Source organism: Flavobacterium amylolyticum (assembly GCF_048284335.1).
GTDB lineage: Bacteria > Bacteroidota > Bacteroidia > Flavobacteriales > Flavobacteriaceae > Flavobacterium.
In genome coordinates this window covers 692,056-749,726 of the sequence record NZ_JBLVPG010000002.1, presented here as the reverse complement: position 1 = coordinate 749,726, position 57,671 = coordinate 692,056, and the positions used below count along the sequence as shown (strand labels likewise).

The 57,671-nt window shown below is 32.4% G+C and carries 45 protein-coding genes, 2 tRNA genes and 1 pseudogene (1 of these 48 running past the window's edge); 24 read left to right on the top strand and 24 right to left on the bottom strand.

Annotation, left to right across the window (positions count from 1 at the left end; translation table 11 throughout):
- The first annotated feature begins 531 nt into the window (after window positions 1-531).
- Window positions 532-1,086: a fasciclin domain-containing protein gene (locus ACNQF9_RS09400; RefSeq protein ID WP_417959722.1), complete on the top strand. Its 555-nt coding sequence runs from the start codon at window positions 532-534 to the stop codon at window positions 1,084-1,086.
- 96 nt (window positions 1,087-1,182) lie between these two features.
- Here ACNQF9_RS09400 and ACNQF9_RS09395 read toward each other — a convergent pair whose 3' ends face one another.
- Entirely contained in the window at window positions 1,183-1,356 is a 174-nt protein-coding gene (locus ACNQF9_RS09395; protein ID WP_417990118.1) for a hypothetical protein, read from the bottom strand.
- Window positions 1,357-1,842: 486 nt separating this feature from the next.
- On the opposite strand from ACNQF9_RS09395, the gene pyrR reads away from it, so the two are divergent.
- The 7 genes from pyrR (at window position 1,843) to ACNQF9_RS09360 (ending at window position 6,239) form a co-directional block, all read left to right on the top strand.
- The gene (pyrR, locus tag ACNQF9_RS09390) at window positions 1,843-2,382 is read left to right on the top strand and encodes a bifunctional pyr operon transcriptional regulator/uracil phosphoribosyltransferase PyrR (protein WP_417990117.1); all 540 of its coding nucleotides are present in this window, start codon (window positions 1,843-1,845) and stop codon (window positions 2,380-2,382) included.
- A gap of 46 nt (window positions 2,383-2,428) precedes the next feature.
- The gene (locus tag ACNQF9_RS09385; RefSeq protein WP_417990116.1) at window positions 2,429-3,355 is read left to right on the top strand and encodes an aspartate carbamoyltransferase catalytic subunit; all 927 of its coding nucleotides are present in this window, start codon (window positions 2,429-2,431) and stop codon (window positions 3,353-3,355) included.
- Between the two features lie 73 nt (window positions 3,356-3,428).
- Window positions 3,429-3,761 carry a ribonuclease Z gene (locus tag ACNQF9_RS09380; protein WP_417959725.1) on the top strand — a complete coding sequence of 111 codons (333 nt, stop codon included), beginning with the start codon at window positions 3,429-3,431 and terminating at the stop codon, window positions 3,759-3,761.
- Window positions 3,762-3,847: 86 nt separating this feature from the next.
- Entirely contained in the window at window positions 3,848-4,753 is a 906-nt protein-coding gene (locus tag ACNQF9_RS09375) for a ribonuclease Z (protein WP_417959726.1), read from the top strand.
- A gap of 124 nt (window positions 4,754-4,877) precedes the next feature.
- Entirely contained in the window at window positions 4,878-5,438 is a 561-nt protein-coding gene (locus tag ACNQF9_RS09370) for a 1-acyl-sn-glycerol-3-phosphate acyltransferase (RefSeq protein ID WP_417990115.1), read from the top strand.
- A gap of 274 nt (window positions 5,439-5,712) precedes the next feature.
- Window positions 5,713-5,985, top strand: coding sequence for a hypothetical protein (locus ACNQF9_RS09365; protein WP_417990114.1), 273 nt, complete (start codon window positions 5,713-5,715; stop codon window positions 5,983-5,985).
- Window positions 5,979-6,239, top strand: coding sequence for a hypothetical protein (locus ACNQF9_RS09360; RefSeq protein WP_417990113.1), 261 nt, complete (start codon window positions 5,979-5,981; stop codon window positions 6,237-6,239). Before ACNQF9_RS09365 ends, ACNQF9_RS09360 begins: the two co-directional genes overlap by 7 nt.
- Before the next feature lie 341 nt (window positions 6,240-6,580).
- Here ACNQF9_RS09360 and ACNQF9_RS09355 read toward each other — a convergent pair whose 3' ends face one another.
- Entirely contained in the window at window positions 6,581-7,057 is a 477-nt protein-coding gene (locus tag ACNQF9_RS09355; RefSeq protein WP_417990112.1) for a helix-turn-helix domain-containing protein, read from the bottom strand.
- A 311-nt stretch (window positions 7,058-7,368) separates the two neighbouring features.
- Here ACNQF9_RS09355 and ACNQF9_RS09350 point away from each other — a divergent pair, with 311 nt between their 5' ends.
- From ACNQF9_RS09350 to ACNQF9_RS09335, 4 genes are all read left to right on the top strand, one after another.
- Window positions 7,369-8,523, top strand: coding sequence for a M14 family metallopeptidase (locus ACNQF9_RS09350; protein ID WP_417990111.1), 1,155 nt, complete (start codon window positions 7,369-7,371; stop codon window positions 8,521-8,523).
- Between the two features lie 76 nt (window positions 8,524-8,599).
- Window positions 8,600-9,079 carry an Lrp/AsnC family transcriptional regulator gene (locus ACNQF9_RS09345; RefSeq protein ID WP_072943262.1) on the top strand — a complete coding sequence of 160 codons (480 nt, stop codon included), beginning with the start codon at window positions 8,600-8,602 and terminating at the stop codon, window positions 9,077-9,079.
- Between the two features lie 96 nt (window positions 9,080-9,175).
- A complete protein-coding gene (locus tag ACNQF9_RS09340) occupies window positions 9,176-11,761 on the top strand; it encodes a phosphoenolpyruvate carboxylase (protein ID WP_417990110.1) in 2,586 nt (861 codons plus the stop codon).
- Window positions 11,762-11,771: 10 nt separating this feature from the next.
- A complete protein-coding gene (locus ACNQF9_RS09335) occupies window positions 11,772-12,287 on the top strand; it encodes a DinB family protein (protein ID WP_417990109.1) in 516 nt (171 codons plus the stop codon).
- A 1-nt stretch (window position 12,288) separates the two neighbouring features.
- Here ACNQF9_RS09335 and ACNQF9_RS09330 read toward each other — a convergent pair whose 3' ends face one another.
- The 6 genes from ACNQF9_RS09330 to aroB all read right to left on the bottom strand — a co-directional run bounded on the left by ACNQF9_RS09330 (window position 12,289) and on the right by aroB (window position 19,210).
- Entirely contained in the window at window positions 12,289-12,765 is a 477-nt protein-coding gene (locus tag ACNQF9_RS09330; protein ID WP_417990108.1) for a DNA-deoxyinosine glycosylase, read from the bottom strand.
- A 9-nt stretch (window positions 12,766-12,774) separates the two neighbouring features.
- Window positions 12,775-14,886, bottom strand: a complete 2,112-nt coding sequence (gene recQ / locus ACNQF9_RS09325) for a DNA helicase RecQ (RefSeq protein ID WP_417990107.1) — start codon at window positions 14,884-14,886, stop codon at window positions 12,775-12,777.
- A gap of 87 nt (window positions 14,887-14,973) precedes the next feature.
- On the bottom strand, window positions 14,974-15,378 hold the full coding sequence (locus ACNQF9_RS09320) for a DNA primase (RefSeq protein WP_417959740.1): 405 nt from the start codon (window positions 15,376-15,378) through the stop codon (window positions 14,974-14,976).
- A gap of 7 nt (window positions 15,379-15,385) precedes the next feature.
- Window positions 15,386-16,357, bottom strand: coding sequence for a deoxyhypusine synthase family protein (locus ACNQF9_RS09315; protein ID WP_416850921.1), 972 nt, complete (start codon window positions 16,355-16,357; stop codon window positions 15,386-15,388).
- Window positions 16,358-16,452: 95 nt separating this feature from the next.
- A complete protein-coding gene (locus tag ACNQF9_RS09310; protein WP_417959742.1) occupies window positions 16,453-17,856 on the bottom strand; it encodes a type III PLP-dependent enzyme domain-containing protein in 1,404 nt (467 codons plus the stop codon).
- A gap of 286 nt (window positions 17,857-18,142) precedes the next feature.
- Window positions 18,143-19,210 carry a 3-dehydroquinate synthase gene (gene aroB / locus ACNQF9_RS09305; protein WP_417990106.1) on the bottom strand — a complete coding sequence of 356 codons (1,068 nt, stop codon included), beginning with the start codon at window positions 19,208-19,210 and terminating at the stop codon, window positions 18,143-18,145.
- 92 nt (window positions 19,211-19,302) lie between these two features.
- Between aroB and ACNQF9_RS09300 the strand changes: the two genes are divergently transcribed.
- The gene (locus ACNQF9_RS09300; RefSeq protein ID WP_417959745.1) at window positions 19,303-20,472 is read left to right on the top strand and encodes a proline dehydrogenase family protein; all 1,170 of its coding nucleotides are present in this window, start codon (window positions 19,303-19,305) and stop codon (window positions 20,470-20,472) included.
- Between the two features lie 104 nt (window positions 20,473-20,576).
- Here ACNQF9_RS09300 and ACNQF9_RS09295 read toward each other — a convergent pair whose 3' ends face one another.
- Window positions 20,577-22,364, bottom strand: a complete 1,788-nt coding sequence (locus ACNQF9_RS09295; protein ID WP_417959746.1) for an ABC transporter ATP-binding protein — start codon at window positions 22,362-22,364, stop codon at window positions 20,577-20,579.
- Between the two features lie 212 nt (window positions 22,365-22,576).
- Between ACNQF9_RS09295 and ACNQF9_RS09290 the strand changes: the two genes are divergently transcribed.
- A tRNA-Val gene (locus tag ACNQF9_RS09290) sits at window positions 22,577-22,654 on the top strand.
- Window positions 22,655-22,862: 208 nt separating this feature from the next.
- Here ACNQF9_RS09290 and ACNQF9_RS09285 read toward each other — a convergent pair.
- Together ACNQF9_RS09285 and ACNQF9_RS09280 are read right to left on the bottom strand one after the other, a co-directional pair.
- Window positions 22,863-24,020, bottom strand: a complete 1,158-nt coding sequence (locus ACNQF9_RS09285; RefSeq protein WP_417959796.1) for a sensor histidine kinase — start codon at window positions 24,018-24,020, stop codon at window positions 22,863-22,865.
- Between the two features lie 178 nt (window positions 24,021-24,198).
- Window positions 24,199-25,542 (bottom strand): sigma-54-dependent transcriptional regulator, encoded by a 1,344-nt coding sequence (locus tag ACNQF9_RS09280; protein WP_417990105.1) that lies wholly within the window; start codon window positions 25,540-25,542, stop codon window positions 24,199-24,201.
- 181 nt (window positions 25,543-25,723) lie between these two features.
- Between ACNQF9_RS09280 and ACNQF9_RS09275 the strand changes: the two genes are divergently transcribed.
- From ACNQF9_RS09275 to ACNQF9_RS09235, 9 genes and pseudogenes are all read left to right on the top strand, one after another.
- Window positions 25,724-26,962, top strand: coding sequence for an efflux RND transporter periplasmic adaptor subunit (locus ACNQF9_RS09275; RefSeq protein ID WP_417959798.1), 1,239 nt, complete (start codon window positions 25,724-25,726; stop codon window positions 26,960-26,962).
- 57 nt (window positions 26,963-27,019) lie between these two features.
- Window positions 27,020-27,721 carry an ABC transporter ATP-binding protein gene (locus ACNQF9_RS09270; RefSeq protein WP_417959799.1) on the top strand — a complete coding sequence of 234 codons (702 nt, stop codon included), beginning with the start codon at window positions 27,020-27,022 and terminating at the stop codon, window positions 27,719-27,721.
- Window positions 27,722-27,832: 111 nt separating this feature from the next.
- Window positions 27,833-30,256 carry an ABC transporter permease gene (locus ACNQF9_RS09265; protein ID WP_417990104.1) on the top strand — a complete coding sequence of 808 codons (2,424 nt, stop codon included), beginning with the start codon at window positions 27,833-27,835 and terminating at the stop codon, window positions 30,254-30,256.
- Window positions 30,257-30,258: 2 nt separating this feature from the next.
- Window positions 30,259-32,700 carry an ABC transporter permease gene (locus ACNQF9_RS09260; protein ID WP_417959801.1) on the top strand — a complete coding sequence of 814 codons (2,442 nt, stop codon included), beginning with the start codon at window positions 30,259-30,261 and terminating at the stop codon, window positions 32,698-32,700.
- A gap of 45 nt (window positions 32,701-32,745) precedes the next feature.
- Window positions 32,746-35,163 (top strand): ABC transporter permease, encoded by a 2,418-nt coding sequence (locus tag ACNQF9_RS09255; protein ID WP_417990103.1) that lies wholly within the window; start codon window positions 32,746-32,748, stop codon window positions 35,161-35,163.
- On the top strand, window positions 35,156-36,457 hold the full coding sequence (locus tag ACNQF9_RS09250; protein ID WP_417990102.1) for a TolC family protein: 1,302 nt from the start codon (window positions 35,156-35,158) through the stop codon (window positions 36,455-36,457). Before ACNQF9_RS09255 ends, ACNQF9_RS09250 begins: the two co-directional genes overlap by 8 nt.
- A gap of 971 nt (window positions 36,458-37,428) precedes the next feature.
- Window positions 37,429-38,193: a DUF4369 domain-containing protein gene (locus ACNQF9_RS09245; protein ID WP_417959804.1), complete on the top strand. Its 765-nt coding sequence runs from the start codon at window positions 37,429-37,431 to the stop codon at window positions 38,191-38,193.
- Window positions 38,194-38,211: 18 nt separating this feature from the next.
- Window positions 38,212-38,598 (top strand): annotated as a pseudogene (locus ACNQF9_RS09240) (TlpA family protein disulfide reductase); the annotation flags it as partial.
- Window positions 38,599-38,772: 174 nt separating this feature from the next.
- Window positions 38,773-38,853, top strand: a tRNA-Tyr gene (locus tag ACNQF9_RS09235).
- Window positions 38,854-40,580: 1,727 nt separating this feature from the next.
- Here ACNQF9_RS09235 and pgl read toward each other — a convergent pair.
- The 6 genes from pgl to ACNQF9_RS09205 all read right to left on the bottom strand — a co-directional run bounded on the left by pgl (window position 40,581) and on the right by ACNQF9_RS09205 (window position 46,738).
- On the bottom strand, window positions 40,581-41,297 hold the full coding sequence (pgl, locus tag ACNQF9_RS09230) for a 6-phosphogluconolactonase (protein ID WP_417959805.1): 717 nt from the start codon (window positions 41,295-41,297) through the stop codon (window positions 40,581-40,583).
- On the bottom strand, window positions 41,281-42,825 hold the full coding sequence (zwf, locus tag ACNQF9_RS09225; RefSeq protein ID WP_417959806.1) for a glucose-6-phosphate dehydrogenase: 1,545 nt from the start codon (window positions 42,823-42,825) through the stop codon (window positions 41,281-41,283). The genes pgl and zwf overlap by 17 nt, the downstream gene beginning before the upstream one ends.
- 17 nt (window positions 42,826-42,842) lie before the next feature.
- Window positions 42,843-44,249, bottom strand: coding sequence for an NADP-dependent phosphogluconate dehydrogenase (gene gndA, locus ACNQF9_RS09220; RefSeq protein ID WP_417959807.1), 1,407 nt, complete (start codon window positions 44,247-44,249; stop codon window positions 42,843-42,845).
- Window positions 44,250-44,322: 73 nt separating this feature from the next.
- The gene (gene hxlA / locus ACNQF9_RS09215; protein ID WP_132002728.1) at window positions 44,323-44,964 is read right to left on the bottom strand and encodes a 3-hexulose-6-phosphate synthase; all 642 of its coding nucleotides are present in this window, start codon (window positions 44,962-44,964) and stop codon (window positions 44,323-44,325) included.
- Window positions 44,965-45,010: 46 nt separating this feature from the next.
- The gene (hxlB, locus tag ACNQF9_RS09210) at window positions 45,011-45,577 is read right to left on the bottom strand and encodes a 6-phospho-3-hexuloisomerase (RefSeq protein ID WP_417959808.1); all 567 of its coding nucleotides are present in this window, start codon (window positions 45,575-45,577) and stop codon (window positions 45,011-45,013) included.
- A gap of 273 nt (window positions 45,578-45,850) precedes the next feature.
- The gene (locus ACNQF9_RS09205; protein ID WP_417959809.1) at window positions 45,851-46,738 is read right to left on the bottom strand and encodes an AraC family transcriptional regulator; all 888 of its coding nucleotides are present in this window, start codon (window positions 46,736-46,738) and stop codon (window positions 45,851-45,853) included.
- A 1,010-nt stretch (window positions 46,739-47,748) separates the two neighbouring features.
- On the opposite strand from ACNQF9_RS09205, the gene ACNQF9_RS09200 reads away from it, so the two are divergent.
- Window positions 47,749-47,934 carry a hypothetical protein gene (locus ACNQF9_RS09200; protein WP_417959810.1) on the top strand — a complete coding sequence of 62 codons (186 nt, stop codon included), beginning with the start codon at window positions 47,749-47,751 and terminating at the stop codon, window positions 47,932-47,934.
- 250 nt (window positions 47,935-48,184) lie between these two features.
- Here ACNQF9_RS09200 and ACNQF9_RS09195 read toward each other — a convergent pair whose 3' ends face one another.
- The 7 genes from ACNQF9_RS09195 to ACNQF9_RS09165 form a co-directional block, all read right to left on the bottom strand.
- Complete coding sequence (locus tag ACNQF9_RS09195; RefSeq protein WP_417959811.1) at window positions 48,185-49,354, bottom strand: efflux RND transporter periplasmic adaptor subunit; 1,170 nt, start codon at window positions 49,352-49,354, stop codon at window positions 48,185-48,187.
- A gap of 64 nt (window positions 49,355-49,418) precedes the next feature.
- Window positions 49,419-51,263 carry a heavy metal translocating P-type ATPase gene (locus ACNQF9_RS09190; protein ID WP_417959812.1) on the bottom strand — a complete coding sequence of 615 codons (1,845 nt, stop codon included), beginning with the start codon at window positions 51,261-51,263 and terminating at the stop codon, window positions 49,419-49,421.
- 102 nt (window positions 51,264-51,365) lie between these two features.
- The gene (locus tag ACNQF9_RS09185) at window positions 51,366-55,706 is read right to left on the bottom strand and encodes a CusA/CzcA family heavy metal efflux RND transporter (protein ID WP_417959813.1); all 4,341 of its coding nucleotides are present in this window, start codon (window positions 55,704-55,706) and stop codon (window positions 51,366-51,368) included.
- A 29-nt stretch (window positions 55,707-55,735) separates the two neighbouring features.
- Window positions 55,736-56,359, bottom strand: a complete 624-nt coding sequence (locus ACNQF9_RS09180) for a hypothetical protein (RefSeq protein WP_417990101.1) — start codon at window positions 56,357-56,359, stop codon at window positions 55,736-55,738.
- A gap of 10 nt (window positions 56,360-56,369) precedes the next feature.
- Window positions 56,370-57,053, bottom strand: a complete 684-nt coding sequence (locus tag ACNQF9_RS09175) for a HupE/UreJ family protein (RefSeq protein ID WP_417959816.1) — start codon at window positions 57,051-57,053, stop codon at window positions 56,370-56,372.
- A gap of 71 nt (window positions 57,054-57,124) precedes the next feature.
- Entirely contained in the window at window positions 57,125-57,340 is a 216-nt protein-coding gene (locus tag ACNQF9_RS09170; RefSeq protein ID WP_417959817.1) for a hypothetical protein, read from the bottom strand.
- A gap of 38 nt (window positions 57,341-57,378) precedes the next feature.
- On the bottom strand, window positions 57,379-57,671 hold the 3' portion of the coding sequence (locus ACNQF9_RS09165) for a hypothetical protein (RefSeq protein WP_417959818.1). The gene runs 136 nt beyond the window's last position; 293 of the gene's 429 nt are visible here — the last part of the coding sequence; the start codon falls outside the window, past its right edge; its stop codon occupies window positions 57,379-57,381.

Here is a 57,671-nt window from a genome sequence, read left to right as displayed (position 1 = left end):
GTAAAGCGATCAACTAAAATAGCCTTGTACGTTAATCTACTTTTGTTATACAAAGCGCTAGTATATTTGTGTTTCGTATTAGAAGTGTAAATACTTTATTAATTTTTAAATCAAGTATGGTTATTAACTATTTTAATATTAAATTTATTTAATAGCTTTCACTTTAAATTCTGAAAACTAAAAGGGTAATGATCATCAAAATTCTTAATCTGGTTATGATTTTCTTTTAAGCTATAATCTATGGGTATTCCTATAGGAAAGTTGAACATATAATTTCAATATTTTATCTTCAATTTTGTATCAAATAAGATTTTTTATTTCAAAAGAAACTTTTACTATAAGCAATCTTATTATTCGTAATATAAAAGAATACAAGCTTCAATAAAGTCTAATTAGAAATTTTAAAACTTATCATTAAAAAAATAGAATATAGGATTTAAAAATAAATTAATTGCAAATTATTCCGTTTTTTTAAAACCAAAAGGAGTCTTAGTGCGTAAATGCTTTAATATAACTTAAAAAATAAATTTTATGAAAACTAGAAAATTATTATCAATTGCATTATTTACAGTAGTTTTAGGAGCAACCTCATTCGCTCAAAAAAGTGTTATGGTAGGTGGAGCAGCAATGTATCCCTCTAAAAACATTATTGAAAATGCGGTAAACTCTAAAGATCATACTACATTAGTCGCCGCAGTTAAAGCAGCCGAGTTAGTAGAGACATTACAAAGTAAAGGACCATTCACAGTTTTTGCTCCAACAAATGCTGCATTTGATAAATTACCAAAAGGTACAGTTGAAACATTATTGAAACCTGAAAATATTAAAATGTTGCAAACAATACTAACATACCATGTTGTTGCAGGAAAAATGAATGCTTCAGATATTGCAAAAGCTATTAAAATGGGAAAAGGAAAAGCGACTTTAAAGACAGTTAGTGGTGGAACTTTAACGGCTTGGATGAAAGGTAAAGATTTGTATATTACTGATGAGAACATGAACAAAGCTAAAGTAACAATTGCCGATGTAAACCAATCAAATGGTGTAATTCACGTAATTGATGCAGTTGTTTTACCAAAAAAATAATTTTTGATTAGAGGGTTGCTATTTTGTTAATCGAAAAAGCCTCGCATTTTGCGAGGCTTTTTTGTGTTTCAAACGAAAATTTTAAAATTCTTTTGTTTATTTTCTTCCAAAAATCTTGCTGATAATAAAAACGATTACGGCAATAACTGCTACAACTATAAATATACCAACACCTACGCCGGCTTTAAATATTCCTTCTATTAGGGAACAACTTGAAAATGATATTAATACTATAAGAAGCATCAATAAACGGGTTATTTTTTTTTGCATAATTATTAAATTTAGGTTAGAATGTAAAATTAATATTTTAAGTAAGTTATTTGTTACACAATTATTTGATTTTATTATGAAATTTAGACCTTAAAAATTATGAATTTTTTTTTAAATGCAATAATTAAAAATAAAAGTAATACAAAAAAAATAGATTTTTTAATTTACTTGTTTTTATTTAATTCAAAATTTTGAATATGATTGCCGTACTTTTAATTTGAAAAAAAAACTATTAAAATAGCTTAAGGCTTTTTTAGAAAGTCGGAGCACTTTTTGGTTATTGATGGGATTTACACTGTAACTATGCAATCTTGATTCTGTAAATAGTGGCTTAAAGAACCATAAGCAACTGCCTTTAAAATAAATTTGCGTAAACTGACGGTCATTTCATTGAGTAAATACTAAATGGTGCTATTTTGTCATGTTATAATTATAAAATCATAAATTGGAATTTGTATATTTGCCAAACCAAACCACATAATTACTATGAGTCAAAAAGTATTACTTACTGCAAAAGAAGTTACTATCATATTACATCGTTTGGCCTGTCAATTAATCGAAAAACACTTAAATTTTTCAGATACAATATTAGTTGGAATTCAACCCAGAGGTGTATTTTTGGCGGAACGCTTGAAACAAATTTTAGAAAAAGAATACCGAACTCCTGAAATCCAATTAGGGTATCTTGATATCACCTTTTTTAGAGATGATTTTCGAAGAACCGATAAACCATTGGAGGCAAATAAAACCAAAATTAATTTTATTGTTGAAAATAAAAAAGTAATTTTCATTGATGATGTTTTGTTCACGGGACGCAGCATTCGATCCGCTTTGACTGCAATTCAATCATTCGGCAGACCTTCTGAGATCGAACTTTTGGTTTTAATAGACAGACGTTTCAGTCGTAATTTACCAATTCAACCAGATTATAGAGGAAGACAAGTAGATGCAATAAACAATGAGAAAGTGAAAGTGAGCTGGAAAGAAAATGATGGCGAAGATGGCGTGTATTTAATTACAAGTTAGATTGAATTAAAAAGCCAACTATTAAAAATTATAATCGTAAATAAAAATGAAAGAATTAAGCGTAAATCATTTATTGGGGATAAAATACATTAATGCGAATGATATTGACCTGATTTTTGAAACTGCCGATCATTTTAAAGAAGTCATCAATCGACCAATTAAGAAAGTACCTTCGTTACGAGATATTACCATTGCTAATATTTTTTTTGAAAATAGTACTCGAACTAAACTTTCTTTTGAATTAGCCCAAAAACGGTTATCAGCTGATGTAATAAGCTTTTCTGCGGCACAATCTTCTGTCAAAAAAGGAGAAACATTAATCGATACTGTAAATAATATTCTTTCGATGAAAGTGGATATGGTAGTTATGCGGCATGCAAATCCCGGAGCTGCCTATTTTTTATCCAAAAACGTAAAAGCTAGTATTGTAAACGCAGGCGATGGTGCACATGAGCATCCAACACAAGCCTTATTAGACAGTTATTCCATTCGGGAAAAGCTAGGTGAAGTGAGGGGTAAGAAAGTAGTTATAGTAGGTGATGTTTTGCATTCTAGAGTAGCTTTATCTAATATTTATGCTTTACAAATGCAAGGTGCCGAAGTTAAAGTTTGCGGACCTAAAACACTTATCCCAAGGTACATAGAATCACTTGGTGTTACTGTAGAACCTGATTTAAGAAAAGCACTCGAATGGTGTGATGTTGCAAACATGTTGCGGGTACAAAATGAGAGAATGGATGTTAATTATTTCCCGTCTACAAGAGAGTATGCACAACAATATGGAGTGGATAAGACCCTTTTGGACTCTCTTAATAAAGAAATTATAATCATGCATCCCGGACCAATTAATCGTGGCGTTGAGATTACTAGTGAAGTAGCTGATTCACACCAATCGGTAATTTTAAATCAAGTAGAAAATGGTGTAGCAATTAGAATGGCAGTAATTTATCTTTTAGCATCAAAAATTCAATAAATTAATATAAAACTTTGTAAATTAGCTATTTATAAAATAATCTGTCGCAGTGCAGATTTTGAAATCTAATCCAATGAAAGTAGATCAAAAAGGACACACGATAACTATAAGGGATACACAGGGTGATTTTACTTCTTTTTTAATGAAGGTTACCCATCAATATAAAACATTTGAAAAGCATAATATTATGATAGATCTTTTGTTGCATAAAGACTTATCGGCAAATGATATTAAGCTATTTATGCCTTTATCTAAACAGCATAAAAAATCTAAAAAGTCATTTGTTATTATTACTTCAGATTTTGATTATAACGCCGTTCCGTCTAAATTAACAGTTGTTCCTTCTTTATTAGAAGCGCGTGATATTATTGAAATGGAAGAGATTGAAAGAGATTTAGGTTTTTAAATTGCTGTAAACCCTTCAATTAATTCATCTAATTAATTACCCAATAACCGATCAAGCGGTGAAATAAATAATCGAATATTTAAAAATTGAAACTAACAATCCTTGGTTGCTATGCCGCAACCCCCCGAACTTTTACTAACCCTACTTCCCAGGTTTTAGAAATAAAAAATAGACTTTTTCTGATTGATTGTGGAGAAGGAACTCAAGTGCAATTGCGGAAGAATAAAATTAGATTCTCTAAAATAAATCATATTTTTATTTCTCATTTGCATGGTGATCACTTTTTTGGATTAGTAGGACTGGTTTCTACATTTACTTTATTAAATAGAACTACTGATTTGCATATTTATGGACCAAAGGGAATCAAAGAAATCATTAAGCTTCAATTGCGATTGTCTAATTCCTGGACGAATTACGGTTTGTTTTTCCATGAATTAGAATCTCTAGAAAGCGAAATTATTTTTGAAGATGAAAAAGTTTTAGTAAAAACGATTCCATTAAAACATCGTGTCTACACCAATGGTTTTTTATTTCAAGAAAAAATTGGCGATCGAAAACTTAATTTAGATGCAGTTCAAAACTATGAAATCGATACCTGTTACTATCAAAAAATAAAAAATGGAAAAGACATCACGCTAGAAGATGGAAGAATTATTCAAAATGCGGCCCTAACATTTGATCCTATCCCAGCCAAAAATTATGCTTTTTGTTCTGATACTGTTTTCAATGAAGCCATGCTAAAACATATAGAGGATATAGATGTTTTGTATCATGAATCTACTTTTCTACAATCTGAGGAGAATCTCGCAAAAAAAACATTACACTCTACAGCTAAAGATGCGGCAACGATTGCTTTAAAAGCGAATGTAAAGCAATTAATTCTAGGACATTATTCCACTCGATATGAGAGTATCGAATTGTTTAAGGAAGAAGCCGAAACTATTTTTCCACAGGTTCTTTTAGCTGATGATGGAAAAAGTTTTGAGTTTTAAACAAAGAAGCTAACTTTCAGCGTGTAAAATTTAAAATTAGATCTTATAATTATTTAAAATCCAATATTAATTTTAAATTTTCTGCTGTTGTCTAGTTATCTATTGTGTGATAAATAATAAATTAATGAAGAAACAATTTTACAAATGGATATTTTTCAAGCTCATGGGTTGGAAAATAGTTGGCTCTATTGATGAAGGCATCAAAAAATGTGTGATGATGGTAATGCCTCACAGTAGTGCACATGATTTTTATTTGGGAATTTTTACCCGTGGAATAACAGGATTAGAAATGAATTGGGTTGGGAAAAAAGAATTGTTTCGTTTTCCATTTGGATTTTATTTTAAATATATGGGTGGAGAACCATTGGATCGATCTGGGGGCTTGAATAAGGTAGAATCTATTGCAGCTATTTTTCAAAGAAAAGAAATTTTTCGCTTGGCTGTTGCTCCTGAAGGAACTCGTAAAAAAGTAAAAGAACTTAAAACGGGATTTTATTATATTGCCTTGAAAGCAAATGTGCCTATAGTTCCCGTAGCTTTTGATTTTGGTAAAAAGGAAGTTAATCTAGGATGCCCGGTACATCCCTCAGGAAACTTAGAAATGGATTTAATAGTTTTAAAAAAGCATTTTAAAACAGTTATTGGAAAAATCCCTGAAAACGGATACTCATTTAAAAAAGTCTAAAAGGAGTAAAAAAATAAAACTAGAAGCATTCTTTTTTCGTGAATATAATTAAATCTCTAAAGCGTATATTATAAAGAATTTATTTATTTTCTCTGCTTTTTTGATGCTCTTTTTTACTTCCTGCGATAATAATGATCCTGATAGCTCTACTTCAGAAGATTCTTTAGTAACATCAAGCAACACATCAGGAAAAATAACGTATTTAATTTATTAGCTACTACACCAATGGTTAAATCGTTTACACTAGGATCACTAGATGCTGAGGGAATTTCATATGATAGTCAGACAAGATGCTGTTACTACAGCTTCAAGAACGAACAATCGACTAGAAACGTATACTGGCTTAAAAACAGTACTTAATGCTGGTACCGATAATTTGATGTTATCATTAAGTAGTCTAACGGGAGAATTCACAAATGCACGTGAAACTGCTTTATCAGGCAATATAGTAGTAGTAATAGTAGTAGCCCAAGATCAATTAGCTTCTAATGGATTAATGAATAACCTTTTTGTTTACCAAAAAGTACTACAGGATTTTCAATGCTAAAAACATTCACAACCGATTTTAAACTTTGGGGCATTCACATGGATGGGAGTGATTTGTATGCTGTAGCTGATATTATTCAATTTAAGAACTTTATTTCTAATATATCAGGTTCTATTTCACCAACTAAACGCATAACTGTTGCAGGTTTGACTCGTAAACATGAAATTACATATTCAAATTCAGACGATATTATGATTTTAACAGATGTTGCAAGCGCAACTTCAGCAACCGATGGAGAGTTAGTAATTATATAGAATTTCGCTAGCGTTTTTGCTTCAACTCCAGCAACTGGAACAATTGGATTAACTAATCAAATTAGAGTTTACTGATCAAATTAGAGTTTACTGATCAAATTCACTTTTGGGGAATCCAGTAGATGTTGCTTATGATAGTGTTACAAAATATATTTACGTAGCGGAAAGGCTTAATGCTGGTGACCAAGTATTGACGTATAGCTATTAAATGGCATCGGGCGATTTTGCACCGCTAAATATTAGAGCTGAAGCAGGTGTGACTTCAGTTTTTATTCTTAGAAAATAAAAATAGACCATACCTATAAAAATTCTTAATTTGAAAATCTGAATTGGGGGTATTTTTATTCTGGAATGTAACTTTTAAAAGTCCCATCTTTATAAAAGATCACAATTTTGTCAATTGCTTTAAAAGTAGATTCTTTTATTATATTTTGGCTTTCAATCTTTTTATTTTCAAAAGAGGGAATTTTAATGCTATTTTCTATTTTTGAGAATAAATTTTGAGAAACATTTTCAGTATTTAATGAATCAGGAATATTTCCTATTGTAGATTCCTCAATTTTTTTTTCTTTTATATCAAACTCTTCCTGATTTTTTGGAAAGGTCCCTTTTCCATTTAAAATCCAATACAAATCTACATCAGGAAAAACATCTAAAATTTTAAGAATGAAATCCAGACTGGGCTTATTTCTTCCAGAGAGGAGGTGAGACAAACTTGAACGTTGTACACCTATTTTATCAGCAAAAGAAGAAGCATTTAAACTGTAATAATCCAGTATAATTTCTAATCTTTTTATGAAATCTTCTATGTTTACCATTGTAAATTAGTGTTAAATGAGTTCTATTTACAAATGTAATCATAATGCTTCGTATTAGCAAAATTACAAGTGTAAATCGTATTTAAATTATTAAATAATATAAAGTAAGTCAGTATGTAATATAACTTAAATATCTGATATATAATTGAATAAATTACAATATTAATATGTTTAACAATTGTCAATTGGGAAGGTATGTCTAAAGGTGTAGGGAGGTAGTCAGGTGTTTACATCGTTAAATAATTCAAACAATAGTCTATTTACAAATGTAACTATAAAGATGTTTACTTTTGTAAATCAAATAAAACATCATGAATTTAGAACAAGTATTTAAACAATATAAAGAAGAATCAATTTATGGTCGTTACATTACTTTAGATTCGATTGAGCCATTATTACAAAATCTAAATTCTAATAATCAACTTAGAATTGTTGGAAGATCGGTTCTGGGAAAACCTATCTATTCGTACGTGATTGGTGAGGGTAAAACTAAAATTTTACTGTGGTCACAAATGCATGGAAATGAAAGTACCACTACCAAAGCATTAATTGACTTTCTGAATGTATTGAATGGCGGCTCAGAAATAGCCAGGCAATTTTTAAATGCTTTTACTTTTTGTAGTATCCCAATGCTGAATCCTGATGGCGCAGTTTTATATACTAGAGAAAATGCTAATAAAGTAGATTTAAACAGGGATTCTCAAGATCTTACACAACCTGAAAGCAAGGTGCTACGAGAAGTTTTTGAAACTTTCAAACCAGATTATTGTTTTAATCTTCATGATCAGCGTACTATTTTTGGTGTTGGTGATACAGGGAAATCTGCTACTTTATCTTTTTTAGCGCCTTCTTACAATCAAGAACGGGAGATGAATGAATCTAGATTGAAAGCGATTGATCTTATTGCTGGAATTAATGAAAAAGTACAAGAGTACTTGCCAAATCAAGTAGGGCGTTTTGATGACTCGTTTAATATAAATTGTATTGGAGATACCTTTCAGTATTTAGGAGTTCCTACATTATTGTTTGAAGCAGGACATTTTGCAAATGATTATGAAAGAGAACATACGCGTAAATACGTTTTCATAGCATTGGTTTCTAGTTTTACTTTACTTTGCGAAAACGTTATAGTTAGCAATGGAATTAATAAATATTTGAGTATTCCTCAAAATAAAGTCGTTTTTTGTGATTTTATGTATAAAAACATCAAAATAAATTATGATGGTATCGAAATTATCACCAATTTTGCGGTGCAATACAAAGAAGAGCTAATTGATAATCAGATTGTTTTCAATGCCTATGTTACACAAATAGGAAATTTAGATAATTATTTTGGTCATTTTGAATATGATGCTAAAGGAGCTTTATACAAAAATGGCCGAGATGACATTCCTAAATTGAATCAAAAAGCTGATTTTTATTTAGATAATGACATAAAAATTGTTAATGGGATGATAAAAATATAATATTTTTGTCTTTTTATTGTTTTTATGTATATTTTTATACTTTGTTTTAGTGATTAATAATATTAATTTAAGAATTATGAGTAAGTTTCGTTTAGATGAAGTAGATCACCAGATTTTAGATATGCTGATAGACAATACAAGAGTTCCATTTACGGATATTGCTAAGAAATTATTAATTTCAGCAGGAACCGTTCATGTTAGAGTAAAAAAAATGGAGGATGCGGGAATAATTATGGGATCTTCATTAGTACTTGACTATGACAAATTAGGATATTCTTTTATTGCTTACGTAGGTGTTTTTCTAAACAATACGTCTCAAACAAAATTTGTTTTAGAACGAATTAACGAAATTCCATTTGTAACAGTTGCTTCTGTGACAACTGGAAAATTCAATATATTTTGTAAAATTAGAGCGAAAGACACTAAACACGCCAAAGATGTTATCTTTATGATTGATGATATTGATGGGGTTTATAGGACAGAAACTATGATTTCACTTGAAGAGAGTATAAATGATAAGAAGCGTTTGATGCATACTATTTTTAAAAATATGTAATTAATCTTGAATGCGCTATATTTTAAATATAACCTCAAGTTAATTCTTGGGGTTTTTTTATGACAAATTAACTAAACCAACTACAACCAAATTATTATGTATACATTACCTAAAATAGAACGTTTTAATCAAGATGTTCTTTCTAAATACCATATTTATAATAGTGTCTTTATTACATTGCCTTTTGATTCTATAGATAACACTGGAGTTCTACTTCCATTATTTACAGATGTTTGTGAAATGGGTTTTAAAAAACAGGAAACGCCTAAAGAAATTGTAAATTTCTTTGCTCAGAGATACTTGCAAAGTGCCTCTGAAACAGAAAAAATAGATTTGATGTTTCGGTTTATTCAATATATCGAACGTCAAATTGTCCTGTTTGATGCTATTGAAGATGCGGCTTTTCCAGTGGTTAATAATATGGAAGGAAGAGGTTCTCTTAGAGATATTAAAGAAAAGTCAGATGCTAAAGATAAAGAAGAGGAGTTGATTGATTTTCTGGAGGGTTTCAATGTAAGAACGGTTTTAACGGCTCATCCTACTCAGTTTTATCCAGGGGCTGTTTTAGGTATTATAAATGATTTAACGGATGCTATCCGTAAAAATAACCTGCTTGATATTAAGCAATTATTAGCTCAACTAGGTAAAACCCCTTTTATTCAAAATGAGAAACCAAATCCGTATGATGAAGCAGTAAGCTTAATCTGGTACCTTGAAAATGTGTTTTATCAAACTTCTGGAGAAATGGTACATTACCTTCAGAAGAATATTTTTAATGGAAACTCTATAAAAAACCCATTGATAAAACTTGGATTTTGGCCAGGAGGTGACCGTGATGGAAACCCATTTGTGACAACGGAGATAACTTTGAAAGTAGCAGAACGTTTGCGAACGTCTATTCTAAAGTGTTATTATATAGAAATGAGAAGTCTAAAAAGAAAATTAACTTTCTCAGGTGTAGATACTTTGGTAACGGAATTAGAACAAAAACTTTATAGGTCAGTTTTTTATTCTAAAGGTGAAATTTTCATCACTTTGGATGAATTTAAATCACAGTTGAATAAAATTAAACAAATAATAATTGATCAACATCAATCGTTGTATTTAGATGAAATCGAGGGACTTCTCATAAAAGTTAATCTGTTTGGATTTCATTTTGCTTCTTTAGATATTCGACAAAATAGTAAAATCCATGACGCTGTGTTTAGAGATGTTGTTGCATTTTATTTAAAAAATAATCCTACTATTTTTCCTGAAAATTACTTTGAGTTGACGGAAGAAGAAAAATTCACTATTTTATCTCAAGTAAGTGGAAATCTCGATTCAAATGTTTTCGAAAATGAGATGACCCGTTTGACAATTGAATCCATTCAGGCTATTAAAACTATTCAGGGAAACAATGGTGAGTTTGGGGCGAACCGCTACATTATAAGCAATAATGAAAGTGCGCTTAATGTAATGGAAACCTTTGCGTTATTTCGTTTGAGCAGTTGGGAAGATCCATCGGTAGATATTATTCCGCTTTTTGAATCTGTTGATGATTTACAAAAGGCGCATGAAATCATGGAGAAATTATATACGAATCAATCATACGCAAAGCATTTAATTAATAGAAATAATAAGCAAACAATCATGCTTGGTTTTTCTGATGGCACAAAAGATGGGGGGTATTTAATGGCTAACTGGAGTATTTACAAAGCAAAAGAAGCGCTTACTGCAATTTCTAGAAAATATGGTATAAAAGCAATTTTCTTTGATGGTCGTGGCGGACCGCCTGCACGTGGTGGTGGTAAAACACATAAATTCTATGCTTCGTTGGGTCCAAATATTGAAAACAATGAGATTCAGGTTACTGTACAAGGACAAACGATTAGTTCTAATTTTGGAACTTTGGATTCTTGTCGCTATAATTTAGAGAATTTATTAAGTGCCGGTGTAACCAATCAAGTATTTAGTAAGGGACAAAATGAATTGACAGCTGACGAAAAAGATATTTTAGATCAATTGGCTGGTTTGGGTTACGAAAAGTATTTGAGTTTCAAAAATCATCCTAAATTCATTCCTTATTTGGAGCAAATGAGTACTTTAAAGTACTATGCTAAAACAAATATAGGAAGCCGTCCCTCTAAAAGAAGCAAATCAGAACATTTAGATTTTGCGGATTTAAGAGCAATTCCTTTTGTAGGTTCTTGGAGTCAATTAAAACAAAATGTACCTGGATTTTTTGGAGTCGGTACGGCGCTAAAATATTTTGAAGATACCAATCAGTGGAGTAAGGTTCAAGATTTATACGATGATTCGTTGTTCTTTAAAACCTTACTGGAAAACAGTATGATGTCATTGGCAAAATCATTTTTCCCATTAACAGCCTATATGAAAAAGGATGCTCAATTTGGAGAATTTTGGCAAATTATTTATGATGAATTTTTAGAAACGAAACGATTGCTTTTAAAAATTGCAGGTCATAAAGAGCTTATGGAGAATTATCCTGATGGGAAAGCATCGATACAAATAAGAGAGCGTATTGTATTGCCATTGTTGACTATACAGCAATATGCTTTGTTGCGTATAAATGAAATAAACAAAGAAGAACAACCGGATGAAGCATTAATAAAAGTGTATGAGAAAATTGTTACCCGTTCTTTGTTTGGAAACACAAATGCTAGTAGAAATTCAGCTTAAAAAATAAAAAATGATATCAACACAACTACCAATAAATGAATATGCTGCTTTTTATTCTCCATATATAGAAGCTTTGGGAGAAGTGCAATTGATGGAAGAATTAGAAATTTCTTTACATGATTTTATCCGTTTTGTACAAAATATACCAATGGATAAATTTGATTACCGATATGCTGAAAGCAAGTGGACAATCAAGGATATTATTCAACATATAATTGATACAGAACGAATATTTGCTTATCGTGCGTTGCGTATATCTAGGAATGATACAACACCATTACCTGGTTTTGATGAAAATCATTATGCAATAAATACGGATGCCAATACTAGAAATATTCAAGAATTATTAACCGAATTTTCAGCAGTTCGTCATGCGACTTTATATCTCTTTAAAAGTTTTTCGGAGGAACAATTTAAGAGAATTGGTATAGCCTCAAATGCAAGTGTGTCAGTAAGAGCTATTGGGTTTATTATGATTGGACATCAAAAACATCATCAAAAGATTTTTGAAGAAAGATATTTGTAATTTATTTAAAACAAGTTGACCAGATTTTTAGCTTGTTTTCAAAATGCATTGTATTAGCAGGGCTAGTGGAAGGCATCACATAATACGTGATGCCTTTTAATTGTCCAAATTTTTTTAGAAAATATTTATGACTTTCTTTTCCGTTAAAAATGATGGTAGTAATTCCGGGGAATTTTTTAAACAATGTTTCAAAATCATTTTCTTTTTGATTTTTAATATGAATATCCAGACTTCCTTTTCGTTCACAATTTTTTAGAACATCCCAAAGTCCAATATTATTTGCCTGGAGGAATTGTATTTTTTCTTCGAAAACTTCTGCAATTGGTAAGTTATCTAATAGCGCATACATTATTTTCCAAAAATGATTTCTTTGGTGCGCATAATATTCCTGTTTTTCCAGTGATGCGATGCCAGGAATTGTTCCTAAAATCAAAATTTCGGTTTGAGAATTTACGAAAGGTGGAAATGAACTAATCATATAATATTTTTAAAATACTGCATTTTCTTTTTCTAATATAGCCAATGCTAACCGGATTTTTACATAATCTATTTTTTCTTCAAAATAATCAAAATAGGGCTTTAAGGTATTTGGTGATTCCAGTTTTACTTGCGCTTCGGCAATTTGCACAACTTCTTCTTTAGAGACAAACGAATTCAAATCTATTTCAGCTCCATCAACATAGAGTTTTGCTAAATGAGACATGATTGTACTTAATCCTAATTTCCTTTTTTGGGCAATTTCATCCACTGACAGTCCGTTTTTATAAAGTTCTAATGTTTCTTTGTAAGTAGTGGCTTCTTTCTTTTTTCTGACAACTTTAGACGTATTAAAATCAATAATCGCTTTAATAAAAACAGTGCCATATTTTTCCATTTTTGCTTTTCCAACACCATCAATTGCGAGTAATTCAGTATCGCTCATAGGTCTTTCAGTTTCCATTTGACGTAAAGCAGCATCACTAAAAATTACATATGCAGGAACCGATTCGTCTTTAGAAATTTCGTAGCGCAATTTTCGTAAGGTTTCAAAAAGTGAATTTGTTACTGATTTACTTTTCGTTTCTTTAACTTCTTGTTTCTGAATATTGATTTTTTGAACCGTGGTTAGTTGTACTTTTTCACCTTCAAATAAAACTTTTTTCGCAAAGGCTGTTAATCTGATTTTGTTTTGTTGATGAAAAGCGATTTCACAATAGCCTAAATTGATCAACTGTATCAAATATTGATTCCAGTCATACCAAGAAAGATCAACTCCAACGCCATACGTTTTTAGGTTTTGGTATTCTTTTTCGTAAATGTATGCATTTTTGGATCCACGTAAAAAGTCAATAATTACAGGAAGTGGTTCTGTTTCCTGTAAACGTATCACTGCAGATAATGCTTTTTGAGCAATCACAGTTCCGTCAAAAAATAACGGCGGATTCTTGCAAATATCGCAATTCCCACAGTTTTCTGTAACAAGTTCTCCAAAATAGGATAGCAGTATCTTTCTGCGGCAACTCAAGGCATCTGCGTATTGTTTCATTCGCTCCAGCTTGGCCAATTGCAGTTCGGCATTCAAGCCTTGAGAAGCAAATTTTTGCAATTGAATTACATCTCCATAACTTTCGAATAATACCGTTTGTGATGGCAGACCATCGCGACCGGCACGACCAATTTCTTGATAATATCCTTCAATGTTTTTAGGTAAATTATAATGAATTACCCAACGTACATTTGATTTGTCAATTCCCATACCAAAAGCAATTGTGGCACAGACTACTTTACAATCGTCGTTGATGAACTGATCTTGGGTATTGGACCTTATTTTAGTGTCTAAACCTGCATGATACGCTTTAGCGCTAATTCCCGATTTATGAAGTTTATCAGCGAGTTCTTCAGTGGTTTTTCTACTCAAGCAGTACACTATTCCAGATTCATTTGGCTTTTCTTGGATAAAATCTATTATTTGTTTTACACGGTCTAAAGCAGGACGAACTTCTAAACTGAGATTTTTTCTATCAAACGAAGCTACAAATACCTTAGGATTTCTTAAATTTAATTGTTGGCTAATGTCCTTACGTGTAGCTTTATCAGCGGTAGCAGTTAAAGCTAATATTGGAGTAGAAGGGAAGCGGTTTTTGAGATACCCTAAATTAGTGTACGCGGGACGAAAATCATGTCCCCAAGTCGAAATACAATGTGCTTCGTCTATAGCAATCAGACTTATTGTTAAGCTATTGAAAAGATTGTCCAGAAAAGACAAGCTTTCCGGAGCAATGTACACTAACTTAATTATATTGGATTTTAGATTTTCAATATAAAATTGTCGTTCTTCTTCGGTTTGACTGCTGTTGATGTAACAAGCTTCTATTCCATTTGCTTTTAAACCATCAACTTGATCTTTCATCAAAGCAATTAGAGGTGAAATTACGATTGTAATTCCTGGAAAAATAAGTGCAGGCAATTGAAAGCAGATTGATTTACCGCCACCAGTTGGCATTATTGCTAGAGTATCTTGTCCGGAAAGCACACAATTAATTATATCTTTTTGGTTGGGTCTAAATTTTTCAAAACCAAAGTTTTCTTTCAGTTTGGCGTGTAAACTTTGATTTGTCATTTTGGCGTATATTTTAAATCTTAAAGTAAAAAAAAAGGAACTCGTTTTTGGAGTTCCTTTTGATCATTTATTTAAAAATCGGATTAATTAATCCTCATCCTCGTCGTCATCTTCCTCTGAAAAGTCTTTTTCTTCAGCATCCTCATCATCGTCATCGTCTCCTAAATCAGAATCAGGTTTATCAATGGCGTCATCCTCTTCGTCATCATCCATATCGTCATCTAAATCCAGACCTTTGATAGGTTCAACAACTTCATCAATGATTATTTCATCATCCTCATCATAATTTTCAATTCTATCAGCTAGTTTTGTACTCACTTTTACTAAATAAATAGTATCCTCAGTCCGTACTTCAACAGCTTCAACCAATTCATTTTTAGCGTTTCTAAAACTAATAATGTTTGAATCATCATACCCGTCTGGAAATTTATCCACTAACAGGTTTAAAATTTCATTGGTAAGTTTTGCGTAATCAACAATTACTCTTTTCATAAATATGCTATAAATCTAATAAATAAGCGAAAATTAAAGGTGCTACAATAGTAGCATCTGACTCAATAATAAACTTAGGTGTTTTAATGTCTAATTTTCCCCAAGTAATTTTTTCATTTGGAACTGCTCCTGAATAAGATCCGTAACTAGTTGTTGAGTCTGAAATTTGACAGAAATAACTCCAAAAAGGAATATCATGCATTTCCATATCCTGATACAACATTGGGACCACACATATTGGAAAATCTCCTGCAATACCTCCTCCAATTTGAAAGAAACCTACGCCATTTGTACTGTTTTTTGGATACCAATCGGATAAGAAAACCATATACTCAATACCCGATTTCATTGTTGAAGCTTTCAATTCTCCTTTGATTACATAGGAAGCAAATATATTTCCCATAGTACTGTCTTCCCAACCTGGTACAATAATAGGTAAATTTTTCTCAGCAGCTGCATACATCCAGCTGTCTTTTAAATCAATTTCATAATATTCTTCTAGGACTCCAGAAAGTAGCATCTTGTACATAAATTCATGTGGAAAATACCGTTCTCCTTTATCATCCGCATCTTTCCATATTTTGTAGATATGCTTTTGCAAACGACGGAATGCTTCGTGCTCCGGTATACAAGTATCTGTAACACGATTTAAACCTCTTTCTAATAAATCCCATTCGTCCTGAGGTGTCAGATCACGATAATTTGGTACTCTTTCATAATGAGAATGAGCTACTAAATTCATAATGTCTTCTTCTAGATTTGCACCAGTACAAGAAATAATATGAACTTTGTCCTGACGAATTATTTCGGAAAAAATCTTTCCAATCTCTGCTGTACTCATTGCACCAGCCATGCTCACCATCATTTTTGCACCATTGGCTAATTGTTGTTCGTAAGCCTTAGCTGCGTCAACTAAAGATGCAGAATTAAAATGCAAATAATGCTTTTCAATAAACTGACTGATTGGTCCTTTGCTCATTTTTGTTTTAATTTAAAGATCTAAAAAACATTAATTTAAAAAACATATTTCAAATTTAACGAATTTTTAAATTGACTTATTGAATAATTGTGAATTTATTTTTTCTTGTCGTAACCTAATATTTTCAACACGTCTTCAGAGGTTTGTTGTTCTGAGAAAACCTCAGTAGCTAAAATACCGTTCTCATCTCTGTCGATCAGTATGTGTTTAGGTTGCGGAATCAAACAATGGTGTAAACCGCCATACCCACCAATGGTTTCCTGGTAGGCTCCTGTATTGAAAAATCCAATATACAAGGGCTTTTCTTTGTTGTACTTTGGTAAGTAAATCGCATTCATATTTTGCTCAGAGTTGTAATAATCATCGCTATCACAAGTCATTCCGCCTAGTAAAACCCTCTCGTAAGTGTCATTCCAGCGATTAATGGCTAACATGATAAACCGTTTATTAATTGCCCAAGTGTCCGGTAAAGTAGTAATGAAAGAGGAATCTATCATATTCCATTTCTCCCTATCATTTTGTTGTTTTTGATACAAAATCTGGTAAATAGCGCCACCACTTTCTCCTACAGTGTACGAACCAAATTCAGTAAAAATATTAGGTACAGCAACTTCAGCTTCATCACAGGCGATTTTTATTTGATTGATAATTTCGTCAATCATATATTGATAATCGTACTCAAAAGCTAATGAGTTTTTTATAGGGAAACCACCACCTATATTTAAACCATCTAGAGTAGGACATTCTTTTTTTAATGCTACATATACTTTGATACATTTTACTAATTCGTTCCAATAGTATGCATTATCATTGATTCCAGTATTGATGAAAAAATGCAACATTTTAAGTTCCAATTTTTTATTTTCTTTAATCTCCTTTTTGTAAAACGGAACAATGTTTTTATAACCGATTCCCAATCTGGATGTATAAAACTCGAATTTTGGTTCTTCTTCTGCAGCGATTCTAATTCCTATCTTGAACTTGTTTTTAATCTGACCTTGAAGTAAATCAAGCTCTTCGTAATTATCAATAATTGGAATCGTATTTTTATGACCATTATTGATAAGTCGTGCTATATTCTCGATATATTGGTCTCTCTTAAAACCATTACAGATTACATAAGTACTTTTATTAATTTTACCATTGGCTAATAAATTTTCTACAATATTAATATCAAAGGCAGATGAAGTTTCGATATGAATGTTATTTTTGAACGCTTCATTCATAATATATTCAAAATGAGAGCTTTTAGTGCAATAACAATAAAAATATTTTGCCTCATATTTATTTTTTTCCATCGACTTACGAAACCAACTTTTGGCTTTATTGATGTTGTTGGAAATTTGTGGTAAATAAGTAAATTTTAATGGTGTGCCATATTTTTCTACCAGTTTCATCAAATCGATATTGTGAAACTGAAGATTGTCTTTGTTTAAAGTAAATTCTTCTTGCGGGAAGTAGTACGTTTGATTTATTAAATCAGAATATTTTGTGTTCATTAGGTTTTAGTATTATAGATTAGAATAGGGTAAATAAAATAATCTAAAATTCAAACCCGGATATTTGCATAAATAATCTGAAGCTTTTCATAGTCTGCCTTCATGTATTGGAAAACGTCAAAACTAAAGTTGCCTTTAATAGAATAAAATCGTTTCAATATTCTTAAAAAAGACATATTGTTACTGGTTTTTTTAGAACTATAAATTCGTTTGTTTTGACTTTTTTTCATCGGTACAAATGTAAAAAATATTATATACGGAATGCAATCCTTTTATAAAAAAAGAATTAAGATTTATAATCTTGAAAGGCTTCAAGAATTAATTCATTTTCAACTGATTGATTGATTTTTATTTTCCCGATACCTTCTATTAAAGCAAACTGAATAGTCCCGTACTCATTTTTTTTGTCATGAATGAGTAATTCGAGTATGGGTTCAATATCATTTTTGTCAAAAATAATATCTTCATAAATAGACTTTATACTTGATTTTATTTGAAAATATTCGTCTTTAGTGATGAGTTTTTTATTCCAAGAAATATAACTTTCTAATATTATCCCAACAGCAATTGCTTCTCCATGCAATAAAGTAGTTTTATTTTTATTCTCCAGAAAATAACTTTCAATAGCATGACCCAATGTATGACCAAAATTTAATGCTTTTCGGATGTTTTTTTCAGTTGGATCCTGTAGCACAATTTCATTTTTTATTTCAACTGAACGGTAAATTAATGCATCAAAATCTGCAAAATCTATGACTTTCAAATCTAAAAATTGCTCCCAATATTTTTTATCATATATCAAACCGTGTTTCAACATCTCGGCAAGACCGGAACGCATTTCTTTTTGGGCTAGCGTTTCTAGGTATTGGGTATCGATAAGAACCATTTTAGGCACATTAATAACACCAATCTGGTTTTTTAAATTTCCTAAATCTATGCCGTTTTTCCCACCTACAGAAGCATCGACCATCGAAAGCAGCGTAGTTGGAACGTGAATAAAATCAACTCCGCGTTTGAAGGTCGAAGCTACAAAACCACCTAAATCAGTAACAACGCCACCTCCCAGATTGATTATAAGACTTTTTCTGTCAGCTCCAAGTTCCGTGAGTACATTCCAGATTTGAATGCAGGTTTCAATATTTTTATTTTCTTCACCGGCATCAAATTCAATAATTTCAATTGTTAGATCTGTTTCCAGATAAGGAAGGAAATTAGGCAAGCAAAACTCGTTTGTAGTATTATCTAAAATAATAAATAGATTTGAATATTTATTTTCTTTTAAATGAAGGTTTAACGCTTCGTATCCTTTTTCGTTGAAATGTATTGGGTAACTGTTGGCTTGAATTGACTGCATCGTTGTTGATTAATTGGAACCGCAAAATAAGGTAATTTTTGCTAAATAATATTCAAAACTCTGTCTATATTTGTACAAAAATTTAACAAATAATGAAAAAAATATTCAATAATACACAAGTTGCCTTTTCATTAAAAAGTGATACCGAACTCGATAGAGCTTATTTTCTTTTCAAAATGATTGCTAATCAGCCTCTAGTTCGTATTGGAACAGCAGTTACTAATTTTGCTTTGAAAGCTAATCTTCCTGTTGAAGGTTTGATTCGTGCTACCGTTTTTGACCATTTTTGTGGCGGAGTAAATGAAGTGGATTGTCTTTCTGTAGTTGATAAAATGTATACCAAGGGTGTTTCATCCGTTTTGGATTATTCTGTTGAAGGTAAAGAGGAAGAAGAACAGTTTGATGGTGCGCTTGAAATGACTTTAAAAACCATTGACTTTGCCAAAGAACGTCAAGCGATTCCTTTTGCTGTTTTTAAACCAACCGGTTTTGGTCGTTTTGAATTGTATGAGAAATTGGGCGAAAAACAAACGTTAACTTCTGAGGAACAAGCTGAATGGGATAGAGTAGTAGCCCGGTTTGATTTGGTTTGTAAAGATGCCCATTCTAAAAATGTTGCGTTGCTAATTGATGGTGAAGAAAGTTGGATGCAAGATGCAGCGGATGATTTAGTGACCGAAATGATGCGTAAATACAATACCGAAAAAGCGATTGTTTTCAATACGTTGCAAATGTATCGTTGGGATCGTTTGGATTACTTGAAAAAATTACACGAAAAAGCCAAAAAAGAGGGATTCTTTATCGGAATGAAATTGGTTCGTGGTGCTTATATGGAAAAAGAAATTGTACGTGCCGAAGAAAAAGGATATCCATCGCCAATATGCGCTTCAAAAGAAGCTACTGATGAAAATTATGATGCTGCAGTTCGCTACATGATTGAGTACTTAGATAAGATGTCAATTTTTGCAGGAACCCACAATGAGTTAAGTACGTATACTTTAATGGAGTTGATGCAAGAAAAAGGAATTAAAACGAACGATGATAGAATTTGGTTTGGTCAATTGTATGGAATGAGCGATAATATCAGTTACAATCTGGCTGCTCATGGATACAATGTTGCTAAATACTTGCCTTTTGGTCCTGTAAAAGATGTGATGCCGTACTTGATTCGTCGTGCTGAAGAAAACACTTCAGTTGCGGGACAAACCAGTCGCGAATTAGAAATGATAAAAGCGGAACGCAACAGAAGAAAAGGGAAATAGAAATGAGTGTTTAGTCTCAGGTATTCAGTTACATTTAAATCTATAAAAAAACTCCATTCAGCATACAGAATGGAGTTTTTTTATGTCAAAATTAGTACTGAATTTTAAGAGTTGCTAAACTGCAGATTACTTAAATTTTTATAAATTCCGTTTTCCAATGCTATTAATTCCTGATGTGTTCCTTGTTCTGTTATTTTTCCTTTATCCAGAACCAAAATTTGATCAGCACTTCGAATGGTTGAAAGACGGTGAGCTATAATAATGCTAGTTCTTCCTTGCATCAATATTTCTAAAGCTTCTTGAACCAGTTTTTCACTTTCACTGTCTAATGATGACGTAGCTTCATCTAGAATCAAAATACTTGGATTTTTCAATAATGCTCTTGCAATTGCAATACGTTGTCGCTGTCCTCCAGAAAGTTTAATTCCTCTTTCTCCCACAATCGTTTCAAATTTTTCAGGAAAACTTTCGATAAAATTATAAGCATTTGCTTGTTTTGAAGCGGTAACAATTTCTTCTTCGGTGGCATTTGGTTTTCCATAAGCAATATTTTCTCTGATGGTTCCACCAAATAATATCACATCTTGCGGTACAATACTCATGTTTCCACGAAGGTTTTCTAAATCAAAATCATAAATATTTTTTCCATCAACTAATATTTCTCCTTCATCAATAGTATAAAAACGTAATAACAGGGAAGCAATTGTCGATTTTCCGGTTCCACTAGGACCTACAATAGCTATTTTTTGACCAAAATTAGCAGTAAAACTAACATCTTTCAATACTTTAATTTCTTTTCTCGAATGGTAACTGAAGGCTACATTCTTGAACGTAACGTTTCCTTTTATTTTCTGATTTTCAGCAATATCTTGAACTGTATTAATTTTTTCAGGAGTTTCATCCAATAATTCAAAAACTCTTTCTGTTGCGCCAATCGCTTTTTGGATTTGAGCATAAAGTTCTGCAATACCACCAAAAGAAGCGCCAACGAATGTGGAATACAATACAAACGAAATCAATTGGCCAACACTCATTTCCCCGCTGATACTCAATCGAACACCAAACCAAACGACTGCTACAATGGCTCCAAAAAGACAAAAAATAATAAATGAGGCAAAATAACCTCGGTATTTCCCCCCTTTGATGGCGATTTTAACGACTTCCTTTATTTTTCCGTCATAACGGGCAATTTCGTACCATTCATTGGCAAAAGCCTTAACAATACTAATGCCTTGCATGGTTTCTTCAACAATCACTTGACTTTCAGCAACTTTATCTTGAACATTTTTTGAATATTTCCTGATGAATCGTCCAAAAATAACTGCGGCCACTGCAACAAGCGGAACTACGGATAACATCAATAACGTCAATTTAATACTTTCATTCGCCAATAAAAGAACACCACCAATAATTAAAATGAATTGCCTTAAAAATTCAGCTATTGTAGATGTTAGGGTGTCTTGAATTTGGGTTATATCAGAACTGATTCGGCTGTTTAATTCGCCAACACGCTTTTGCGAGAAGAAAGACATGGGGAGTTTTACCAAATTGCTGTAAAGCGATAATCGAAGATTAGCTAAGGTATTTTCTGTAAAATTTACAAATAAATACAATCTAAAAAATGAAAAAATAGATTGAAGAAATAAGATTACAATTAGTCCTCCTGCAATCATGTTAGCCTGGGAGTTGTCTTTGTTTTTCACACAATCGATAAGCATTCCCATTAATTTTGGAAAAGCCAAAGCGGTTGCTCCTGTAAATAATAAAAAAATTAAACCTACGTAAAATTTCCAACGGTGATTTCCTGCATATTGAAATATTACAATTGCTTTTTGGAGTGAACTTGCAGTAATTTTTGATTTTGGTAAATCGTTTTCTTTGAACCTGGCCATTATCTATTGTTTATGTCGCAAATGTAAGACTATAACGAATCAATACAAAAAAATAGTAGCGTTTCATGTTTAACATAAAGTGCTATTATAGAGCTTAAAAGCAAATAGAGTCAATATTTTATTAATTTTTTTTACTGTTTTGCTTGTAGATACAATTTCTAACTGTATATTTGCACTCGCAATAAGGAAATGAAAATATCTAAATTGTACAAGGGCGATTAGCTCAGCTGGTTCAGAGCACCTCGTTTACACCGAGGGGGTCGGGGGTTCGAACCCCTCATCGCCCACCATAATTTACAAACCTCCAAAGTCATTTGATTTTGAAGGTTTTTTTTTGGTTCGAAAAATTGACAGATATTTAATAAAATCTCTCAACACCATTGATTACTATAATGTCAGGTTCGAACTGCGTAAGGTTCAAAGACATAATCCAATAACAATAATAGTTTTTTACCCCTACTTTTTTTTCGCTTTTTAGGATTTATTCTTAATTAAGAATTAATTATCAAGCAGACAAATGACAAAAACGGTTTTTCCATCATCATTTTTATATGCCAAATAACCACTGTGAGCCTCTACAATGCTCTTAGACAAAGTCAAGCCAATTCCGGCACCTTCTTTGCGAGTGGTGAAAAATGGCAAGAATATTTTACTTTCTATTTCTTTTTCGATGCCTTTTCCAGTATCGGTAATCATGATAAAAATTCTCTTTTCTTTGACTTCTGCCGATATAATAATCTGTTTTTTTTCTGCATTTGACAAAGCATAAATGCAATTCGTAAAAAGATTAATCAATACTTGCTCCATCTGTTGCGGATCAATATTGAGTCTTCGGTCGAAAGTAATCGTGTTTATGACTTCTATTTGTTCTTTTTTAAACAAAGGATTCATGATTTGACAACTGTTTTCAATTAACTTTGACAATTCAATAACTTCTTTTTTGGGAGAAGGCAACGTGGCCAGTTTTCGGTAACTTTCTACAAATTGTTGTAAATGGTCGCTTCGTCTCAACATTGTAGCAACACTGCTTTTCATGTCGTCCAAATCTTCTGCCGAAATGGTTTCTTGGTGAACCATGCCCTGTAAATTTTGGGACAGTGAGCGAATTGGAGTTATCGAATTCAAAAGTTCATGCGAGATTACTTTCATCAAATTGATCCAAGCCTCTTTCTCTTTTTTCTCTATTACATTTTGAATTGAATCCAGTGAAACAATAAAATAATCTTGATTGTAAATTTCACTCCTAGATGTCTGCATCACAAATGTTTGGGTGTCCTGTTGATTAACACGTATTTCTAATGACGTTTTAATTTCCTGAAAATCCTGCTGTTCAATAATTTCACATAAGGTAGACAAATGATTTTTTAAATACTTCCATTTGGAGACTTTAGGCACATTAAAATGCTTAGAAAAATAGTCATTCATCAAAAAAATATTCCAGCCATTTCCGTCTTTTTGCAGAATAATAATCCCCGTTTCGATAGTATTTAGAATAGAACGATACACTATATCTTTTGAAACCTGATAGTTTTCTTTATTTTTTAGTGTTTCGTACAGCTTAAATAAACTAGAATAATTTTGATACGATTTATGTTTCGAAAAATCCGATGTGAAATCATTTTGTAAAATAGAGGCAATCGTTCTATCATAAATCAAAAAAGCTTTTTTAATATAAAAATACATTTCGACTAAGAGAAGAAAAAGTACAAGAAGCCCAAAAAGTGCTGAAAAAAGTAATCCTTTTTGAAAAATAAAGATGGAAATTCCGGCAACGGAAAGAATAAAAATTAGTCTAAGAAAAAGGAGTTGGTAAGTTTTCAAGGATCTAAACATATTAGTTGATGTTATATTTTTCTAACCGTCGGTACAATGCACCTCTGGATAATCCTAGTTCTTCTGCAGTTTTACTAATATTGTTGTTATTTTTTAACAGGATTTTCTCAATAGCCGTTTTTTCTACTGCCGAAAGTTGAATATAATTTTGATTGTCATCGTAAGTTGTGATTTGCTCCAAATCTAAATCCGAAACGCTAATGTAATTGTTCTCACAAAGAATCACGGCACGCTCTACTCGGTTTTCCATTTCTCGAATGTTTCCGTTCCAAGAATGCTTTATTATTTGTTCCAATGCTTTTTCGTCAAAAATAATTTCGTCACGTCCATATTTTATGATCATTTTTTGCAAAAGATAATATGCCAAAGGGATTTTATCTTCGTCTCGTTCTCTTAATGGGGGCAAAACTATTTCCATAGTGTTGATGCGATAATATAAATCTTCACGGAAGTTTTTATCCATAACTTCTTGTTTTAGATTCATATTAGTAGCTGTGATTATGCGAACATTTAAAGGCCTTGCTTTTGATTCTCCTAATCGGGTTACCATTTTAGTTTGAATTACCTGCAAGAGTTTAGATTGTAAATGCAATGGAACGTTTCCTATCTCATCCAAAAAAATAGTGCCGTTTTGAGCCATTTCAAAACGTCCTGGAGTATCAACTTTTGCGTCTGTAAAAGCACCCTTGGCATAACCAAATAATTCGCTTTCAAAAATATTGGAATTTAAAGAACCCAAATCAACGTTAATAAATGGATTATTTTTTCTCTCCGATTGCAGATGAAGATGATAAGATAAAACAAATTTTCCGGTTCCGTTTTCGCCGAGAATTAAAATATTAGCATCTGTTTTGGCCACTTTATCTGCCAGAGAATAAGCTTTTTTTATAACATCTGAATTACCAACAAAAAATTCGTCTACAATCTCAATAGCATTTGATTTTTTTTGCTCTTTCCGGCTTTTATCAACTGCTTGCTTAACAACGCTAAGCAATTTTTCATTTTCCCAAGGCTTTAAAATATAATCAAAAGCACCAGCTTTTAAACCTTCTACAGCCGTTTCTACTTTACCAAAAGCGGTCATCAAAATAACGACAGTTTTCGGCGAAAGCATTTTTATTTCTTTTAATAAATACAAACCTTCTCTGCCGTCCTCAAATCCTATTCTGTAATTCATATCGAGCAAAACTACATCAATGTTGTTTTGTGATAATAGTTCGACTACATTTTTAGGGTTATTGAGCGTATAAATATTTTCAAAATGCTTTTTAAGGAGCATTTTGGAAGCAAAAAGAATGTCTTCTTGGTCGTCTATGACTAATATGGAGGCGTTGGTCTTTTTCATTCTAACGTAATTTCTGTATTTTTTTATTCAGAAAATGGAATCATTGTTCAGTTTCGGACAAATAGTGTTCAATTACGGACACCGTATAAATTTTATTAAAATTAAAAACTTAATAATAAGGTCATTACATTTTTTAATTTTCTGGTACAATTATCCTTATAGACTAGACAAATAATAAATAATGGACACTAAAATTATACGTAAAACTAACAAAAATAAGTATCTTTTAATTGCTTTGCCAATTATCTTACTCTTCGGGTATTTTGTCTTTTCATCTGCTACTAAAAAAAGAAGTTTGAACGTAAAAAAAGTTGAAATTACTATTAAGACCGTAGAAAATAATTTTTTCGAAGATTTTATGTCTTTTCAGGCAAAAGCAGTTCCTTTAAATTCAATGTTGGTTAATATTATAGAAGGTGGAGCAGTTCAGGAAATATTTGTTGAAAACGGAGATATGGTTGTAAAAGCACAGCCGTTAGCGCGCTTGTATAATCCTAATGCAGAACTGGCATACATGCAACAGGAAACAGCGATTATCGAACAAATCAATAATTTGAACAAAGCCAAACTCGATTTAAGAAATCAGGAACTGAATTTAGAAAAAGACTTGATTGGGATAGAGCACGATTATCTTGATGCTAAAAACTTATTCGAATTGAACCAAAAACTTTTCGACAAAGAAATACTTTCTAAAAACGAATGGATAAAAACTCAGGAGAATTATCGTTTTCAAAAAGAGCGCATGAACATCATCAAACAAAGTGTCAAAAAAGAAAAATTGGCAAATCAAGTCCAGATTGGACAATTGAATCAATCCATTGGTTTCATGAATAAAAGTTTGGATATTTTGAGAATGAATAAAAAGAATTTCCTTATTACAGCACCAATTTCTGGAAGACTTTCTTCCTTTGAACCTATACTAGGGAAAACCTATGAACAAAATACAAGTATTGGTTCTATTGATGACAGGAAAGGATATAAATTGATAGCTGACATCGATGAATTTTATTTGGATAAAATTGCAGAACAACAAAAAGGAACAGTAGATTTTGAAAATAAATCCATCGAAGTTTTAATAACCAAAGTGATTCCTGAAATAAAAAATGGAAGGTTTCAAGTAGAATTGGATTTTGTTTCATCTGAAAAATTAGATTTAAAACAAGGATTGAGTTTTGGCGTAAAATTAAACCTATCAGAAAAAACCAAGACGGTAGTACTTTCCAAAGGAAGCTTTAACGAAGAAACTAGTGGAAAATGGATTTTTGTAGTCAAGGGTAACAAAGCAGAGAGAAAAGCAATCAAATTGGGTCGAGAAAATCCATTATACTATGAAGTACTCGGCGGATTGAAAGCAGGTGAAAAAGTGATCACTTCCTCTTATAAAGACTATAAAGAAGTCGAAGTTTTGAATTTAGAATAAAAAAAGTAGTGAATAATTAATTTAGATAAAAATAGCATCAATCAAAAAACGAATAGTATGATCACAATTAAAAATCTTTCAAAAGTATTTAGAACCGAAGAAGTGGAAACCATGGCATTAAGTGAAGTTTCATTAACCATTAATCAAGGAGATTTTGTTTCGATTATGGGACCATCGGGAAGCGGAAAGTCCACTTTATTAAATATTGTTGGGTTGCTAGACAGTGCTTCGGGCGGGAGTTATCAGTTACTTAATCAAGAAATGATTGGGCTGAAAGAGAAAGAAAAATCGAAAGCAAGAAAAGAAAATATTGGCTTTATTTTTCAGAATTTCAACCTAATAGATGAATTATCAGTTTATGACAATATTGAATTGCCGTTGATTTACAATAAAGTTCCATCCGCTGATAGAAAGAAAAAAGTAGAAGCAATAGCTGATAAATTAGGAATTTCCCACCGATTGAAACATTATCCGCAGCAACTTTCCGGAGGACAGCAACAGCGTGTAGCTGTGGCAAGAGCCTTGATTAACGACCCAAAAATTATTCTTGCCGATGAGCCTACTGGAAATCTGGACAGTAAAAACGGAAATGAAGTAATGGAACTTTTAACCGATTTACATGCCAATGGAGCCACAATCCTGATGGTGACCCACTCTGATTATGATGCTTCCTTCTCGCAGAAAACGATTCTTATGAAAGATGGAGTTGTCATTTCTGAAAAAATAATTCAAAGAAATGTAGATGTTTTTAAAGTATAAAAATGATAACCATTCTCATATCAATCATCACAATCATTTTTGAGTTGCTTTGCAAAATAATTTTGTAAACGTCTCAAACTTCATCAATCAAAATTAAATCAATCAAAAAGTATGATACTCAATTGGATTAAAATATTTATTTATCACTTAAAGCAAAGCAAACTGTTTTCTTTTCTCAACGTTTTGGGTTTGAGCATTGGTATTGCAGGCGTGATTTTCGCCATTTTATATTGGAATGACGAACATAGTTACGATGCTTGGAATCCCAATAAAGAAAATGTTTTTTTTGTCGCTAATCAAATGAGCGAAAACACATTTTGGGCTTCAAGTTCAGCTCCAATAGGGGCTGCAATAAAAGAGAAAAGTTCAGAAGTAGAATCGTATTGTTATTTAAGTGGAAATTATGAAAGCGATCTAATTCGGTTTAAAAATAAAAAAGTGCAATCGAGTAAAATCGTATTAGCACAAAAGAATTTTTTTGAATTTTTCCTTTTTGAATTTGTAGAAGGAAACCAAAAATCAGCGTTATCAGATGAAAATAGTATCAGTCTATCGGAAGATTTAGCTTTGCAGCTTTTTGGAAAAGAGACTGCTTTAGGAAAAGAAGTTCTTTTTCAGAATAAAAAACTCACTGTAAAAGGCGTTTATAAAATGGATAAAAAATCTTCTTATAATCCTTCCGGTGTTGTTAATTTTATTGATTTAAGAATTAGAAAATCTATTGATCAATGGGGAAATTTTCAGTTTGTATTATTTCTTAAAGTTAAAAATCCTAGTAAAGTTTCGCTTATCGAAAATGATTTGCAAAAACTTTATTACGATAACATGACCGTTCGTTATGCTAAAGAAAACGGAATTACTCCAGTGCAATACATTGAAAAATATGGGAATACCAAACCCACTTTAGAGCCTTTGTCTACTATTCGGTTACATACTAAAACGGGTGGTCTAATTGAGGAAAATGGTAATTTTCAGTTTTTAATGATTGTGGTAGGATTATCTGTTTTAATTTTGATGCTTTCAATTGTAAATTACATCAATTCTGCAACAGCAAATGCTATAAAACGTGCCAAAGAAGTTGGCGTAAGAAAAGTTATAGGTTCCTCAAAAATTAATATAATTCAGCAATTTGTTTTTGAAACAGCAATACTATCGTTGTTTTCAATTTTAATTGCTCTTGTAATTGTTGAACTGTCATTACCTTATTATAATGATTTTTTAAATAAAACTATCGTTGTACAAGGCAGTGAATTTTATTTAGAACTTATTATAATATTCATTATTACGGTTTGTCTGGCAGGAGTTTTTCCAGCAATATATGTTTCTAATTTTGAAACATTAAAGGTATTGAAAGGCAATTTTGGGAGAAGTAAAAGTGGTGTTTGGTTACGCAACGGAATGTTGATTTTTCAATTTTCAATTGCGACTTTTTTTATCATCGGATCCTATATTGTTTATCAGCAAATAGACCATATGAATAAAAAGGATTTGGGTTTCAAGGCTAATCAAATTTTAAGTATTTCTTATCGTAATGTATATGGAGAAGAAATAACAGATAATTTTAGATTTGATCGCTACTTAACTATCAAAAATGAATTATTGCGCATTCCCGGTGTAAAACAAGTTGCAGCAGGTGGCTTTGCTTTTGGAGGATCTGCAAAATCAACAATAACATATCAATATAAAGATCAAAGTGTGGATGGAGACAATATTCCAATTGATTTTGGAATGTTAGAAATGATGCAAATAAAAATTGTAAAGGGGAGATACTTGAGTCCAAAATTTGCTCAGGATACCATTAATACGATGCTAATAAATGAAACTGCCGCACGACTAATAAAAGAGAAAAACCCAATTGGAAAAAAGGTAAATTGGAATGGTAAAGAGATAATTATCGTTGGAGTTGTAAAAGATTTTAACATAGGTAATCCAGCCGAAGCTATTCCTCCAATGTCATTATTCCATTTTAAAACAAATTTGTGGTTGACATTTGCTTTAAACAATATTTACATCGATGCAGATTCAAAAACGATGAACCAAACATTAGCCGATCTGGAAAAATTTTGGCTAAAAAAAGTAGATCCTGATTATCCGTTTGAATACGATTTTGTAGATAAAGATTACAAAAGATCGTATAGCAGTTATGTGAAGCAAAAAAACCTATTCTCAATACTCAATATTGTGGTGATCCTAATTGCACTCTTTGGCTTATTTTGCCTAGCCTCCTTTTCTATCGAAAGACGCATGAAAGAAATTGCCGTTAGAAAAACACTCGGCGCCGAGACTACTGTTTTACTAAAAGAATTATCTAAGCAATACATCATTTTCTGCGTAATAGGATTTTTGATTGCAGTCTTACCAGCATATTATTTGTTAAATAAATGGTTAGAGAATTTCGCTTATCGAATTGATATTTCAATCTATCCATTTCTAATTGGCTTTATTGCCTTATTATCATTGACCTTACTTGTCGTTCTTTTAAGAGCGTTTCAAGCCATAAGAGTAGACGTTTTACAATACTTAAAATACGAGTAATCATGTTGAAAAATTGGATTAAAATATTTATTTACAACTTAAAGCAAAACAAATTGTTTTCTTTTCTCAACGTTTTGGGTTTGAGCATTGGTGTTGCAGGAGTGATATTCGCCATTTTATATTGGAATGACGAACATAGTTATGATAAATGGAATCCTGAAAAGGATAACGTTTACATGGTTATAAATACTTTGAACAATAATAAATGGCCTTATACAGTTGCTCCCATAGGACAATATCTAAAAAATGATCCTAATGTAGAAAGTTACAACTACTGCTATAATTGGTATGACTCCGATATGTTTATTTACAACGGAAAAAAGCAAAAAATAGCGAAAGGATTTAATACTCAAAATAAGTTTTTCGATTATTTTCCCTTTCCTTTTATTTTCGGAAATGCTAAAAATGCTTTAAAAGATGATTCTTCAATTGCTATTTCTGAGAAAATTTACAATACTTTTTTTGACAAAGAAAACCCAATAGGTAAGCAAATAAAATTTGGAGAAAACTTTTATACCATTAGTGGTGTTTATAAAAATGAAATGAAAAGTTCTGTTGCTCCAGATGTTGTGTTGACAGATAACTTTAAAAAAGTTATAACACAGAGTGTAGACCAATGGGAATCTTTTAATTTTTGTTTGCTTATAAAACTTAAGGATAATTCTAAAAAAGAGTTAGTAGAACGAAAAATTGAGCAACTTTTTATTGACAATGTTATTAAACCCGAAGCTAAAGAAGCCAATATTAGTTTAGAACAGCAAATAAAAGAACATGGGATTGTTGCTATAAATTTAGAACCACTTAAAGATGCTAGGCTTAATTCCGTATTAGTAGGAGGTTGGGGCTATCCCGAAGGAGTGGGGAATTATCAATATTTAATCATAATGGCAGGATTGTCTATTTTAATAATGATTCTTTCCATTATTAATTATATCAATTTAGCTACTGCCAGTGCTATCAAGAGAGCGAAAGAGGTAGGAGTGCGCAAAGTATTGGGTGCAAGCAAAAGGAATATCACATTTCAATTTATCTCAGAAACAATAGTAATTGTGCTCCTTTCTATTCTTTTCGCATTAGTAATTGTCGAGATTTCATTGCCTTATTATAATGAACTTTTAGACAAGGATTTAAAAATTTATGGTAGTCAATTCTATTTACAATTGTTATTTATTTTCGGAATAGTGGTTTTATTAGGGGGATTTTTCCCAGCGCTATATATTTCAAGTTTTGAAGCACAAAAAGTCTTAAAAGGAAATTTTAACAGAAGTAAAACTGGAATTTGGCTGCGGAACAGTATGTTGGTTTTTCAATTTGCTATAGCTGTTTTTTTTATTATCGGCACAACAATTGTCCACCAACAGGTAAATTACTTAACCAATAAAAACCTTGGTTTTAAAGGTGATCAAGTTATTGAAATTGATTTTCTGAAAAAATTTGACAAACAATCTGATGCAAGTTATAAGAAGGATTTTTTCCAGAGCTATTTGGCTGCAAAAGATAGATTGAGCAGAATGAAAGGCGTTAATCAAGTGGCTACAGCAAATTTCACTTTTGGAAATGGGGCACGTTCTTCAAGCGATTATGTGTGTCAAAATAATAACATTCAAGGATTGAACATGGCTGTTGATTTTGGAATGATGGAAATGATGAATATCAAATTATTAGAAGGAAGGTATTTCAATTCTCAATTCGCTTCAGACACTATTAATAATGTAATGGTAAATGAAACAGCTATAAAAATATTAGGAATTAAACAGCCAGTAGGTAAAGAAATTGTTTCTGGTGATGGTGAGAAATTCAAAATAATCAGCGTTGTAAAAGACTTCAATTTAAGAGGGCCTCAAGAGAAAAACTCACCAATGGTGTTTACGCATTTAAAGACAATGCCATTGATGTTGCAAGGTGTAAATTCAATTTTTGTAAAAGTAAAGGGAGAAAATATAGAAGAAACGATGAGCGATATTGAGCAATTTTGGACTACTAAAGTGGATACCGAATATCCGTTCTCGTATGAGTTTGTAGATAAAAAATACGCACGATCTTTTAAGGAATATGTAAAACAAAAAAATCTATTCTCAATCCTAAATGTGGTGGTTGTTCTTATTGCCATTTTCGGTTTGTTTGCTCTGGCTTCTTTCTCTATGGAGCGAAGATTACGAGAAATTGCTATTCGAAAAACATTGGGTGCTGAAACCAATATTTTACTCAAAGAATTATCAAAACAATATGTTGTTTTCTGTCTAATAGGTTTTGTCATTGGCGTAGTTCCTGCCTACTTATTATTAGAAAAATGGCTCGAAAATTTTGCGTACCGAATTACAATTCAAATTTTTCCTTTTACAATCGCTTTTCTGTCTTTACTGTTATTAACATTAATAATTGTTTTGGCAAAAGCTTTTCAAGTAACCAGAATGGATGTTTTAAAATATTTAAAATACGAATAATTAAAAAGATTTACACCCTTTTTTTAACTAACCAAAACCCAAATAATGTTATTAAACTATATTAAAATATTCCTCTATCATTTAAAGCAAAACAAACTGTTTTCATTTCTTAACGTTTTCGGACTAGCCATAGGAATTGCAGGATTAATTTTTGCTCTACTATATTGGAACGACGAACAAAGTTATGATGAGTGGAATCCTGAAAAGGACAACGTATATCAGGTTTTAGTGCAGTTAACCGGAATGCCGGTTTTTTCAGATTGTGCTTTATTCCTAAAACCTATTTTAGATAAAGATACTAATGTAGAAAAGGTAGTTTATGCTGACAGCTGGTATCAAAAGGATAAAATTATCTACAAAGGCAAGAAAGCAATAGTTGATAAAATTATTAATGTTGAGCCTGATTTCTTTTCTCTTTTTCCATTTGAAATAATTAAGGGAGATGTGGTTTCGGCATTAAAAGATGATTCAAGTGTTGCTATTTCAGATGTGATTGCTAAACGAGTTTTTGGTGACGAAAATCCGATTGGTAAAGAAATAACATGTTTGGATCAAATGTTTATAGTGCGCGCTCTGTATCATAATCCAGAGAACTCTTCAATTGCTCCGGATGTTATAATGAATAAAATGACGCAGTTCAAAAGTGAAAATACGACAGGACCTTTTATATTCAAGTTACTTCTTAAAATTAAAGATCCATCAAAAATTGAAAATACTCGAAAGAGTTTAGAGAAAACTTACAACCAAGATTTTGTTCGGAGAATTGCCCAGGAAGAAGGTTTTACTTTAGAAGAAATGGCGAAGAAAATGGGTCATTTTAATGTAGTTATAGAGCCACTTTCAAAAGCGAGATTACATTCTATTACAGATGGATATCCAGAAGGGAGAGGAAATTATCAGTTTTTGTTGATTATGGTTGGGTTATCTGTTTTAATTCTCATTTTATCACTTGTAAATTATATCAATTTGGCTACAGCGAATGCGGTTCAACGTGCTAAAGAGGTCGGTGTTCGTAAAGTTGTGGGGGCTTCAAAAGGTACTATTGTTATTCAATTTATTTTTGAAACTGCTCTAATAAGTTTGTTTTCGATTTTATTAGCATTAGTTATTGTTGAGTTGACTTTGCCGTATTACAATGATTTTTTAAATAAGAGTTTACGAATAATTGGTAGTCAGTTTTATCTGCAATTAGTTCTGATTTTCTGTATTACAGTTTTGGTAGCAGGAATACTTCCAGCCGTTTACGTTGCTAATTTCGAAACTTTAAAAGTTCTTAAAAGCAATTTTGGAAGAAGTAAAAACGGAATCTGGTTGCGAAACGGAATGTTGATTTTCCAGTTTACGGTGGCTACTTTCTTTATTGTTGGTTCTTATATCGTGTATCAGCAAATCGATTATCTAACCAATAAAGATTTAGGTTTTAAAGGAGATCAAGTGATTGAGATTAATTTGAATTTTCCAGATTCGGATTATGAAGTGGAAAACGTAGGGCAAAATATCTACAACAAATACAGTACAATAAAACAAGAACTGGCTAAAATAAAAGGTGTAGAACAAGCTTCTACAGGATTAATTGCATTTGATGGTTCAGATAATTCATTAGGAGGTGTATTGTACAATGATGAACTTTTTAAAGCACGAACAATTGCAGTTGATTTTAGTTTGTTCGAAATGATGAAAATAGAATTAGTTAAAGGAAGGTCTCTTGATCAAAAACATGCTTCGGACACTATTACTTCTGTGGTGATTAATGAAACAGCACAAAAGTTGATGAACATGAAAGAGCCTATAGGAAAAGAACTAATTATTAAAGAACGAAAATTAAAAATCATAGGAGTTGTAAAAGATTTTAATTTATTAAGTCCTGAAATTGAAGTGTCAGGGATGTATTTCTATCATCTTAAAACAGCAGATATTGCTCAAAATATCAATAAGGTTTTCGTAAAACTAAAAGCAGATAACATTGAAAATACAATTGCCGATATTGAAAAACTATGGAGCAAAATCGATACTGAAAATCCGTTTAAATACGATTTTGTAGACAAACAATACGCTAGAACCTATGAAAATTATGTGAAGCAAAAGAATCTTTTTTCATTGTTAAATATTGTTGTAATTGGTATTGCGCTTTTTGGATTATTTGCTTTGGCGTCCTATTCAATTCAAAGGCGCATGAAAGAAATTGCTATTAGAAAAACTTTGGGTGCAGAAACGAATACTTTGTTGATAGAATTATCAAAACAGTATATTTTGTATTGCACAATCGAGTATTTAATCGCTTTGTTTCCTGTATATTATTTATTGAATAAATGGCTCGAAAATTTTGCTTTTAGGATTCACATGACAGTATTTCCATTCGTATTTGGTTTTATTGTTTTGCTACTTGTAACACTTTTGATAGTGCTTTCAAAAGCCTTTCAAGCAACTAAAACGGATGTTTTAAAATATTTAAAATATGAATAAGAATTTAATTTTTACGGTAGTCTTTTTTTTAATTTTTGCTTTAGTAAGTGCTCAGGAAAATTCTTGGCCACTTACCAAATGCATGGAAACGGCTTTGCAAAATAATATCGAAATAAAAATCAGACAACTTGAAATAAAAAAAACAGAAAAGTCCCAAAACTCAGTTTTGAATCGAATGTTACCCACTATTAATTTATATGGTGAACAAGGCTATAATTTTGGTTCCACCATTGATCCTTCGACTAATGGAAGAGTAAGTTCCAATATTCAAAATGATAATTTCTACCTGAATGCAAGAACAAATATGATAGATTTCAGTGCTTTTGCTAATGCTCAAAAAGATAAAATCAATATTGAGCAAGCTAAGGCCGAAAAAGAAGTAGTAGAAAATGAATATAAATTGCAGATTTTGGAAAGCTATTATCAAGTACTTTACGCACAGGAATTATTGAAAATTCAAAAAGAACAACTCAAGCAAGCTTCATTCAATCTGGACAGGGTAACTAAAGAAGTTACCATTGGGAATAAACCCCAAAGTGATTTGTATGATATGCAATTAAGCTTTTCGGAGGAAGAAAACCGAAATCTGGAAACCGAACAATTGTATGCTATTAAAAAAATACAATTATTCCAGTTGATGAATATTGTGGATGTGGCGACAGATGAAGTAGTATTAGACCCTTATTTAAATGAGGCCGCTAAAGATTTTGATAATGAGCTGTATAATCCTAAAATTAAACTTGCCGAGCTCAATTATCAAAACAGTTTGCAGTTGATCCGTTTAGAAAGAGCCGTCAATTATCCGATACTGTCAGCGTATTATGGATATTCTACTTTTTATTATAAAAATATAAAACAAGCAAATGCCAACACAGATTCTTTTTTCAATCAATTAGAAGATAATAAAAGCCAACAAGTTGGTATGCAATTGAGCGTTCCAATTTTCAATGGTTTTAGGAATAATAAAAAAATCAGTGCATCAAAAATAGTAGGTGATAAGGCTAAACTAGTCGTAGAACAGGAAAAACAACTGTTAGACAAACAAGTTGTATTGGAAGAACAAAACAAAAGAAATTATTTGCAGCTTCAGAATAAATTGGCGGAGAAAGAAAAGTATGCCAAAGCTTCTCTAGCAACTACTCAAGCTAAATTTATAAGCGGCAAAGTGGAAGCTATTTTATATTCCTCAGTAAAAAATCAAGTACTATCAGCTGAGTTTGAAGTATTAAAAAACAAACTTCAACTTCAGTATATTGGCCTGAAAATAAATCTGTTAATAAAGAATGAGTTGTGAAAATAAAGACTAATATTTAAAAGAATTTATAAGCTAAAATAGTAACGATAACTTCTTCAAATCCTGCAAAAAATGGTTCGTAAATAGTTCCGTATGGACCACCATAAGAGACAAAGAAGAAATATTCTCCTTTGTCTCTTTTTTATTGCCATCTATTTGCCTGTTAATTAAATACATTAGCTGAACAGCTTCGTTAATTCTTGCGGTTCGAAATCCAGTTCCATTAAATGTTAGATTTTCGGGATAAATTGAACCAATCAGATCCATACATTCTGCAAATGTTCCGCCTTCATACCCTATATTTTTACTACTAACTCTCTAGCGAGTTCTGATATGTTTGTTCTTTTGTAACTCAATTGGATTGCTTTGTCTTTAAAAGCTGTGTCATAAATTTTGCGTACCTGTTTCATGGGCTAAAATTAAGATTTATTTCTTAATTTTTATAATGGCTAAGTTGGCATGACCAACCAAAGTAAGTATTCACGACGTAGAGTTTTTAAAAGACCTAAAAAATCAATTATCTGATTTCGAACTACTTTGATATCGAGATTATTTGTTTGCATCACAACAATTAGGCTTATTTGAAGTGCAAATTTCAAATTGGAAAAACCAATGAGAAAAAATCAAAAAGTGTATAAAAAGCAACCTTGTATTTTAGAAAATCAAGAAAAATAATTGAAACTTTATTCCCTCAATTTTACAAATAATTTATGATTATAAAAAAATATTCGGAATTTTTTAAAAGTTTTAAAACAAGAATTTTGACTAAAATAGCAGCTTTAACTTCGGTATAATTCATCAATAAATTTATCTTTGACAAACCAATTAATAATTTTAAAACACAAATATTTTAATTACACCCAACTGTTATAATTAATGAAAAATTATAACAAAAATTTAGTTTCTAAAATTATTTGTATTTTAGATTTTTTAAATACTTTTGCACACTTAACTCAATTAACTAATTAATAATGAAAAAAATAATTTTATTACTTTCGGCAGGTGTTTTTTTAATTTCTTGTAGCAAAGTTGGCAAAGATGAATACATCATTTCTGGAACTGCAACAGGAATTGATAATGGGAAAACAATAATCTTGGAAACACAAGATGCAACTGGAATGATGTTGCCAAAAGACACTGTAAAAGTTGAAAATGGTAAGTTTGAAATGAAAGGAATTATAACAGAGCCTGCTTTCTACACGATTCAATTAGAAGGAGCGCAAGCAAAAATACCTTTTATATTAGAAAATGGAGAAGTAACCATTGCCATTAATAAAGATAGTATTCAAAAATCTAAAGTTTCAGGAACTTACAATAATGATGAGTACGTAACTTTCAATGAGGAAATCACTAAAGTTCAAAAGAAACTTATGGATTTCCAAAACAAAAACATGCAAGCAATGAATGCTGCTCAGCAATCTAAGGATACAGTAGTTATTAATAGTTTGATGAAAGAATTTTCAAAAATACAGGAAGAAGTTGGTGTCGCTTCAAAAGCAAAATATGTTACTTATGCAGAGACTCATCCTAAATCATTTATCACTGCCTTAATAATCCAAGGAATGCTAAATGATCCTACGGCAGATATAACAAAATCAGAAAAACTTTACAACAGTTTAGAAGAGTCATTAAAAAAAACAAAGCCAGGATTAGCCATCAAAACTAAACTTGCTGAAATGAAAGCGCCTGCAGCTGTGGGAGCAGCTCCAACTGCACCAGCTGGTGAAGCTAAATGAAGAGCAGATTTTTCAGGTCCTAATCCTCAAGGGAAAATAATTTCCTTAAAAGAAAGTTTAGGTAAAGTAACGATAGTCGATTTCTGGGCATCATGGTGTGGCCCATGTCGTCAGGAAAATCCAAATGTTGTAGCTCTTTACAAAGAATTACATGGTAAAGGCCTAAATATTATTGGTGTGTCTTTAGATAAAGATGCAAAAGCCTGGAAAGAAGCCATAGTTAAAGATAAATTAACCTGGAATCAGGTTTCAAATTTAAAATTTTGGGATGAGCCAATTGCAGCACAATATAAAGTAGAGTCTATTCCTGCAACTTTTATCCTTGATGCATCAGGTAATGTAGTAGCAAGAGATTTGCGAGGCGATGCTCTTAGAGCAAAAATTTTAGAACTTTTAGCTAAATAGACACTTTTCTTCAGTACTAATATAAAAATCTCCCTCGCGGAGATTTTTATATTTTATTCAATACCAATGTATTAAAAATAATACTGAAATTAAGTGCAAATTTAGCTTGGAAACATCAAAACTGTTTTTATATTTGCACCCAGTTAGTATAATAAGCAATGCTTATTGTGTTTTGGGGAGATACTCAAGCGGCCAACGAGGGCAGACTGTAAATCTGCTGTGTAAACTTCGCAGGTTCGAATCCTGCTCTCCCCACAGAATATAATCAACATTTAAGCCCAGTAAATCATATGATTTATTGGGCTTTTTTTTCTGACAACTTCAAGATATTTATTCAAACTTTAATCTTATGAGGCAAAATCGAAACTTGTAAAAAAATCAAATTTAGGATTCTCTTGATCTCAAAAAATGAGGTGCAGCTGTAATATAAATCTAATTAAAATAACACATGATATCTAAAATAAAATACAAATGAATTAAAATTTAGTTTATCAATATTTAGTAATTTTTTTGAAATTAAAACAGGTCTTTGTCCTATCACTTCTGAACCATCTTCAATATTAAATTTCTCCATGATGGGAGTAACTTGACTACCTTACATTTATTTCATCAATGCCGACAAACTATCTCTTAACGATTTACTCGCATTTGCACAAGTAGCAAATTCATTCATATTTTTATGAGTACAAATAAACTCAGTAGGGTTATTATTTGTATAGGACCTTTGCGTATTTCAAAATAATCTGCTAAAGCTTTAAATCATTTAGTAAGAGGTTCGAATTTTGTCTAATTCGGATTGGAAAATCGCTTCTACACGACTGATTTATATAGATTTTTAAATTTAGTAATCTTTTTTTATATTAATAATTTTTATATGTCTTATTTATCGACTGTTTTTAATCAATTTTCTAAACATAAAAGTCGATGCGTTTGTAAATTTTTTATATAATATATTTTCTTAAGGTTTGTAAAAATTTGAAATTTAGATAAATTACTATAAGATTAAAACGTTTTTTTTTATTTTAAAAAACAAACTGTGAACTTTATCTATAAAATTTTTCTTTCATGACAAATATCATATTTAATTAATTTAGCGAATATAATTATGAGTAAAAAGAATTTATTGAGGAAACATAGAAATTAAAGATGTTTATTTATTTTTGAATTTGATATTTTGATTTTTTAATACATTAGGCGTTAAAAAGGTATTAGAAACTATTTCTTATCAGATTGTATATACTATTGCCTGATTAAAGAGTTTTGTATTTTCTCTTTATTTTCTTTACTCCTAATGTCTGAAGTTGTATTTTAGTAACAATAATGGGTTAAAGTGGGTATACTAAATAGCCTTTGTTGCAATAAGTACAAATTTAGGTATTGCCTTACCACCAGTCATAATTTAAACGTTATGCAGCGAATTGTAGCATCATTTTCTCAAAGTTGTTTCCATATGTATTAGGGCAACTAAAACGCAGATTACCCAACAATAAGCTTAGAACAAAAGAGATTGTAGGCAATAAAAAGGAAATATTTTTTTTGTAAAGTCAATAAAAGTAGGTAGTTAACAAATAAAAGAATGGTAATTACTTTCTGATTCCGAAATTAGGGTACAAATATGTACAAAAGAATGAGTCAATAACAACAAACAAACCTTGATCAAATTTCAAATAAACAATGACTATGTTAAAATGTTATTACCTAAATAACTGGTTTCTCCGGATTTATCATGCTTTTTTCAGCATTTAAATAATTGCGAAGCGATAACTACTTGCAATTTAGTCAGTTAAGTGAAGTGATCAGTCTCGTAACCCAATTTAACAACTTTACTTTAAAAGCTAAGTCATAATTTTCACATGCTTTTTTATAATTTAAAATTAAGATTTTTTTCTTAACTTTTTACATCGATAAAATTAGCACATTCATATTTAGTCGAATATGATCTTACTTGTTTGAAGATAATACTACCATTTTTCGACATATTATCATTGATTACTTATAGCAGCCTGATCGGTCAAAAACAACAATTTTCCATCAATAGGTTTAATTAATTGCATCGGGTATTTTTCGGGATTGTAATCTCCATATAAAACTTCGTTTAAGGCATGCGCTTTATTTTCTCCAAAAGTTACAACCACAATTTCCTTCGCTTTATTGATGATAGACGCCGTTAGCGTTATTCGATACATACTTTGCGACTCAAGATAATAGGCCGATACCCATTTGTCATTTTCTTGTAATACGGCTTCACCCGGAAAAAGTGAAGCGGTATGGCCATCATCGCCCATTCCTAATAAAATAAGGTCAAATTGCCCTTCTTCTCCTGTAAGACTTTTAATTGATTTTTCATATTCTAAAGCATATTCCTCAGGTGAAAAACCTTCCTTATACATAGGAAATACGTTGCTTTTTGGTATACCAACATGACTGAGCAGGTAATCGTATGACATTTTTGCGTTACTGCGTGAATCATCAAGCGCCACCCAGCGCTCGTCACCCCAAAAAACAAAAACATTATCCCAATCTATTTTTGTTTTGTATTGTGGAGTTGCCAAAAGCTTGTACATAGATACAGGAGAAGAACCGCCAGTAAGCACCACTAAAAAGCGTCCCCGATTCTGTATTGCCTTTTGTGCAGCAGCTATAAATATATTGGCTGCGTAGGGTGCTATTTCTTCTTTATTATTAAAAATACTTACCATTTGTTACTTTTTTTTCTTCTTGTTCTATGTCATTAAGTGTGTTTGATGCCCAAGCATGACCCTGTCGGGCTAGTAATTCATTTGCTGCCTCAGGTCCCCAGCCGCCGGCTTCATATTTATATAAACTTGAAAATTTATCATTTTCCCAGGCTTCCTGAATGGTTGTTACTACATCCCAAGCTTCTTCAACCTGATCCGAACGCATAAATAATGTGGGGTCTCCCTGCAAAGCATCCAGTAATAGTGTTTCATAAGCTTCAGGTGATTGTGTAGAGCATGAAAAATAATCAAACACCATCTCAGCAGGTTTTAGCGAAAGAGACAGGCCCGGTTTTTTTGTCATAAACTGCAACCGAATATCCATAGCTGGCTGAATGTTTATAATTAAGCGGTTTGGCATCATATTTTCTTTTCCAAAAGAAAAGGTAGAATGGGTTACCGGATTGAACTGTATGACGATAGAGGATTGTTTTTCTTTCATTCTTTTGCCCGTTCGAACATAAAACGGAACACCCTGCCAGCGCCAGTTATCTAGGTAAAATTTCATCGCTACAAATGTTTCTGTATTAGAATTGGATGCAACTCCTTTTTCTTGCAAATATCCAGGTACAGATTTGTCTTTTATTGATCCCTTATCATACTGACCCCTTACTGTGTAATGTTTTACTTCCTCAGGAGTTATGCGACGTATCGCTTTTAAAACGTCAGCTTTGCGGTTTCTGATTTCATCTGCTTGCAATGAATTGGGGGCTTCCATCGCTACCATGGTTAAAATTTGCATCAGATGGTTTTGTATCATATCCCTTAATGCTCCGGCACCTTCATAAAAACCGCCACGGTCTTCAACCCCAACTTCTTCTGCAACAGTAATCTGTATAGAATCAATAAAATTACGGTTCCAGAGTGGCTCAAACATTGAATTTCCAAAGCGGAAAGCCAGAATATTCTGCACAGTTTCTTTGCCCAGATAGTGATCTATTCTGTAAATCTGTTTTTCTTCAAAGGTTTCTGACAATAGCTTATTTAGTAACTCTGCAGAACTTTTATTGTAACCAAAAGGTTTTTCAATAATGATGCGATCCTGTTCCGGATTAGCGGCAAGGTCTAATTTTTTAATATTGTTAGAGATCGTTGCAATTAAAGAGGGTGCTATTGACAGGTAAAAAAGCCTGTTACCACGTTCCCCAAAAGACAAATCTATGGCATCCAACCTTAATTTCAGTGTCTGAAATGATTCTTCTTGGTCGATATCATTTTGTAAATAAGTGATATGAGAAGCAAATTTCTGATAGGCTTTATCAGAGGTTATTTTATTTCTGGAAAACGCTGTTAGGTTATTACTCACATCGCTTCTATAGGTCTCATCGTCTTTTTTTGCTCTTCCAAGCGCAATGATCTCAAACTTTTCTGGCATTCGACCATCAAGATAAAGATTATAAAAGGCAGGGAAAAGCTTTCTTTTTGCTAAATCGCCTGTTGCCCCAAAAACAAGAATGATGGTTGGCCTTATAGTATCGAGATTATTCATTTTATTCCATTTAAAATTTAGTCATTCCACTCTGTGTGAAATATACCGTTAGTGTCAATGCGCTCATACGTATGTGCTCCGAAGTAGTCACGCTGCGCCTGTATAAGGTTAGTAGGAAGTGTTTCAGATCGGTAAGCATCAAAATAAGCTAAGGAATTCATTAAACCCGCAATAGGGATCCCTTTTTGAACTGCGAATTGTACCGTAGCTCTAATGCTGGATTGTTTCTCATTTATGGCCTTAGCAATAGTATCATCGAGCAGTATGTTTTTTAGCTCTCCGTTCTTGGCATAAGCCTGTCTGAAATCTTCAAGTACTACCGAACGAATAATACAGCCACCACGCCAAATTTTAGCTATGGTTTCCAGGTTTAGATTGTAATTATACTCTTGTGAAGCTTTGGTTAACAATGCTAATCCTTGAGCATAGGTTATTAATATAGAAAAATGTAACGCTCCTTTAAGCGCTTCTATAACCAAAGGCAAGTCAGTGTTACTTTGTTCCGTATTCCAAACCAATTTTGCCGAAGCTTGAATTCTTTCTGGTTTGTTTTTAGACATATTACGCAGGGTTACTGCGGCGTCTATAGTAGGAAGCGGCACTTCTAAATCCATCCCATTTTGGGAGGTCCATTTTCCGGTTCCTTTAGATTTTGCCCAATCCGATATTACATTTATAAGCTTTTGGCCGTCGGCATCTGTTTTCTTTAAAATATGTCCTGTAATTTCAATCAAGTAGGATTGAAGTTCGGTGTCATTCCAGTCTTCAAATACTTTTTGAATTGTAGTATCGTCAAGACCATACCCTCGTTTCATAAGATCATATACCTCAGAAATAAGTTGCATAATACCGTATTCGATTCCGTTATGAGCCATTTTTACGTAGTTTCCTGCAGATCCGTTGCCTAAATATGCTACACAAGGTTCTCCATCGACTTGGGCTGCTATGGATTCAAAAATAGGACGTAGTCTTTCATAGGCTTCTTTATTTCCGCCGGGCATAAGGCTTGGACCAAATCGGGCTCCTTTTTCACCACCAGAAATACCCATTCCAAAAAAGTGGATTCCTTTGGCTGATAATTCTGTAAATCTACGGTCGGTATCTGTAAAATAAGTATTGCCTCCGTCGATAAGAATGTCTCCTTTATCTAAGTAGGGCAGTAGGCTTTGAATAACTGTATCCACAGGTTTTCCTGCGGGTACTAATAGCATAATTGCTCTTGGTTGTTTAAGAAGTTCGAGAAACTCTTTTACTTCAGTTGTGGCCTTAATTTGGTGTTGGGGATTAGCTTCCTGTGTCAGGGATAAAACTTTTTCCGTATCCAAATCCAAGCCTGCTACTGCATGTTTCTGGTCCGCCATATTTAAGAGAAGATTCCGACCCATTACCCCTAAGCCCACTATACCAAAATCAAATGTTTTCATAATTAATTATCTAAATTTATTATACAAAAAAAAGGCTGGAATTTATTTGTAAATTCCAGCCTTAATCCAATAATTACGCTACAGTTACACTGTTTATAGCTTCTTTTAATGCTTTAGCAGCAGCAGCGGGATCTTCAGCACCATATATGGCACCACCTGCAACAGCTACATCTGCACCTGCAGCTACAACATCTTTAATTGTATCGATGTTTACACCACCTGCAACAGAAAACGGAACTTTTGCTAGTTTTCCTTCGCTAATAAGTGTTTGTACTGAGTATCCGGCTAATGTTTGTTCGTCAAGACCAGCATGTAACTCTACAAAAGCAACTCCAAAAGCAGTAACCTCTTGCGCTCTTTCTACTCTATTTTTAACTCCAATAGTATCAACTACTACCTTTTTACCGTGTTTTTTTGCAGCTTCTACCGCTCCTTTTATCGTAGCATTATCAACAGCACCCATAACTGTAACTAAATCTGCACCTGCTAAAAATGCGATTTCTGCTTCTAGGAAACCAGTATCGGCAATTTTCATGTCTGCAAAAATTAATTTGTCAGGGAAAGCGGCTTTCATTGCTGTTACAACTTTAAGGCCTTCTGATTTAATTAGCGGTGTGCCTAATTCTATAATGTCCACGTACGGAGCTACTTTGTGTGCCAATTCTAATGCTGCTTCTGTAGTAAGTAAATCAATTGCGACTTGTAATTTTGTCATGTCTAAATGTATAAAAAAAATTAATAATAAATAATATAAAAAATCGTTATTCCAGGTTGGCGTGTTTGGGCCATAAATCTTCTTTGGTCAAACCAGATTCTTGCCATAAGGTCATAAAAACACTTTCTAGGACAAATAAGGTAAACTGTTCAAAAAGGCTACCCGCATATTGCTTAGAGACAGAAACACCGAAGTCAGTTTTTGTAGCAGCGTTAACCAATATAATAGTGTCTGCCAATACGGCTAATTTGCTTTTTGCATCGGCAGTAATAGCAATAATTGTTGCTTGTTGACTCTTCGCTTTCTCTGCAGATGATAGCACTGACGATGTAGTTCCTGAGCCCGATGCCAGAAGTAGTAAATCTCCTTTTAGAATAGCAGGTGTATTGGTTTCTCCTACAATAAATACAGTATACCCTAAATGCATAAAACGCATGGCCGCCATTTTTAATGCAAGTCCGCTCCTGCCAGCTGCCATAACAAAAATTCGTTTGGCTGCTTTAATTTCGTGAATCAAAACCTTTATCTGTTGTGGATTTATCTGATTTGCTAATTGTCTGTTTTCCTCTAAAATAGCAAGCAGATTATTGTTTGTAAAAGTATCCGTGTTCATTTTTGTTTATTTAAGTAAAGTCATGCGTTCCTTTAACCATTCCCATTCATACTAATACGATTGGGTAATTGTGCATGCTGTTCTAGAATGTTGGTTTCTGGGTATTGGGTAATTAAAATTATAATACCCTTTTATTTCCTCCTAAACAGCATTAAACTAATTAATAAAGCTGAAATTGCGTTTTAGCAACAGCATTGGGTCTTTATTTTAATAGTATTAATTGCTGATACAAAGATATTGTAGCAGTGAGGGTATGATGTTATATAAACAAGACTATGCGGTATAAATTTGTGCCAGTTCGTTTTGTAGATCTGTTGGGGTTTCCTTTAGTTTAGCTTTTACAAATTTATTAAGTGCAGATGGGGAACTGAACCCAAGGTCAAATGCGATTTGTTTGTGTGAGAGATCACTAAACAGTAATTGTCGTTTAATTTCTGTAAGGATTCGGTTGTGGATAGCATTTATAGCCGTTTCGCCTGAATATTTTTTATTTAGCGCATTGAGCTTTTTAGTACTGATAGCCAGTTTTGAGGCATAGTATTGTACAGTACGCTCACTTTTATAGTGATGGTTCAAAAGTTTTTTAAAGTCAATATAAGTTTGCTGGTCTGGTCCTTGCGCATCAGGATGTAGGACTGGATGTTGACCATGTATGGATTCTATAAGTCCTAAAAGAAAAATCTTAATATAAAAACGAGCTTGTTCCTTTTTAACAAGGCTGGGAGTGTTGTAAATATCTTGTATGTTATTTATAATTGGAAGCACCTGTTCAAATTCAAGGTTAGAAAGTGCGGTACAATTCAGGTGTGCCGATAGGTTAACATTATAAGCACTTAGCTCATTCTTTAATATATCCGAACAAAACAATACTTCTTCAAATAATATAATTTTACCAGTCAGATCTGTACTCTGATTTAACAAAAAATGAATTTGATCCGGAAATATAACGGCTATTTTTCCTGAATTTAATAAATATATTTTGTCTTCGATATGTATTTTAATAGTTCCAGACTCCACTAAAATAATACAAAAATGATCTTTTTTATGTGGTTTCAAATAATCTTGAATACTTTCCGTCCCGAGGTCAAAAACGCGGAAAGACAAATTTTTATCATCCGTTTTTTGAATATTTTTCTTAATCTCAAACCTTTTTAAGTCCATGTGATATTTTCTATTTAACTGCACCGCGCGCTCCAATTACCTACTTGAAGCAAAAGATAATGCTTGTAATCATAATTTATTAAATTTAATTAGCTTATTGGATACAAGTGTTTTTCTAGTTATAATATGTTAATAGATTTGTAATCAATGTATAGTATAAAAAAACGCAGTAGAAGAAAATTTATTTATAAAAGATGGATGACAAATATACGCTTTTCTCAATTTGTGAGAATGATTTAGCTTAAAATTAGGCTTAAATTAGATTCAATACAGTTATTGAATCAGTAGTAAGAATTTTTATTTTACCTTTTTAATGAAAAATGGTTAAACTCAGCAAGCTATTCAAGTGCAACTGGGCTACTATTGGTTTTTGTCTTCAGGGATTTTTTTGTTATTACCCTACTGAGTTGAATTGAGCAGATACAACTTTTTTATATAATAAGATAATTCTAAAAAGAAAGAATAATTAAGACTTAAATATTAAGTAAAACCATTGAATTAAAATAAAAATAGCCTGTATGTTTATTGATTACAGGCTATTTCGTGGAGTTGGTGGGACTACAATCGAACACCTTATATCGATCTTAACTTTTTTTGACAGCTTGAAATTATGATGTAATATATTGATTTTTAATTATTTAATTAATTTAATAATTATTTTTTAAGTTTAAAATATTTAACTAAGTGTTTTTAATGTTCTTTAATAAATCTAAGTTTTTTTAAGGTAAAAAGTTATAGCTAAAGGAGGCGTGAGAATTTAACTGTCGAACTCTTTTCACAGCATAACACTTTAAGAGATAAATTTAAAAACAAGAAAACTATATAATCAAATTGCGCAGTAATGTAACTATTTTAGGTGATTTTTAAAACCATTTTTTAGATGATTTAAAGAAATTAGCAATGTCAAATTCAATATAAATTTTTAAACAAAAACCGAACTAGTACTGACTGCCAACGGCAACCCGGAATATTTTAACCAGGTATTAAATTTAGTAGACAATGCGCCGCAATTGAAAACCTGGAAATTCACCGCGTTCATCCAACCATTGGAAAGAATTGATGAAATGGTTAAGGGTCTTGACGATCCTTACATCTTACACGAAATGACGTTAAAAGTGAGTGAACTCACTTTTTTACCGCTTGCGTATCATGAAATATCACATAAGTTCGACGTTCTAGTTTTTTTAAAAAGTTAAAATTTATATTGTGATACAAAGACGTTACAAAAAGCAATTTTCATTATCATACAAGACATTGTAGGAGAAAAAGCGCTAACCAAAACATCAATAATATTGGCAGTTTTTGATAGGTTTAAATTTTTAAATAATTCATAGAAGTGGTAGGATAGTCCTGTGTCCAACTTATTTCATTTGGTGCTTTTGTGGCAAAAACATTTTCCCAATGTGATTTTTTATTTTCCATTTTTTTAATGTACCCTGTTTTTTGTTATTCTTCTACATTTTTCATTTTCATTAAAAGTGCATAAGCTCCTATTATAACAATTTTTTTATCTTTTAAATCGTCTGAAAGAATTTCAGTAAACCCATTTTCAGCTGTTCCAATTCTAATTTCTTTCATTTCAAATTGTTTGTTTGGTTTGGCAACAAAAATATAATTCTTGTTTTCATAATTCACTATAGCATCAGATGGCAATACATTTGATTGCTGACTTTTTAATTCTATTTCGGCATTCATATACATTCCTGGTAAAAGTGCTTTGTCGTAATTTGTAAAATGGCAATGTATTTCAGTGCTTCGGTTTTTGGAAAAATCTTTACCGATTAAAATAATTGTGCCAAGATATTTTTTTTCAGGATTGGTATTTGTATAAGATATAACTGATTGACCAATAGCCAATTTATTGATGTCTTTTTCAAATACGGTTAATGCCAAATGAATATCAGATGGATTTACAATCTCGAATAAAATATCGCTCGGGTTTACATACTTGCCAATATTCACGTTTACCTTAGCTACATAACCACTTATTGGCGAATATATATTAATACTTTTTGAAATGTTCTTTGTTGAAACATTTTTCGGATTTATCCCTGCGAATTTTAATTTCTCGCTATAGGATTGCACCATTACCGATAGTGAGTTGTATTCTGATTGTGCTTGTTGATACACTTTATCACTACTGGCTTTGCTTCGGTTGAGTTCTTTTTGTCTTTCAAATTCGGCTTTTGCGTAGCCTATTTTTGCTTTCGCCAAAAGGTAATCTTCCTGCAGTTGAATGTATTGTTGGTCTTCTACAACGCACAAAACCTGACCTTTGGTGACATACATTCCTTCTAACAACTTGGTGTATTTTAAATAACCACCCATCGGCACACTAATGGACACTAAATTTTGAGGCGGCACATCTATTTTACCAGTTAATTTTAAGGTAGATGAAATTTGTTTTTGCTCGATTTTCCCAGTTTCAATACCTGCATTTTTTATTTGTGCATCGGTAAGAGTTGTCGTGTTTTCAATAGTTGGACTAGCTTCGGTTTCGCTTTCCGTTTTCTTATCTCCACAGGAAGAAAGCAATACTAATGCCAGTAGGGTAAGGATTGTATTTTTACTCATGATTGTATTTTTATTTTGGTATTTGTGAATTTTTGATTTCATTTTATTTATTTTGAATAGTAAGATAGTGTTTGTAATTTAAAATTTCATTGCCATTGCTAATCGGTTAGGCATCAATCTTGACGCGAAGGAGTTTTATGGAATTAATAAAGACTAAAGTGTCCGGAAGCAAATGAATAGCTGCGGCTTCAATAGGTCCAATTATTTTAAGCAAGACAAGGGTAATTCCAATTACATGAACGACACCAACCCCTACAAAAATATTTTCACGAATGGTTCGATAGGCTCTTTTACTAATAGCACGAGCCATGGCGATTTTCCCCAAGTTATCCTGCATCAGAACGATATCGGCTGCTTCCATTGCTGCTTCGGTTCCCATCGCGCCCATTGCGATGCCTATATTTGCCTGGACTAAAGCAGGGGCATCATTGATGCCGTCGCCCACCATTGCAATTTTAGAACCGTCTTTTTGCAATTCTTTGATGATATTAATTTTGTCTTCGGGCAATAAATTGGCTCTGAAATCGGTAATTCCGATCTGATTGGCAACATGCTTGGCCGTTTCAGGATTATCACCGGTAAGCATAATTATGTTTTGAATGCCGCTTTTTCTCAAACCTTCAATCATTTCTTTTGCACCTTCACGTATCGCATCGGATATATAAAAGATACCTGCCAATTTAGTATCAACTGAAAGATAAATAGCAGTGTCGGTACTATTTTCTGAGTATTTTGATACTGGTACTCTATTTTCTTCCATAAAGAGCTTGTTCCCTAATAAAACTGATTTGCCATCTATTTTTGCCGAAACACCTCGTCCTTTTACCACCTCGAAATTTTCAGGTTCGCCATAGGTAAGTTTTAATTGATCGGCATAGCTTAAGATTGCTTTTGCTAATGGATGGCTGGAACGGCGATCGACAGATGCAGCAAATTGAACCAACTGGTTTTCACTATAAGCAGGATCTATTATTTCAACGGCATTCACAATAGGACTTCCAACGGTTAATGTTCCTGTCTTATCAAAAACAATGGTAGTTACTTTAGCAAGCTCTTCTAAAAATAAACCTCCTTTTATCAAAATACCTTCTCTCGCAGCGCGGGCAATTGCCGCAATGGTGACAAGTGGCGTTGCCAAACCTAATTCGGCAGGGGAAGTAAAAATCAGCAATGCAATCACCAGTTTGACATCACGGGTAAAAAAGTAAACAGTACCTACAAAAATAAATACCACAGGAATAAGCCACGAAGCCACTTTATCGGTGAATTTTTCAATAGGTGCTTGCTGGCTTTCTGCCTCTTCCACCAATGAAATGATTCGCGAAAAAACGGTGTCTAATCCTGCTTTTGTCATTTCGATATCGAGCGCACCTAATTCCAGTATGGTTCCGGCAAATGCTTCACTGCCCGTTGTTTTTTCCTGAGGTACGCTTTCGCCGGTTATGGGTGCTTGGTTCACAGAACCTGATCCGCCAATCACTTTACCATCAACAGAGATTTTTTCTCCAGCTTTTACCAGAACAATATCACCAATTTTTAAATCGGTTATTTGTACTGTGGATTCCTGATTATCTTTTTTTACTATCGCAGTTTTTGGGACAGAACCTATCAATTCTTTTATAGATGACCTGGCTTTTTCGGTACTTGCACTTGCGATATATTCCGCAATGAGAATGATCATAAGTACGACAGCACCTGCCAAATATTCCTTGCCAAGAACCGAAATAACGACCGCTATGGTTATAAATAATTCAGTACCTATTTTTCTTTCTTTTATGATATCCAGTACCGCCGTTTTTATCAATGAATAAAGACCAAAAGCCATTGCGATTATCAAAATAGGTAGTGGAATAACATCAAAATAAAATAATAAACAGGCTATTCCCACTGTGATGATCCGAACAATTTCCCAAAGGAACTGTCGCGAAAAAAAGGTTTGTGTATAATTCATATGTTGATATTTATTGTTTTTATCGGTCATATGTAATTCGCATATCATCATTGGTGCTTGCGACCCCAATTACGGTCATGCTCATTTCATAATTAAACTATTTTAATTAGTTAAAGCATTGATTTCAATAACAGCAGTATTTAATTTTCTAACTGCTTCGATGTATTTGCTTTGAATTTCGGTACCTTGATTAATAAGCATTACCCATTCTAGATAATTAATGTCACCATTAATAAATTTATCATTAGCAGCTTTGGTTACCAAATCAACATTTTTCAAGGCTTGACTCTCGTAATAGGAAATAGTTTCTTTATGTTTTTTATATTCCTGGACTAGTTCCTGATTCTTACTTTCCAGTTTTAATTTTTCATTATTTAAATTATTTTTAGCTATTTGCGTATTTATCTCTAAAGCCTTTTTCCTGTTATTTAATGCTGTATTGAATATTGGAAGTGCCACTCCTAATTGTCCGTAAACACCATTATTACTGTCTTGAATTTCCGCATTTGTTCTGAAAGTCTGGTAATAAACACCACCGATTAATTCCGGCAATTTTTTAGATTTTTCAAGAGCAATTTCCGCTTTGCTGCTATTTACTTGTTGCTCAAATAATTTTATACGGGGTTGATTTCCAATCGCATTTGTATCTAAATTTTCGATAAAATCCATTTTTAATTTATCTGAAACTGGGGTAAAGTCTTTATCAGCATTGAGTAAATACTTGAATTGTGAATGTATTATTTTGTAATCACTTTGTAATTCTAGAAGTTGAATTTTTATTTGTCCGAATTGGTTTTCAGCGGTTGCTTTTTCTAATATATTGCTTTCGCCTTTATCAAAACGAAGCGTTGATTTTCGTAAAAATTCAGAATATATACTATCGCTTTTTAGCAACAGCTTTTCCTTTTCTTTTAGATACATCATTTCGTAAAATACGATTGTTACCTGTCTGGTCAATTCCTTTCTTTGCAAAGCTTCGTTCCATTGCCCTTTTTTGGCTTCTTCTATTAAAAGCTGTTTCTGCCTTTTGTAAACGGTTGGAAATTTTATGCTTTGCGAAATACCAATTTTCACATCATTTACAGTGCTGTTAAACTGACCGTATTCACCAATAATTCCCGTGTTGGAAATATCATAGCCTGTTTTAGTCATTTGTTGCAAGTACTCTGAATTTAGTTTTTCGTTTTTAATTTTGAGATTGTTTGAAAGAGCTGTTTCAATCGCTTTCTCCATTGAAATTTTTTCTTGCGCAGCTGCACTTTGAAAAGAAAAAAATAGTCCCAATAGCAGGATTGTTGTAATTGATTTTATCTTTTTTGGTTTTAAATTAATTCCTTTTTCAAACATGATATATAAAATTGGTAAAACAAATAAGGTTAAGAATGTAGCAATCAACAGACCACCAATTACCACAGTTGCCAATGGTTTTTGAACTTCTGCTCCTGAACCGTTGCTTAATGCCATGGGTAAAAAACCTAATGATGCCACAAATGCAGTCATTAAAACAGGACGTAAACGTATTTTAGTTCCTTGTAAAACAATCGCTTTTAAATCGGTTTCCCCCGATTTTCGAATGCTGTTGAATTCTGCAATTAACACCAAGCCATTCAGAACTGCTACACCAAATAAGGCTATAAAACCAACTCCTGCACTGATGCTAAAGGGCATTCCCCGCAACGCTAAAAAGAAAATACCTCCTATGGCCGAAAGTGGAATTGCGGAATAAATCAATAGCCCTTGTTTTACGGAATTGAATGCAAAATAGAGCAAAATAAATATTAATAGTAATGAAACTGGAACCGCAATCATCAAACGATTTTTGGCTTCGTTTAAGTTTTCAAAAGCACCGCCATAAGTAGGGTAGTAGCCAGCGGGGAATTTTATTTGAGCTTCGACTTTACCTTGCAGTTCTTTTACAATACTTTGTACATCCCGGCCTCGAACATTAAAACCAACTACAATTCTTCGTTTGGCGTCTTCTCTTTGTATCTGATTTGGACCTTCGGTAATTTCAACTTTTGCTAATTGAGATAAAGGAATTTGCAAACCAGTGGAGGTTGGAATTAATAAATTTTGAACATCTGCCAAATCCTGCCGTTTTTCGCCTTCTAAGCGAACTACTAAATCAAATCGTTTTTCACCTTCGTAAACAACTCCTGTGCTTTGTCCTGCAAATGCGGTGTTTACAATTCGATTGATATCCTGAATGTTCAATCCGTATTGTGCAATGGAAGCTCTATTATAATCAATTACTACTTGAGGCATTCCGGTAACGGTTTCTACATAAAGATCGGAAGTTCCTTCTACGGTACTTACAATTTTACCTAACTTATTGGCGTATAACGCCAATGTGTCTAAGTTTTCTCCAAATATTTTACAGACTACGTCCTGCCTGGCACCAGTCATCAATTCATTAAAACGCATTTGTACCGGATATTGAAAACCAAAGGAAACCCCAGGAACAGCTTCCAATTCCTTTGCCATTTTTTCTGATAATTCGTCAAAAGTTGTGGCAGAAGTCCAATCGCTTTTGTTCTTTAAAATGATCATCATATCGCTTGCATCAATTGGCATTGGATCGGTAGGCACTTCGCTACTTCCTGTTTTGCCTACAATTTTCTCCACTTCGGGAAATTTTTCTATTAGTATTTTTGCACCTTGTGAAATAGCTGTCATTGAAGTTTGCAAATTACTTCCCGGCAAAACCCTAGTTTCTACTGCAAAATCTCCTTCTTCTAATGAGGGCATAAATTCGCCACCCATAAACGAAAGTGTAATCAGTGCTAAAACAAACAATCCTAATGTTACAGCAATAATTGTTCTTGGAATTCCCAATGCTTTGTTCAAAAGGGGTTGATAGAAATTTTCTAATTTCTCCATCATTCTATCTGAAAAAGTTTTTTTATGCGATATTTTTTTATTTAAAAATAAAGCGGTCATCATCGGAACATAAGTCAACGACAATATAAAAGCACCAAACAGAGCAAATGCAATGGTTTGTGCCATTGGTAAAAACATTTTCCCTTCAATACCGCGCAACGTAAAAATGGGAATGTACACGATCAATATAATCAATTCCCCAAAAACGGAAACATTACGCATTTTTATTGCCGTTTTTAGTACGGTGTTGTCCATTTCTTGTTGTGAAATTTGAGCAGTTTTCCTGCTGTGCAAACTAAACAAACACGCTTCAACAATAATAACAGCACCATCCACAATCAATCCAAAATCTAATGCTCCTAAACTCATTAAATTACCGCTCACCCCAAATATGTTCATCAATATGACTGCTATCAACATTGCCAAAGGGATAACTGACGCCACAATTAATCCTGCTCGTATGTTTCCTAAAAAGAAAATAAGAACAAAGAGAACGATTAATGCACCTTCTAATAAATTTTTTTCGACCGTTGAAATAGAATTATTCACCATTTTGGTGCGGTCTAGAAAAGGTTCCAGTATAACGCCTTCGGGTAATGTTTTTTCAATTTGTGCAATACGATCCTTAATGTTTTTAATAACCACATTACTGTTGGCTCCTTTTAACATCATTACTACTGCACCTGAAACTTCACCGGATTGAACATCTTTTTTGTGAAATGTCATTGCTCCGTAACGGATAGCACTACCAATGCGAACTTCAGCTACATCACGAATAAACAAAGAACTACCGCTATTAGTGTTTTTAATAGCAATATCTTTAATATTCTCTATAGTATTAATTAATCCCTCACTGCGGATGTATAAAACTTTAGGGCCTTTTTCGATATAAGCACCGCCTGTATTTTGATTGTTTTTTTCTAAAGCAGTAAAAACATCTGTAATCGTGATATTATAGGATTGCAATTTATTTGGGTCAACGGCTATTTCAAATTGTTTCAATTTTCCACCAAAGCTGCTCACTTCCGCCACACCTTCAACGCTCAATAACTGCCGGCGAACAATCCAATCTTGAATGGTTCTTAACTCAGTTATATCGTATTTTTTTTCATAACCGGGTTTGGTTCGTACCGCATATTGATAAATCTCGCCTAGTCCTGTTGTCACCGGTGCAAGAACTGGATCTCCAATACCGGTGGGAATTTGGTCTTTAACAGCACTTAATCGTTCGGTTACTTGTTGTCTTGCCCAGTACACATCAGTTGCATCATTAAAAACAATGGTAACCACTGATAAACCAAAACGAGAAAAACTACGGATTTCTTTCAGTCCAGGAATATTACTGTTGGCTTGTTCAATCGGAAAAGTAATCAGTCTTTCAATATCGGTCGCACCCAGTGATGGTGCAGAGGTAATTACCTGGACTTGATTATCTGTAATATCAGGAACGGCATCAATTGGTAATTTGGTAAATTGATAACTCCCATATCCGATGAGAGCCACAATGAAAAGACCAATAATGAGTTTGTTTTTGATTGAAAACTCAATAATTTTATTTAGCATAATTTGTTATATTAAGGAATGTTCACTACTTATATTGAATACTGACCTTTTAATTTTATTGTAACTGTAATGGCTGTCTTTTCATTATTTCTGAAAAACCAACCGTGTTTTCCTTCATACGGAGCATAAAAAGTCCCAACCATATTATTGGAATAGGCAAGCGTGTAACTTTCAAAATAAACGTCATTAATTTCTTTAGCTTGTTTTACTTCCCCGTGAAAATCAAAATAAACGATTCCTTTATTAGTCGTCCATTCGTATTTCATTTTGCCATATTTCAGCATATAAATTTTATATTCAATTCCTTTTCCTGCCGGCACGATTACTTCAACAGTATCTTCTCTTTCTGCATATTGTTTTTCAGGTGCAGGATTATTTGCTTCGATTGGTCTTTTTACTTCAGGTCCAGAACCTGCTTTTTCCATTTTTATTAATGGGAATGTTTTTCCTGTTATTGTTGCTAAGCCATCAGCAGCATCCGCTGTTACATAAAGCTTATTGAACCCGAACAGTTTGCCTGTTCCTATTGGATCTATTCCATATTCTGCAGGTAAAACTGCGCTTACTAAAATTAGTACAGAAAGTAGTAACGCGAAGATAACTGCTTTGATAATTTGTTTTTTATTTACTATTTGATGATTTATTTCTGACATTTTTTAATTTTTAAGATGTAAAATAACCCGTTAACTGATATCCTATTAATACAAATCCAGCAGCCATAAGCAGCGTATTTGTTATTGTTGAAAATTTCATAAAGCTGGAATGTCTGCGCCATAAAGTAATCAAGATTAGCACAAAAGTCAATGCTATGAACTGACCTATTTCGACACCAATATTGAATCCAAGCAAATTGGTAAACAATCCTTCTTTTTCAAATTTGAAATCTTGCAATTTGCTGGCAAGCCCGAAACCATGAAATAATCCGAAAATCAAAACAGCTGCTTTTGTATTTGGTTGCGTTCCGAAAAATCTCTTGAAACCACCTAAATTATCAAAACCTTTATACACTATAGACAGTGCGATAATGGCATCAATTAAATACGAATTAATTGATATATTACTCATAACACCAAACAATAATGTTGCACTATGACCAATTGTAAAGAAACTTACATAAAGTAGCACTTCTTTCGGACGATAAAGGAAAAAGATAACGCCAACTAAAAAAAGCAGATGATCGTAACCCGTAAGCATGTGTTTTGCACCAATATAGAGAAATGGGCCAAAAGCAACACCATCATTTCCTGACAAAAAAGTTTGCGTATTTTCATCTACACCATGAGCAAAAACGCCTGTGATGCCGACAAAAAAAAGTAAAACAAGAAATATTATTTTTTTTGAATTCATAATTTTATTATTTTTTTTAAAACTACTTCTCTTCTGAAATTTTCGCAAGAGAAGCAGCCTGTTAAAATATACTAATGAGTGTGTCCATGAGCCGCGTCAACTTTATCTTGCTCCACATGATTAATACTGTCCGTACTTACTTGATCAGTAGAATCTGGGACCACTTGAACTTGTTCTACTGTTTCAGTAGATTGAAATTCAGTGTTTTCAGTTTCGTTATTTGCTTTGTTGTTGCAAGAAGTTAACATTCCGATTGCGATAGTCGCTACGATTAAAAAATTTTTCATAATTGTAATTTTAATTGGGTTTATAAAGAATAATAAAATTAATGTTGGTGTCCATGATTAAGATCTTGTTCAGAAACTTGGCTATTTTTAAATTTAGAAGAGATTGTTTTTCCATTGACAAGTAATGTGATGGTACAATAAGCATATATACTTGCTTTAGGAACTTGTACAAATAAAGCATTGTTGGTGTCCAAAGAAACTGGATTCGTTACTTTTGTTTTATTAAAAAATTCAAAAACAGCCAATCCGGTAATTTTTTTATTTGAAACCGTTTTTCCTTTCGCATTCAGTACGTAAAAACTAATATTGTTTTCTCTTTCGACCATTTCAA

Bases quoted from the DNA above. Each gene is read 5' to 3' on its own strand.
- ACNQF9_RS09265 (WP_417990104.1), top strand. From the start codon at position 27,833: ATGATACTCAATTGGATTAAAATATTTATTTATCACTTAAAGCAAAGC.
- zwf (WP_417959806.1), bottom strand. From the start codon at position 42,825: ATGAATAATCTCGATACTATAAGGCCAACCATCATTCTTGTTTTTGGG.
- ACNQF9_RS09275 (WP_417959798.1), top strand. From the start codon at position 25,724: ATGGACACTAAAATTATACGTAAAACTAACAAAAATAAGTATCTTTTA.
- pgl (WP_417959805.1), bottom strand. From the start codon at position 41,297: ATGGTAAGTATTTTTAATAATAAAGAAGAAATAGCACCCTACGCAGCC.
- ACNQF9_RS09365 (WP_417990114.1), top strand. From the start codon at position 5,713: ATGATAGTCAGACAAGATGCTGTTACTACAGCTTCAAGAACGAACAAT.
- ACNQF9_RS09340 (WP_417990110.1), top strand. From the start codon at position 9,176: ATGTATACATTACCTAAAATAGAACGTTTTAATCAAGATGTTCTTTCT.
- ACNQF9_RS09170 (WP_417959817.1), bottom strand. From the start codon at position 57,340: ATGAAAAATTTTTTAATCGTAGCGACTATCGCAATCGGAATGTTAACT.
- recQ (WP_417990107.1), bottom strand. From the start codon at position 14,886: ATGACAAATCAAAGTTTACACGCCAAACTGAAAGAAAACTTTGGTTTT.
- ACNQF9_RS09195 (WP_417959811.1), bottom strand. From the start codon at position 49,354: ATGAAATCAAAAATTCACAAATACCAAAATAAAAATACAATCATGAGT.
- ACNQF9_RS09335 (WP_417990109.1), top strand. From the start codon at position 11,772: ATGATATCAACACAACTACCAATAAATGAATATGCTGCTTTTTATTCT.
- ACNQF9_RS09370 (WP_417990115.1), top strand. From the start codon at position 4,878: ATGAAGAAACAATTTTACAAATGGATATTTTTCAAGCTCATGGGTTGG.
- ACNQF9_RS09205 (WP_417959809.1), bottom strand. From the start codon at position 46,738: ATGGACTTAAAAAGGTTTGAGATTAAGAAAAATATTCAAAAAACGGAT.
- ACNQF9_RS09175 (WP_417959816.1), bottom strand. From the start codon at position 57,053: ATGAATTCAAAAAAAATAATATTTCTTGTTTTACTTTTTTTTGTCGGC.
- ACNQF9_RS09315 (WP_416850921.1), bottom strand. From the start codon at position 16,357: ATGAGCAAAGGACCAATCAGTCAGTTTATTGAAAAGCATTATTTGCAT.
- pyrR (WP_417990117.1), top strand. From the start codon at position 1,843: ATGAGTCAAAAAGTATTACTTACTGCAAAAGAAGTTACTATCATATTA.
- ACNQF9_RS09345 (WP_072943262.1), top strand. From the start codon at position 8,600: ATGAGTAAGTTTCGTTTAGATGAAGTAGATCACCAGATTTTAGATATG.
- ACNQF9_RS09380 (WP_417959725.1), top strand. From the start codon at position 3,429: ATGAAAGTAGATCAAAAAGGACACACGATAACTATAAGGGATACACAG.
- hxlA (WP_132002728.1), bottom strand. From the start codon at position 44,964: ATGACAAAATTACAAGTCGCAATTGATTTACTTACTACAGAAGCAGCA.
- ACNQF9_RS09320 (WP_417959740.1), bottom strand. From the start codon at position 15,378: ATGAAAAGAGTAATTGTTGATTACGCAAAACTTACCAATGAAATTTTA.
- ACNQF9_RS09185 (WP_417959813.1), bottom strand. From the start codon at position 55,706: ATGCTAAATAAAATTATTGAGTTTTCAATCAAAAACAAACTCATTATT.
- ACNQF9_RS09350 (WP_417990111.1), top strand. From the start codon at position 7,369: ATGAATTTAGAACAAGTATTTAAACAATATAAAGAAGAATCAATTTAT.
- ACNQF9_RS09355 (WP_417990112.1), bottom strand. From the start codon at position 7,057: ATGGTAAACATAGAAGATTTCATAAAAAGATTAGAAATTATACTGGAT.
- ACNQF9_RS09330 (WP_417990108.1), bottom strand. From the start codon at position 12,765: ATGATTAGTTCATTTCCACCTTTCGTAAATTCTCAAACCGAAATTTTG.
- ACNQF9_RS09270 (WP_417959799.1), top strand. From the start codon at position 27,020: ATGATCACAATTAAAAATCTTTCAAAAGTATTTAGAACCGAAGAAGTG.
- ACNQF9_RS09180 (WP_417990101.1), bottom strand. From the start codon at position 56,359: ATGTCAGAAATAAATCATCAAATAGTAAATAAAAAACAAATTATCAAA.
- ACNQF9_RS09395 (WP_417990118.1), bottom strand. From the start codon at position 1,356: ATGCAAAAAAAAATAACCCGTTTATTGATGCTTCTTATAGTATTAATA.
- ACNQF9_RS09295 (WP_417959746.1), bottom strand. From the start codon at position 22,364: ATGGCCAGGTTCAAAGAAAACGATTTACCAAAATCAAAAATTACTGCA.
- ACNQF9_RS09310 (WP_417959742.1), bottom strand. From the start codon at position 17,856: ATGAACACAAAATATTCTGATTTAATAAATCAAACGTACTACTTCCCG.
- ACNQF9_RS09190 (WP_417959812.1), bottom strand. From the start codon at position 51,263: ATGAATTATACACAAACCTTTTTTTCGCGACAGTTCCTTTGGGAAATT.
- ACNQF9_RS09400 (WP_417959722.1), top strand. From the start codon at position 532: ATGAAAACTAGAAAATTATTATCAATTGCATTATTTACAGTAGTTTTA.
- aroB (WP_417990106.1), bottom strand. From the start codon at position 19,210: ATGCAGTCAATTCAAGCCAACAGTTACCCAATACATTTCAACGAAAAA.
- ACNQF9_RS09385 (WP_417990116.1), top strand. From the start codon at position 2,429: ATGAAAGAATTAAGCGTAAATCATTTATTGGGGATAAAATACATTAAT.
- ACNQF9_RS09250 (WP_417990102.1), top strand. From the start codon at position 35,156: ATGAATAAGAATTTAATTTTTACGGTAGTCTTTTTTTTAATTTTTGCT.
- ACNQF9_RS09260 (WP_417959801.1), top strand. From the start codon at position 30,259: ATGTTGAAAAATTGGATTAAAATATTTATTTACAACTTAAAGCAAAAC.
- hxlB (WP_417959808.1), bottom strand. From the start codon at position 45,577: ATGAACACGGATACTTTTACAAACAATAATCTGCTTGCTATTTTAGAG.
- ACNQF9_RS09300 (WP_417959745.1), top strand. From the start codon at position 19,303: ATGAAAAAAATATTCAATAATACACAAGTTGCCTTTTCATTAAAAAGT.
- gndA (WP_417959807.1), bottom strand. From the start codon at position 44,249: ATGAAAACATTTGATTTTGGTATAGTGGGCTTAGGGGTAATGGGTCGG.
- ACNQF9_RS09255 (WP_417990103.1), top strand. From the start codon at position 32,746: ATGTTATTAAACTATATTAAAATATTCCTCTATCATTTAAAGCAAAAC.
- ACNQF9_RS09360 (WP_417990113.1), top strand. From the start codon at position 5,979: ATGCTAAAAACATTCACAACCGATTTTAAACTTTGGGGCATTCACATG.
- ACNQF9_RS09245 (WP_417959804.1), top strand. From the start codon at position 37,429: ATGAAAAAAATAATTTTATTACTTTCGGCAGGTGTTTTTTTAATTTCT.
- ACNQF9_RS09280 (WP_417990105.1), bottom strand. From the start codon at position 25,542: ATGAAAAAGACCAACGCCTCCATATTAGTCATAGACGACCAAGAAGAC.